Here is a 56871-nt window from a genome sequence, read left to right on the forward strand (position 1 = left end):
TTCGGTCTCAACGCTTGAATGTTCCCACCCGATTGCTTACTTAATAATTGACGGAAAATGGTCGTTGTCCCTGGTTGTAATGTCGCTTTCGCCATCAAGAGCGAGACCGAGTCGTTCGCTAAAATAAAGTCGTCGACACGGACGTGTTTAAATTTCGAGATATTCCGTTCCTCGCACACCTCCACGACCGTGTGCAAATCGACTTTGTAATCGTGTGATAACGCTTCTACCGCTGATGCAATCAATAACGACTTCCCATCAGCGAGTAATGTCTCCGTGATTCGTGCATCCGCAAAAATGGCGATTCGTCGAGCTTTCAAGACGTTTGCCTGCATCAACACCGCTTCATCCGAGGCGTCTCCTGATACGAAATGTACTTGATCGTGCACATACGGCTCCTCAATCAATTGATCGATTAAGACAATCTCCGCTTTCGGTTCATAGTTGAGCACTTCATCGATTGCTTTTTTCGTCTTCGGGGACCATCCGATATATACATAATGTCCTTCTCCACGATACACTAGTCTTCCCTCCCGTTTTAATCGTTGAAACGTCGCTCCGACTTCAACTAGTTTTCCAATCAATGCCCCGATAATCCCAATCCCGAATAGGAACAAGAAAATCCCGAGCCATCGCCCCGCCACGGAAGACGGATAAAAATCTCCATATCCAACGGTCGTCAATGTCGTCATCGTCCACCAGAACGAGTCGAACAATGACCCGAACGTCTCCGGTTCAAATAAATAACCGAGCACAGTCCCGACGACGATGATACCAACCGAGGCCAGAATCACGTTCAAAAATGATAATTTCGCTAATCCTTTCCATACACGAAATAAGATATGCACTGTTTCCCCCTCCTTCTCTCTTATATACTAAACGTATCCAAGAAAAGATTCACGAAACCATTTTGACATTCACCCCGTATAAAAAGAAAAAGGAAGGACTGAATTATGAATTCAATCGTATTAGAGTATCGTCTCTATAAAAATGAATTATCGTTCGAACCACTATACCATTACACGTCTCTCGGATTAGACGAAGTGCTCGCCCGTCGCGAATGTGAGTTTTTCGTCAAAGACGGCATGACATACAAACAACGCTCATCCGCCCTAGAAGGCGATCAATACTTTTTGATTTACGTCGATCGCTACACTGAAGGACCGATGGACAAACAAGAAACGAGCGAGATTAAAGTCGAAATCCGTACACTCGACGACCGCTTTGACAACCCGTTGCTCGAAGCCTATTACGTCGATCGTCACCTCGATGCACTCGCCATGCTCGGGAGTCAATACTTGTACGTCGCCAATAAAGAGTACGAACGCGATTCAGCAGAAACAGATGAAGATCGTGGTGTGTATGTCATATATGTCACACCGACCGGTTATACATTGGAGGAATCAACATGAAGACAAGTAAGAAAATTTTAAGCGGACTTTCTGCTGCGGTATTAACGACCTCTCTCGCCGCATGTGGAGATGATAACTATAACGAAGCCGCGCTCCCGGAAGAGCCGACCGGCTACGAATGTGACGATTGGGACTGGGATGATGTGACAGAATCATATTATTGTGACGACGATCGTTCCCCCTATTACGGGAGTTACTTTTTACTCGGTAGCTTGTTCCGTTCAAAAAGTGCACTGAAAAACTCTTCGACCTATAAATCATATAAATCAAATGGTGGTGCGACCGGCGCCGTGTCGAACGGCTCAAATTCAGGATCGTCAAAATCTGGACTCGGGAGCGGCTCTAAAGGTGGATTCGGCGGATGACGCGTGACGAACTTTACAGTCAAATCCCTTATTTTTGGCCCGATTTAAACGATGAAGAATATGCCCTATACGACTGTTTCGAAATGACCGCCTCGCAGGTAGAGTCCGTCCGGGAGGCGACCGGGGCGGTTGATTCGATTTTTCGGAAGACGAATCAACTGTTGCGCTCGCTACCTGACGAGACGCTCCGACTGCTCGGTTACCCCGAGGCGAGTCTGCCTTTTTTACGGGAGAAGGCGATTTCCCAGGAAACGATCATCGGCCGTTACGACTGGATCATGAAGGACGGCCAACTCAAATTGATGGAGTTCAACTCAGATACACCGACGTTCATTAAAGAACTGTTTGACGTGAACGGCGTGGTCGCTTCCGAATTCGATCTCCTCGATCCGAACAAGGAAGCCACCGCTCAGTTAAAAACCGAGTTGCGGAAGGCCATCGTTGCCGCATGGAAACGACTCGGACGAGAAGGCACACCAAAAATCGTCTTCACGGCTCATGATGACAACATCGAAGACAAATGGACGGCTCGCTTCCTGCAAGAAACGCTCGATTTACCGTCTGAATTTGTGTCACTTCATGCTTTGCTCGTCGACGAAAACGGTATCTATACACCATCGGGTGAACGAATCGATATCTTGTACCGTCAAACATATCCGATTGAACATCTCGTAGACGATCAAGCACCGGACGGAGACTTGATTGGCATTCGGTTGCTCGAACTCAATCAACAAAAACACGTATCGCTTCTCAATCCGCTCTCAGCTTTCCTCATGCAATCGAAAGGCGTACAGGCCCTGATTTGGGAGTTATATGAGACCGAGACACTGTTCGATGAAGCTGAGCGCGACATCATCGACACATATTTTTTACCAACTTACTTAGAAGACGCACCGTTTCTCGGCGAATCGAACTACGTCAAAAAACCGGCATTCGGACGTGAAGGGGACTCCGTCATCTTGTACACGAAAGAAGGCAAACCGTTTCACCGAGAATTACTACAAACGTATGCGGAAGAGACGGCCGTGTACCAACAGTTCATCGAACTTCCGACTCGGATGACGACGACCGTCAAAGGCCTTGTCGAGACACATTACATGATCGGATGTTTCTGTTTGAACGGATACCCATCCGCACTCGGCGTTCGCGCCGGTAGCATGATCACGAACAATCATTCGTACTACTTAGCCGTTGGCACACCTACACAAAAGGAGACAAACTCATGACATTCATCACACTCGATTCAATTTTAAGCTTCCTCGCCCACCTCGGGACAGGATTCGGTCTCATTCTCGCCGGACTCATCATCTTCGCATTGACGACCAAATATTCGGAACGTAAGTTAATCAAAGAAGGCAACATGGCCGTCGCTTTAAAGCTTTGGGGGAAAGCGCTCGGACTCGCCATCGTCATCTACACGGTTTGGGCGAACAGCGTCAACTTGCTCGATGCGTTCATCTGGGGACTCGTCGGCATCGCTGCCCAAGTATTGGCGTTTTGGACGTTTGAATACGTCCTTACACCAGGCGTGAACTTAGAAAAAGAAGTCGAGAACGGCAACATGGCCATCGGTTTCAGTTTGTTCGCCGCATCACTCGTCGTCGGCATCATCGTCGCCGCGAGCTTGACGTACTAATTCAAACACCCCATGCACGCATTCGCGAGGCATGGGGTGTTTATGTTTATAAAAGACAGGAGGAAAAATCATGTCCAAGGGAATCACCTTACTCACGATTGTCTCCGGTCTCATCGTCGTTACCATCACAGTCGGTGTCGGACTTTACACATACACTAACATTCAGGCCGGCAACTCATACGAAAATGCCGAAAAAGAAATGAATCGTTATATGACGATAAACGACTGGTATAGTTTTGAAGTTCATAACAGAGAACAGTCCATTCTCTCTTTTTACACAAACGAAGATCGCTCCGTCATCGGTCTAGCCGAGATTGATGTCACGACAGGAAACTTAGGGTCTGTCACTAAAGAAATAGAACCGAATCAGTCTTTTGATTTCGTCACCCTTCAAGTTGAAAACAAGGAGTACATCGGTGTCCATCTAAAAGAACGCCCGGAAGATGTCGTCTATTTACGGTTAAACGGTGACGATGTCTCAAAAGATTTTCTCGTCAACGATCCCGAAAACGAAAGCTACACCATGACATATGTCATTGAAACAACAAAACCGTTAGATGGTTCGTGGTCACTTGAAACGTTGGATGACAACAAACAAGTCATACATTTAAGTGAACTCACGGAATAATCCTTCTCGCCATATTATGAATCAAGACGACTTTTCCAGTCGTCTTTTTTAGTTGGTCGCAAGAACTCCAGACGGCCCGAAAAATTCATATCGCGCCTGAGGAATGACACGGACGACCGTCTCCATCATCGCATTCGGCCCACACGTGTAGACATCATGCCCTTCGACATCAAGTGCCTCGAGCTGCGTCGTACTCATACAACCCGATACGTCATCCACATGTGTCATGAGATGAAGCCCTTCTTTCACAAGTTCATCGAGTTCGTCTCCGAGTGGACGAAGGTCCATACTCCGAACTGCGTGCAATAACGTGACAGAACGTCCTTGACGAAGTGCCGTCTTCGCCATATTGAAGAGGGGCGTAATTCCGATACCTCCTGCGATGAGTGTGAGCGGACGGTCTGATGCTTCAAGGATGAATTCTCCTGCCGGTGCGCTCATCGGGACTTCTGTTCCGACCATCTGTTCATGAAGCCAGTTTGAGACGAGTCCCTCCGCTTTCGGCGCAATCCAATATCCGTTTTCTGTCGTGTCGATGACGCTATATTGGCGGTGGTGCAAGATGTCTTCACCAGCGATTCGCGCTTGAACCGAGATGTATTGTCCTGGGATGGCTGTGCCAATAACTCCATCTTTTGCGACGAGACGGAATCGCTTCACTTCCGTTGTGTCTTCTATGATTTCTTCGATGACGAACGGTTTGAATCCGACCCATGGCGCGTCATCATACATCTGTTTCTCAAGTGAGATAAAGACATCGGCAATCACACCATACGCTTTTGCCCATGCATCGATGATATCAGGTGTTGCAGCTTCACCGAGCACGTCTTGAATCGCCGCAAGCAAGTTTTCACCGACGATCGGATAGTGTTCCGGGCGGATGTTCAAACTTTTATGTTTATGAAGTGCTGGTTGGATGGCAGGAAGAATCGCTTCGAGTCGATCGATATGAAGCGCTGCCGCATAGACCGCGTTCGCGAGCGCTTCCGGCTGGCGTCCTCGTTTTTGGTTCGTATGGTTGAAGAAGTGACGCACTTCTGGATTTTGTTCAAACATTCGTTGATAAAAATGCTTCGTAATCGTCACACCATGTTCTTTCAAAACTGGTGCCGTCGCCTTTACAATCTCAATCGTTTGTTGATCTAACATGTGAATTTCCCCCTTTTGTTTCGTACACGTTCATTATGTGAGTCAAGTCACTTTAAAGCAATATATTAAATACTTGTTTAAAGTAGATTTCACGCTTTTGACTTATTTTCGCCATCACCCTTTCACATTTGTCCGAATCGCACTTTTAGGAATTGTCTTGTACAATGAAACGAGAGGTGATGATGGATGAGACTCACGCAAACGTGTGACTACGCACTGCGAACATTGATGTATAGCGCCACATTTTCACATCGACTCGTCACGATTCAAGAAGTGGCGGACCAATATAACATCTCCAAAAACCATGTCATGAAGGTCGTTTACGAGCTCGGCAAGCATGGCTATTTGGAGTCGGTGCGTGGCCGCGGCGGTGGATTCCGTCTCGCTCGCCCGATGGAAGAAATCAACGTGGGCGAGGTGGTTCGGTCGATGGAACCGCTCGAACTCGTGGAGTGCTTCGGGGAGGGCCGATGCGTGATCGCACCGGCCTGTGACTTAAGAAGTGTGTTGAACGAGGCAATGCTGGCGTTCTTTCATGTGCTCGACCGTTACACGATTGCGGATCTCGTCGCTAATCGAACGAACGAACTCGCCCTGCTATTGGGCATACAAAAACCGATGGACTGAAAAAGTCCGTCGGTTTTTTATTTGTCTCTGCTTTCAGGACTCATCGCCACCAAAATTTCATCATTTTTTTCACATATAGTTCTGGGGACGTTTGATGAATGAAATCTTCAAAACATTCATTCAGGTTATTTTCTAACTCTTCATCGAGTTCGTTTCCATCTTCGTCATACAATTCAAAATGTGTATATTTCCAATCGTTATACGCATCAAACAATAAGTCGTGGTAGCATTGCCAATGCTTACCGAAATTTGATGTGAATGTTGGCACCCATCGATTGATATAAATGTTGTGTAGCAACTCTTCGAATTTGGATGAGTACCAATGGTCATTTCCGAGCTTGTTAACTAAGTCTTGAAATGTTTCCAGCGTCATCGGTTCAACCTCACCAGAATAGTCATAACTCACTTTATTGAACTGATAAGGATGCGGAAACGCCTCTTCTGTTTTTGTCCATTGATGAGGAGGATATTGCTCGATAATTTTACCTAGCAATCTGGCAATCACAAGATTGACTGCTTGCGTATCCAATTCATTCACCTCATTACAGTTATGAATTTCCATTCGATTACAACTTCTCTAGTCTCGATTCGATTTCCGCTCGTCTCGACTCTAGAAACGGTGGTAAGGACAGTCGCTCTCCAAGTGCTTCGATTGATTCATCCGTCGCGAATCCGGGTTCATCTGTCGCCAGTTCCACTAAGATTCCACTCGGTTCGCGGAAATAAATCGACTGGAAATAATAGCGGTCAATAAGACCAGAGTGACTGATGCCATGTGCGTCAAGCTTCTCAATCCATTTCGCCATATCGCCTGTTTCTTCCACTCGAATCGCCACGTGATGCACACTCCCCCGCCCTGGTCGTTCCGATGCCAAATCCGGTCGATCGACGAGATGAATCTCTGTCGCCACGCCACCCGCTCCCGTCTCAAAGACGCGCACGTCGTGACCATCCCGATCAAATGTCGTCACGTATCGATAGCCAAGCACTTCTGTCAGCACCCGTGCCGTCTTTTCAATCCGCCGTACCGTCCACTCACTAAATCCGAGACCAAAGATGCCGACATCTGTTGGTACAGGGCCCTTTTCCCAAGGTGTTCCGTTCCCTCCTTCCACAAGACAGAGACGTTGACCCTCATGATCTTCAAACGCGAGCGTCGGTCTCCCTTGAACCGATTCGACGTCCCCGTATGTCACATCGAACGTGTCGAAACGCTCCTGCCAATATGTAAGAGCCCCTTCTGGTACCCGTAGCGCGGTTCGAGAAATACTGTTTGACCCCCGATACGTCTGCCCGAGAAACGGGAGCTCAAAGAACGTCAAATCTGTTCCAGGCGTCCCCGTTTCGTCCGCATAGAATAAGTGATACATCGATGGATCATCCTGGTTAACCGTCTTTTTGACGAGTCGCATCCCTAGTACTTCCGTATAAAATCGTAAGTTCTTTTTGGCATCTCCGGTCATCGCTGACACATGATGTTGTCCACTAATCACCTTCACCCACCATCTCCCCTTTCGACTATATCGCTATTGTAGCACCTCTAAGTAAGTAAAGTCTTCTTTACATTATGTTAAGTTTGTTTTACACTTTTAGTATAAATCAGAAAAGAGGTGGCGCCATGCCATTGGTCAACCGCGTGAAAGAACTGCGTGCCCGGCACCAGTTAACTCAAGGCGATCTTGCTGAAAAGGTCGGCGTGACGAGACAGACGATTATCTCGCTCGAGAAAGGCAGTTACACGCCGTCTCTCATGCTGGCGATGCACATCGCAAGAGTGTTCAAGGAACCGGTCGAATCTATATTCACAATCGAGGAGGAATCACAATGAAACACGTCGTCGTTCAGTCTATTTCAAGCATCATCCTGTATGTCCTGATGGCTTTTCTGTTCAGTTCATTTTTGTCTGATATTTCAACCATCATTGAATCAGATTCATTCATCGTCGAATTCAATCTGCTTCCACTCTTGTTGCTCATTGGCTTTTTTATCGTTTGGACAATCTATTCGTTTAACACACGACCAAACAAACAGCTGAACTTTGCTCAATGGTCTGTCCGCATGACCGAATTCAGTGAAGTCGATGAACGTGAACAAATCATCACTGCGAAAGCGACAAAAGCTGCCTATGTCTCGTTTAGTATTTCGGTCCCCATTCTTATGGGATCGTTCATGTTCTATCCACTATTTGAAGATGCACTCCCTACTTATCCAATCTACGCACTCGCCTCAACGCTCATCATCGCGACATTCGTCTATATGGTGACTTGGATTCGCGCTTATACACGTTAAGGAATTCGATACGAGTTCCTTTTTTTATGTCTATTTTTCATCGAATCCCATCTCCTAATTGCTAATCATTTCACCCTGTGTTTATATATAACTAAATGGTTATATAAATAATTAAAGGAGTCTTGCTTTGTGAAAACCGTCGATTTGACGACCGGAAACGTACAGCGTGTCATCCTCACGCTTGCCCTTCCGCTCGTCGGCAGTTCATTGTTACAGTTTACGTATAGTCTCGTCGATATGTTTTGGGTAGGCGCACTAGGAAGTGATGCCGTCGCAAGTGTCGGTGCGGCCAGTTTTTATATCATGCTCGGACAGGCGATTCAATCGTTGATTGTCGTTGGCGCCGGCATTAAAGTGTCACAAGCTGTCGGGAAACGTGACCTGAAATTCATCCAGCACTATGTTCGGGCCGGAAGGCGACTAAATCTAGCACTCGGTCTCTCGTATGCCACATTACTGATTTTTTTTGGTCATTCGTTGATCGGCTTTTTGAATATGAACGCACCAACCGTCGAGCGTCTCGCGTATGGATATTTGCTCGTCAGTGCGCCGATGCTTATTTTTTCTTTCTTCAACTTGCTGTTCGCCCGTCTATTCAGTGCCTATGGCAATACGACAACAGCGATGCGAATCAATGCGACAGGCGTCATACTCAACATGGTTCTCTCACCGATCTTCATTTATCCACTCCAACTCGGCGTCCTTGGAGCAGCTCTTGCGACACTTGTCGCCAACGTCGTCATGTTCGGGTTCTTCTGGCGTCGCGCCCGTTCATTGTTCAATTGGGATGAAGTCATTCAGCCGACTCGAACCGACTATAAAGAAATCTTTCGTCTCGGATTTCCGATGGCGACCCAACGGATTTTGTTCACCGTCATCAGCATTTTCCTTGCTCGCATGATTGGTTCGTATGGGACTGAAGCGATTGCAGCACAACGGATTGGGCTTCAAATCGAATCGATCGCTTATATGATGATCGGTGGACTGAATGGAGCAATGGCTAGCTATACCGGTCAAAATATCGGGGCTCAAAAAGTGGATCGTGTTTATGAAGGTTACCGCGTGACGACCCGACTCGGGATAATCTATACGGGGCTCATCATGTTGTTATTTATAATCGTCCCGGATTTCCTCATCGGTTTATTCGTCGATGATGTTCGAACCATCGACATTGGGGCGAGCTACTTGCGAATTATCGGTATTTCTCTCGTCTTCTCTTCGATTGAAATGATCGGAAACGGCTACTTCTCAGGACTCGGATTACCGAAAATCCCTGCGACGATCTCGATCATTTTCACAGTGGCCCGTATCCCACTCGCATTGTTACTTGAGCCTTATCTCGGAATCGATGCCATCTGGTGGAGTATTGCCATCTCAAGTATCATCAAAGGGCTTGTCTCCGCCCTCTTTGTCCGACTAACGAAAAAGGAAGTGACTTCACTTGCAGAAGCAGTTTAATCAACTACCCCATCGTCTCATCACGAGCGGAAAGTTTGCCATCGAGCGGGAAATGTTGCGGGTCACGTCAGACGGCACACTCGCTATTACGAAGCACCCAAAGTCACTCGGTCATAAGGCAACGCATCCATATATCACGACCGACTTCTCTGAAAGTCAAATCGAGCTCGTCACCCCGACGTTTCCGACGATTGAGGGGGCACATCACTTTTTAGAAACGCTTTATGATATCACTGCGCTAAACATAGGCGACGAACGCCTTTGGCCACAATCGATGCCATGCGCCTTACCGGAAGGCGGTATGATTCCACTAGCTGACTTTGGTGTGTCCGGACTCGAGGCTAGTCGTTACCGGGAGCATTTGCTCCAAAAATATGGTGCGAAAAAACAACTCATTTCCGGAATTCATTTCAATTTTTCGTTTTCCGATGAGATGTTGTCCACACTATACGAAGGGTCTCCTGAGCAATATCGACACTTTAAAGATCACCTTTACTTGAAGCTGGTTCGCCAATATTTACGGATGCGTTGGCTCATCGTCTATTTGCTCGGCGCTACCCCGGCTGTTCATGCGAGTTATGAAGAACGATGTGTCAGCCAGATGCAAGCGCTCCATGAGGATACCTTTTCAAATAAACAAGCGTTGTCCTATCGGAATAGCGACTGTGGCTATACGAATGTCGAACCACTTTATCCAAACTATGGGACACTCTCAGCATATGCAAATGATGTACGTCGATTCATTGCCAAAGGGGAGATTACACATCCAAACGAACTCTACTCCCCGATTCGATTGAAAACATCGAGAGGTGGCAACGACTTGGACAAGCTCGAGGCGAACGGTATCGACTACATCGAAATTCGCAATATTGATTTGAATCCGTTTGAAAAGACCGGGATCGCTCGTTCAGATTTACGGTTTCTTCATCTATTTTTGCTCTACTTGACATTTACTGAGGAGACAACTTATTTCGATTGGCAGGCTGAAGCGTATAATAACCAACAACGTGTCGCCAAAGAAGGCATGTCTCCCACGAACACATTGACTCGAGATGGTGACGACGTACAACTACACACGTACGCGACAGAGCTTCTCGACGCGATCGATGCGTTCGACACGAAATATGACCTCGGCTTCAAAGATGTCTTCCCCTCTCTACGAGAAAAAATTGATCACGTGGACATGACGTACGCTTCTCGATTGAAGACGATTATGACCGAGACGGGTTATAACGCGTGGTCTCTGGCCCAAGCCGAACACTTTTATGAGGACGCGTATGCAAATCGTTTTCGTGTACATGGTTATTCCGACCTTGAGTTGTCTACTCAAGTATTAATGAAATCTGCCATCAAACGGGGGTATCGTGTCGACGTCATCGATTGGTCCGATCAATTTATCCGCATTCACAACGGCAAATATGAGGAGTACGTCAAACAGGCAACAAAGACATCAAAAGACAATTATGTATCAGTCCTGATGATGGAAAACAAAACGGTAACGAAGTATGTACTCGCTGAACACGGAATTCGTGTCCCTGAAGGTGTAGAACTTCATAACGAATCTGATTTATCGCATGCATGGCACCTCTTTTCACATAAACCAATCGTCTTGAAACCGAAGTCCACGAACTTCGGCGTAGGCATTCATATTTTTAAAGACGGAACGACTTATGAGGAAGCTCTATCTGCATTTCAGTATGCGAGAACATTTGACGATGTCGTTTTACTGGAGACGTTTTTACCTGGAAAAGAATATCGCTTCCTCGTCATCGGAAACGAAGTCGCCGGTATCCTCCATCGCGTCCCGGCAAACGTCACAGGGGACGGCGCCTCTACCATTCGCCAACTCGTTTCTACAAAAAACGAAGACCCCTTACGTGGAAAAGGATATAAGACGCCACTCGAGAAAATTGAAATTGACGATATCGTCATCTCGTTTTTATATGCTCAAGGCAAGACACCGGACAGTATTCCAGCTCTCGGTGAGCGTGTCTTCTTGCGTGAAAACTCTAACATTAGTACAGGTGGCGACAGTGTCGACTATACAGACCAAATTCCTGACGTCTATAAACACATTGCAGTCGATGCCGCTAAGTCGGTCGGCGCTACGATTTGCGGTGTCGATATGATGCTCCCATCTCTTAATGATGAGTACATTGAATACGGCATCATCGAGTTGAATTTTAATCCTGCCATCCATATCCATGCGTTCCCCTATGAGGGAAAAGAACGACCAATTGGCGAGATGTTGCTTGATTTGTTGTTTCAGGATTGAGTACGTTTGTTTTGGAATATATGGATTGGGCATATCCAAATAGGAGCTCCGTGACGAAACTCGCTTCTTTTCCGAACTATTAGATGTATAGCAGATTCACCCTGAGAGGAGAATGAATCATGAGTACGGTTAAATCACATATAGAGGGTACGACACTGATTATGGAACGTCTGTTCAAGGCACCACGACAACTCGTGTTTGAAGCATTCTCGACACCAGCTCATCTAGAGAAATGGTGGGGACCAACCGGATGGGACACGAAAGTATACAGTTTCGACTTCAAACCAGGCGGGATTTGGCATTACTGTATGACATGTGTCGATCAAAATCAAGGTGACTTCTACGGTATGGAGTCCTGGGGGAAATCCACCTTCATCGACATCGACCCCTACTCGCGAATCGTTTATACAAATGCGTTCTCTGATGCGGACGGTCATGTCAATCCAGATTTCCCTGTCACGACCATCACGAATGAATTTCTCGATACACCGGAAGGCACGCTATTCATTAGCCGCTCCGAATTCCCGAATGAAGAGGCTCTCCAACAAGTGGTTGATATGGGGGCCGTCGAAGGGTTCACATCCCAACTCGATCGTCTTGAAGCGATCGTGACACAGTAACGAGCAAGGCACCGACCTCGTAATAGAGACGGTGCCTGTTTTCGTTTAAAATAAAAAGTAGCTCACTACGAGGATCAGTGAAAAGATAAAGACCATCCCAATCGCCAAAGCAATGAGACTCATCTTCGCAGATTTGAATTGTTGTGTGTTAATCGTATGCACTTTTTTCAAATATGAACGGGTACCTACAAGAATCGTGCTGATGCCGAACAAAATGGATAACATCCCGATTGCTGAAATCAATTGATGTTCTGCCCCACTTAAATTCTCGCTTCGATAATAATGAAAGTTCGTCACTAAAAACCCAATCCCGATCACGGTAATCGCAGTACGAATCCATGCCAAAAATGTCCGCTCGTTCGCCAGATGTTGCTGGATATATTGAGAATCTATCGTTTTTTCTACTTCTAACTTCATTCTTTCAATCATCCTTCCATTTCAATCAAATGATTCTTCAAAGCATATTGCACAAGTTCATGACGATGCTTGATTTGCAATTTATTCATGACACGTGCTTTATGATTTTCAACTGTTTTGGGACTAATCCCTAATTTCTCTCCAATCTCATTATGGCTATAGCCGAGAGTCGACAATCGGACGATTTCTAGTTCACGACGCGTCAATAACGGATGATTATTCTTTTGAAAGACAATCTTTTCAATATAATCCTCGTTCAACGAAGTAGCATAATATCGTTTCCCGTCAAATACGTGTTTGATTCCTTCTTCTAGTTGAGAAGGATCACTATTTTTGGACATATAACCAGGGACGCCCAGCTCGAGAGCACGTTTGATGTAAATCTCTTCATCGTGCATCGTCAGTAAGATCACTTTTACGGTGGGCACTTCCTCTGCGAGTGCTTTGACTGTCACAAAACCATCCAATCCATTCGGCATCGTGATATCAAGTAAAATGACATCAGGACGTGTCCGAAGCGCTTCTTGGATAGCTGCTGACCCTTCTGTCGCTTCCCCGACTACCCGAATGCGCTCATTCGTACGAAACATCAGTTTTAACCCACGACGTACAAGTTCATGATCATCGACAATTAATACATTAATCGGTTGCATAATAACCTCGCTCTCTCGGAACCGACACGGAAATTTGGGTCCCTTCCCCTACTGCTGTAACGATTTGAAACAAACCCTCAATCGTTTTCGCTCTCTCTTCCATATGACGTAACCCTAATCCTTTCGAGACGTTCAGCGCATCAAAACCTGCCCCGTCATCCCGGAATAACAATTCAACTCGCCCGTCACGCTCGATTACCTGACAATCCACAATTGTCGGATTTGCGTATTTCATTGTATTTACGAGTGCCTCTTGGACAATCCGATACAAATTAATCTCCACAAGAGAATCGCATCGTGTCGTCAGACGAATGTCTGTATGAAACGCTACGTTTGGGTAACGGGTCGCAAAACTATCAAGCAACACTTGTAATGCGGATTCAAGTCCAAATTGATCAAGCTCAATCGGTCTTAATTGCTTCGAGTAATTTCTTACATGATCCATCAGGAGACTTACTTCAGATAGAACGGACGTCAAATATTCTTTTTTATCCGGGTCTGCGACGTCTGATTGAAGAGCACTCAACGCAAGGGTGATACTAAAGAGCGATTGTCCGACACCGTCATGTAGTTCCTGAGCCAACCGTTCATGTTCTTCCTCTCGTGCATGAATCAATTCCCGAACCATCTTTTCTCTTAAAGCGTGCGCTTCTCGGCGCTTTCGTTCTGTGAAATCTCGTAAAACGAGCAAATAATATGTGGCTCCTGTTTTGGCATCATTTAGAATTCGAGCTGTATTCATCTCAACATCTACTAGTTTTCCGGAGTAAGTCGGCATTTCTGAAGAGAAGTATGGAGAACGTTCATGTTCAATTAAGTAACACCGTTCTTCACCTAAGCTCATTCTCCGTTTCTGACAAAAAGAACAATAAGGAACCGGTTCACCGACTTGCCATCCCGTCAATTGTTCGGCCGATTGATTCATCGATATGATTTTCCTGTCATGATCCATCACAATCACACCGTCTTTGAGTACGTCTAATATTTGATGTTCAAAGTCACGTAGTGTCAACCTCATCCCCTCCGCACTCTTTCAGTTCTTATATCCATAATACCCCTATGGGTAAATAAACCCAAATGATGTACTTCACTTTCCCATGAAAAAAAGACGTGCACCGAGGCACGTCCGATTTCTTTTGAAAACCCTATTCATCACAATCCACTCATATTTAACGCTTGATCGTCCGTTCATTTAAGACATCAACAGTCGCTTGCACATATTTGAGCCCGTGTTGAACAGACGGTTCTTTAATCCATCGCATGAGTGAGAATAGCGTGATGTGGCGGTCATCCTGTTCCACACGACTTTGTACTTCCGCCCACATATCTCGTGTCCATTCAACCTTTTCTTTCGCTGGCACGGCATACCCCTCAATCCGTTGGCCAATCATTTCTTTCGTTTGTTCATCGTGGTATACATCTTGAACAAACGTGAACATGGACTCGAGTTGATTGGTCACCTGTAACAACATCGGTAATTTTTCAATCAGCTCTATAGCCGATTCAAGCGTTTCGATTTGTATGTTGGAATTGTCGATGGCCGCGTCAACTTTTTCTTTCACCGTTTCATCTTTCATTGTCGCCATACCAAAATCAACAGCATCTTCCAAACGACGGAGAGACTGTTCGATTTTAGGTAGACGATCAATGAGTGCAATCAGTGCTTGCTCAACGTCGGGTCTTGTCAGTACTGTTTCAACTGTTTGCTCTTCAAGTGCAGAACGTTCCATCACGATCCCTCCCTTCCTACATCGTCCCTTTCAACATGCCATTCCAGTACATAATCGGTAAAAAGTCTTTTTTCAAAATATACATGCTCCGTCTTTCTTTTGCTTGATTGAACGGCATAGATTCTTGTGGAACTTTATCATAATCAAACTCTGCGAGAATTAATGAACCATAGCCCGTGACAATCGGACAAGAAGAATAACCATCATAAGAAGCAGTCGGTAAATGACCGTACATCACATCCAGTACGTTTCGCACGACGACGGGCGCTTGCTTTCGAATCGCTGCACCTGTCTTCGATGTGGGTAGGTTCGTACAATCACCTAACCCGAACACATTTTTAAATTGTTTATGTTGAAGTGTATGTTTGTCGACATCGACCCAACCACCGGATTCCGCCAATGAACTGTTCCGAATAAACGCCGGAGCTTGCATCGGTGGTGTGACATGAATCATGTCATAACTCATCTCAAACGATTCACCAGAATCTAAGTTTTCAAAAACCGCAATTTTTTCATCTGCTTTTATTTCCGTTAAATTAACCCGGAAATGCGTTTCAATCTGTTTTCGTTCGAGTACTTTCTCCAACGCATCCCGATACTTCGTAACATCGAAAATGGCGGGATTAGCCGAACCGAAGACCACTCGACTCGAATCACGAACTCCCGTCTTCGTTAAATACTCTTCAGCCAGATACATGATTTTTTGAGGGGCGCCCCCACATTTCACTGGAGAAGCCGGGTGCGTGAACAATGCAGTTCCACCTGTGAGCTTTTCGAGGGTATCCCATGTATAATCAACGTGTTCGTATGAGTAGTTACTGCAGACTCCTTTCGACCCAAGCGATTCTTTTAACCCTTTGACGCGCCCCCAGTCAATTTCAATACCTGGTGACACGACAAGAAAATCGTATTGAATCTTTCCGTGACTTGACGTTTCGACTTGATTGTTTTCAGGATCAAATGTCGTCACATGGTCTTGTAACCAGGTCGCCCCATCAGGAATGAGTGAATCCATCGTGCGGGCTGACTCCTCTTTTTTGACAATACCTGCTCCGACGAGTGTCCATAATGGTTGATAATAGTGAGTGGTTGCGGGATCAATCAATAAAACCTCATCTCTTAAATGATGTTTCTCTCGAAGCAATCTGGCCGCGACACTGATTCCCCCAGTTCCTGCTCCTACAATCACAACACGATAATGTGTACGCATCGTATGCCTCTCCTTCCTTCTTGCTATGTTTTCTTTTTTGACAAAACAGTGAACTTCTATACAACTTAAGCATATTTGAAAGCGTATACATTTTATATAGGGGAAGTCCCTCAATTTCCTTATGAATCAACACTTGACGCAACATGACACATAATATCTTCAAACAAAATATCAATATTAAACGTTATCAGGGGTGATGAAAATCACACAGACAGCCATGTCTATAATTGAGGGATTGCCCTCAATTATATCCAACCCTCTTGACCCTAAGATACCCTAGGGGGTATAAATTGATTATGTAATTTAAAGGAGGAGTTTTTTATCATGTCAAAACAAACCTATCACCCATTATATTTTTTATCTGCTCTTGGCAACGGCGGGCTCGCTGTGTCATTTTTTATGTACTTTATGTTCCTCATACCACACCCTGATTCTCCACTACCTCACTTCAATCATTTACGTGAGACGTTTGAGGGCGGAAGAATCCCAGCTATTCTTGTCGTTCTCGTTTCATTGGTCATTATTGGCTTCTCGGCAAATCACTTCCGTCTGCTTGCATGGAATATCCGTTCATTTCGTAAATTCAAGAAAAGCGATCGATATTCCAAAGTGAAAGGAACTCCTGGAGAAGTAGCTGTCATGGCAGAACCACTCACCTATGCGATGAGTGTCAATGTACTGTTTATTCTAGGTGCCTTGTTTGTTCCAGGACTTTGGTCTAATGTTCAATCCTTACTACCATTTGCCCTCATTGCCTTCTTAATCATTGGTGGATATGCATTTACTCGTTATGTTCAGTACATTGCATCGGTTATGGTGAGTGGTCAAGTTGACGTTGAAAATATGAACCAATTCGGACAATTCTTAGGTGCTTTTTCGTTCGTCATGGTCGCAGTGGGATTAGCTAGTCCTGCCGCTATGTCAAAAATCCAATGGGTTTCTGTCAGTGCGACAATCGCCTCTATATTTTTTATGACACTTGTATGGGGGATTATTTTATTTTTCGCCGGAATGAGTCTACGAGCCATCTTCAGTAAAGGCTTTGCAAAAGCGAGCGCACCGACTATTTGGTTACCTATCCCGATTCTCACCCTTACTGGTATTACATTCGTTCGATTGAACTCAATGGTGTCACATCGCTTGCTAGAGACTGAGGTCAATGCAGCCTTTATGCTGATTGTACTCGGGATATTATTTATGGGGAGCACCGCGGTTGGACTAATCGGATATAGTGTATTACGTCGACTTGATTACTTCAGAAATCAGCCAGAGGGCGGAGCAAGTTTTGGTCTCATTTGTCCAGGTGTCGCATATGTGGTACTCGGAATGTTCTTTGTTCATTGGGGACTCGTTCAAAACGGCTTCTTGACTGTACACACGTGGATGCATTATATCGCTTTATCACCTCTTGTGTTCATACAATTTAAAACGATTCAATGGGTCGTGAAGTTGTCTTCTACGCATCTATCATCTGCCGCCGACAAATCCACACTCAAAGTCGCATGACAAGAACGCTGAAGAGAAACATCTCTTCAGCGTTCTTTATATTTATTTAGAGTTGAATTGCCTAAATACATCATCGAGTTGATTAGAGGTTATATGACTGTAGACATCCCCGATGCTGATTTCCGTTGAACAGTATCCATCATTTTCTACGAGATGCCCTGTAATGCCAACCCCGGTTTCTTGTTGGATGCGTGCCATCCGCTCGCCCACTTCCTCTTCATCCCCTTGGAAATGTAAATGGAACATATTCGTGACCGGAATAAGTGGGGTCGTCCAGACACCGTCGAGTTCGTTGAATCGTGCTGCCAATTGTACGGCAGCATCGCGATATCCCTGCATTTTGTCTTTTCGCAACTCATAATAATAATCTGAAGAAAGAATATACGGATACAGGCTGATCAAGTCACCGCCATAGCGACGCTTCCATACTTTCGACGTCTCACAAAACGCCTTCGGTCCAGCAAGGATGGCCCCGGCAATGCCACCAATTCCTTTATAGAACGAGACGTACACACTATCGAAGAGTGCACAAATCTCAGATGCTTCTTTCTCATAATACGGGAGCGATTCGAACAGTCGTGCTCCGTCTAGATGTAGATAAATCCGTTTGTCACGACAATGTTCGCTAATCGCTTCGAGTTCCTCGAACGTCGGCAATTCCCCTCCGATTTCCCGTTGTGGCAGTTCAAGCAACAGACAGGCGATGTCCGGTAACGCTTGAATCTCTTCGAGTGTCATAAGACGGTTTTCGTTTCCAACTAAAATCGGTTCGATATAATGCAACTCTTTCAAGCCGTCCTGCTCATGGATTTCAAGGTGACAGAGCGGATGATATGCGACCTTGTTCTTCCCTGTCTCATCACACCAAATGCGTAACGCAATCTGTTGCGCCATCGTGCCGCTCGGAAAGAATACCGCCGACTCTTTCCCAAGAACTTGTGCCATCTTCTCTTCAAACTGTCGAATCGTTTTGCCCTGTCCATACTGATCACTCGGCTCGTCTTCACGCACCTGTTCAAATGCGCGTTTCAATACCCCGACTTCCCGTTTCCCATGACCGCTCAATTGAACGTTCGTCTGACGATACGTGTCGATCAATCGCTCCATTTGTTCCCCTCCTCAACAAATAAACTCCCTGTCAGTATAACAGGGAGCCAAATACTCAGTCGCGAATCCGGACGATGAGTTTACCGCGCACTTTCCGCGTTTGTAGTTTTTCGAGACCTTCTTTCAATTGGTCGAAAGATAACACTTCTGTGACGAGGTCGTTCAGTTCACCCGCTTCAAGTAAGTGCATCAACTCTTCGGCCATATACGCCAAGTTGCGAATCGCATGTTCGTCCTCGCTCGCATGCGCTGCCCCGAGCGCCACCTCGTGAATCGAAGGGGATAATGTGAACCCTTTCATGTTCGTCATGTCTGGTGGACCGGCGATATAGGCGAGGTGTCCGCTAAACGCGAGACGATCTAAGTCGGCTGTCGCGACGTCACGACCGACCGTGTTTAAAATCAAGTCGACACCACGTCCATCCGTCTCTTCCATGATTCGTGCCGTCACGTCCTCGACGTTGTAATCGATTGCCACATCCGCACCAAGCGACTCTACCCATTCAACGTTCTCGGGAGATGCCGTCGTGAAGACCTTTAGCCCGAGGCGTTTTGCGAGCTGAATGGCAAAGCCACCAACACCACCTGCACCAGCGTGCACGAGAATCGTTTCTTTATTCCGTGTATTCAGCTTCTGCATGACCGCTTCATAAGCCGTCATTCCGGCACACAGAATCGAGGCAGCCGCCTCATCGCTCACACCTTGCGGAACGACCGCACACGCCCGGGCATCGACGACCGTGTACTCGGCGAACCCTCCATATTTTGAAAGATCCGTATGCACGGCTACACGTGAACCCGTAATGATGTTGGCGATACTTGAACCGACCTCGACGACTTCACCGACAAGGTCGACACCGAGAATATGTGGATACGCCCAGTTCGGGTTCCCGTTTGAACCGACTTTGTAGTCGACCGGGTTTAAGGCGACCGCTTCGACACGAATCAACAGTTCCCCTGTTCCTGGTGTCGGTCGGTCGATTTCTCCAATATGCAGATGATCTAAACCGGGTTGGTCGAGTAGCCATGCTTTCATGTTTAGTAAGCTCCTTCCGAATACGTGAGTTCGTATGAGTGTGAATAAATTTCAACGAGGTTGCCGAATGGGTCTTCGCAGTACACCATGCGATACGGTTTCTCGCCTGGATAGTACTCGCGAATCGGCATCCGTTGTTTCCCGCCATGGGCGACAATCTTCTCGACAAGTCCTTCAATGTCAGGGTCTTGTACACAATAGTGGAAAATCCCTGTCTTCCAAAACTCGAAGTTGTCTTCTGGTGTCTCGTTATTCGGGAACTCGAATAACTCGATTCCGATTCCGTCTCCTGTTGACATATGGGCGATGCGGAATTTACCCCAGCCTGGTCCGAAGACGTCAGTACACATCACGCCGATTGGCGAATCATCTTCGACGACGTCTGATGGTGTCATGATGGTATACCATCCCATCACGTCCTCATAAAATTTTACAGCTTCTGTTACGTTCGGTACAGAAAGACCGATGTGTGAAAATGTTCTTGGATACGTCATGTTTCATCTACTCCTTTTTGTTTGCTCAATTTAGCGGATAACGATAAGATACTGTCATTGAAGCAAGAAAAAAAGTACGCACATTGAAGTAACTACCCGAAAGTGAGGTTCTTTGAACATGACCACATCGTTCCCCGTCAACCGCGCACTCGAGATTATCGGCGGCAAATGGCGCCCTCAAGTGTATTGCACGCTTCAAGATGGACCGCTCCGTTTCTCTGATATTCAACGGGCGATTCCGGACGTCAGCCGAAAAGTGTTGACCGACCAATTGCGCGAGCTTGAACAGCTCGGTATGGTTCGTCGTGTCGACTATTCGACGGAGAAGCACCTGCACGTCGAGTATTCATTAACTGAAGACGCCCTCGGCCTGCAACCTGCCATGAATGCCCTTTGTTCATGGGGAGAGTGCCACGACAATCAATAATCCCGAGCCATATGGCCCGGGATTATTTTTATGCGGCGAACAAACTAATTAGATTCCCGTCCGCATCGTACAGAATCGCGTAACGTTGACCCCAGAACGCATCCCATGGAGCTTTGTGTGACGCATAGCCTTGTTCAAGGACTGAGTCATACAAAGCATTCAGTGACTCACGGCTTTCACATAAGAAGGCAAGCTCGATCCGATGCCCGTCTGCCTGTTTCCATTCCCCGTATACCGATTCGGCCACTTCCACCGTATCGAACGCGAGACGCACGCCGCCTTCATCAATCTCCACATGCGCTTCCCCGTTCATCGCTTCTGGAATCTCAAACCCGAGTGCCCGATAAAAATCGAGCGACCGCTTCATATCCGTCACGACGATGCCGACCATGTCCAATTTGACTGCCATCCCATTCCCTCCCCTTATTTTCATGATACGATTTGAGTGTAGCACGTACAATCCAGTCAGAGATGAGGAAATAAAGTGAATCATACATTTCATCCACTCACACAAGAACAAGCCGAATTGATCGCCTTCGAGTGGCGCTATGAAGGCGAATACGCGTTTTACAATATGGACGCCGACGAGGAAGATCTCGCCTCATTTTTAGATGCGAAGGAACGGGGAGACACGACGTTCGCCATCCTTAATGACGATGAACTGATCGGCTTTGTCACGTTGCACTTCGAATCAGTGGAAACTGTCTCCATCGGTCTCGGCATGCGCCCTGATTTGACGGGGAGCGGCAACGGACATCGATTCCTCGCTTCGATTCTAACTTGGATCGAGGCGACATATGGGACTCGTACAGTACGTCTCGCTGTCGCCACGTTCAACAAACGAGCCATCCGTTTATACAGATCACTCGATTTCATCCCAGAAGACACGTTCATGCAGGAGACGAACGGAGGCGTGTATTCCTTTCTCTCGATGAAACGCCTACAAAAATCCCCTCCGAACATCTGAGGTTCGGAGGGGATTTATATACGATCTATCTAAACTCAGTGTTTGACCGCTGTCGGTTTCGATGAGAACCAGCCCCATAACGCAATCCCGACCATGACTGACCAGAAGAAAATCGTCCAAGCTGCCGAGTGGACGAATCCATCCGGGAGCCCCATGAATTCGAATGGTGTCCCGGCAATCAATTCTTTGAAACCTGGATGTTCAAGTACGAGGACCGTCAACTTGACCCCGACCCAACCGACGATGATAAAAGCGGCTGTTTCAAGTGTAGGACGTTGATGAAGCAACTTGACAAAAATCCGAGCCGCGAATCGCATCAAGACGACCCCGATGAGTCCACCCGTCAAGACGACAAAGAACTGACCTGAGTCAATCCCACCGATCTCCCCGAGACCGAGCGGTGGCAAGCTGACCGCGAGCGCAACCGCTGCCAAGATTGAGTCGACCGCAAAGGCGATATCCGCAAACTCAACTTTCGCGACAGTGAGCCAAAACTCTTTCTTCGAAACAGGTCGTTCTGTGACGGCCGTCTCTTCTTTCGCTTCTGCTGCCAAATCTTGCTGTGGCTCCATTTTTCTCGCCTTATACGTCATATACAGATGACGCGCACTCATTCCAATCAAGTAAAGCGCACCGAGCGCTTGAACTTGCCATACGTTAATTAAGAACGAGATTAAGAACAATGCGATAAAGCGGAAGACGAACGCCCCAAGGAGTCCGTAGAACAATGCCTTCTTCTGCTCTGTACGTGGCAAATGCTTGACCATGACAGCCAAGACGAGCGCGTTGTCTGCAGATAACAAGCCTTCTAAACCGACGAGAACGACGACAATCCAGGCATACTGCAGGACTAACTGCCAATCCATAACAACATCTCCTTTTTCCTTTCAATTCCTTCATATTTAATAGTGATCTATTTTTTAAGTTCACAGGACCATTTTATTCCCGTTCACAAAGTAAATCAATCCTCTTTCTTCAATATCTGAAGGTTTTTTTAGGATTGCATATTCAAAACACGTTTTGAGAGCAAAATCATACCCGTTCAGCCATCATTTCGTGATAAAATCCTAACAAGAACGAGTGGTCGCTTGAACCGCTCTAAAAAAGGAGAATCCGATTATGTCTACAAGCCATGTCGCTTTACCTACTAAAGCAGAACGACATAAATTGTTCGGGTCGGTCCCACCGATTAAAGGAACAAAACCGACCGAGAAAGAACAGATGGTCGATTTACAAAATACACCGAAAAACTTCTTATTCGCTCTTGATAGTGTTGGAATTTCAAACGTGAAGCACCCTGTGAACGTCGAGACGTCAGAAGGGGTCCAGTCAACAGTTGCTTCCTTCGAATTGACGACATCGCTCGTTCAAGATCGTAAAGGAATCAACATGTCCCGTTTGACGGAACAGCTCGATGCGTATCATCAACAAGGATGGACGGTATCGAACCGTTCGTTAATCGAGTTTGCACAAGAGCTCGCGGAGCGTATGGAGCAAACGGAAGGACAATTGACAATTCGTTACCCGTGGTTCTTCACGCGTAAAGCACCCGCAACAGGCCTCAGTGGTTTGATGAACGCAGATGTGATGCACCGCGTGACATATAACCTCGAAACGGGCGTCGCAAATGTGACAGTCGGTCTCGTCATCAATGTCACGACGCTTTGCCCATGTTCAAAAGAAATCAGTGAGTACAGCGCCCATAACCAACGTGGGTACATCACGATCGAAGCAGGTCTTGATGAGACGTCGATGGATGGGTTCGACTGGCGTGTGGCACTTCTCGATGCGGCGGAATCGAACGCCTCAGCACCACTCCATCCGGTCCTCAAACGTCCGGATGAAAAACGTGCGACAGAAATCGCATACGAAAACCCACGTTTCGTCGAGGACATGGTCCGCTTGATTGCGGCTGATTTGTACGAGATGAAACAAGTTGTGAACTTCTTCGTCGAATGCCGTAACGAAGAGTCGATTCACCAACACGATGCCATCGCATCGATCACATTTGATAAGCGCCAAGACGCATAAAAAATGCGGAACCTCTGTTAAAGAAGGTTCCGCATTTTTTATAGACTTGTCACGAGTTCAATCGTCAATAGGATGATGATGAGCATCACCCACACTGCCCAGACGAGTCGCCACTTCTCCCAGTCAAATCGCTTCATCACTGCATAGACCGTGAGGTAGAGCGCAATGAGAAGCGGTACGACGACCCAAGGATTCTCTAACATCACGCTTCGATGTCGCCATCCCAAGCGAGCATACCGCCCTCAACGTTTACGACTTTATATCCGTTTGACTCTAAGTGGTCACACGCCGTCACACTGCGGCCGCCAGAGCGACAAATGACGTGGTAGACGTTGTCCTGTGCTAACTTTTCTGTCACTTGCGGGAATTCAGACAATGGGTAGAGCGGTACGTTCGGGATATGCCCTGCGTCATATTCGTCTTGTTCGCGCACATCGATGATATGGAGCGACTCCCCGTTTTCTAGCTTTTCTCGTAATTCAGTTGCATGAATATTTTGCATACGTATTTCCCCTTTCGATATTGGATTCCTCTTTTAGTTTACCTCAGCTACCACTCAAAAAAACATGAAAAAAGCACCCTTCTACCTAGAAGGATGCTTCGGACTTACGCTTCGTTGCGCTCGTCGATTGCTTGTGCTGCTGTGATGAGTGTCAATTTGTAGACATCCTCTTCGTTACAGCCACGTGATAAGTCATTTACTGGTTTATTGAGACCTTGAAGGATTGGACCGATTGCTTCGAATCCACCGAAACGTTGAACCATCTTGTAGCCAATGTTTCCTGCTTCAAGACTTGGGAAGACGAATACGTTCGCTTTACCCGCCACATCAGAACCTGGTGCTTTCTTCGCCGCTACGCTAGGGACGAATGCTGCATCGAATTGAAGTTCTCCATCGATTGGAAGGTTCGGTGATTTTTCTTTCGCAAGGCGTGTCGCTTCCACAACTTTCTCTGTTTCAGGTGACTTCGCAGAACCTTTTGTCGAGAAGCTAAGAAGGGCGACTTGTGGGTCGATCCCGAACGTCTTCGCTGTCGCTGCTGATAAAAATGCATTTTCTGCTAAGTCCGCTGCGTCTGGTGCGATGTTGATCGCACAGTCCGAGAAGACGTATTGCTCGTCGTCACGCACCATGATGAACACACCTGACGTCTTTTTGATGCCTGTTTGCATTTTGATGATTTGAAGTGCCGGACGTACCGTATCAGCCGTCGCGTGCATCGCGCCTGAGACAAGACCTTCTGCTTTTCCTGTATGAACGAGCATCGTTCCGAAGTAGTTCACGTCCGATGTGAGGAGTTCGCGCGCTTGTTCAGCCGTCGCTTTCCCTTTGCGACGCTCGACGAATGATTCGACGAGAACATCGATGTCTTCGTACGTCGCCGGGTCGTATTGTGTTAAACCTGAGATGTCGAAACCATGTTTTGCCGCAACCGCTTCGACGTCTGCTTTCGCACCAACGACGATTGGTTCTACCATACCGTCCGTTTTCAATCGAACCGCAGCTCCAAGAACACGCTCATCGACGCCTTCTGGAAAGACGATCGTGGGACGAACCGGGCTGACTTTTTGCTTCAACGTTTCAAATAATTTCATAACGAATGAACCCCTTTTCTCAATTTACAGCATGACTGCTAATGGTTTTGCCATTGACTTGTGTCTTTACGCGATTTCAATTATACACAGTACCCTTTTCAAAATAAACTATTCTGCCCATTTCGTCATAAATCGCTTAGAATCAATCATTATATGAATAGAACAGTTTCTCCAAAGTGACTGATACAGCCATTTTTGTAGCCGTTTTCATGTTTCTGTCCTCTGTTCTTTACCCGTCATGAATCGTGATAACCCTCACAGTGCCTCAAAGTTGCCAGTCAGTGAAGCGTGTATGGTAAAATAGACGGCGAAGCCAAGTCCCGAAAGGAGATTTTTTATGTCAGAACGTCCAGTACCTACAACAGATACACAACATGCCGCCGCCACATTAGACGGATGGTATTCACTCCATGATTTCCGCAAGATCGATTGGGCTCGTTTGAAGCTCGTCGATGCCGAAAAGCGTCAACACATGATTGACGAGTTCACAACATTCCTCGCTTCTCTCGAAGAAATCGAAGCCAAAGGTGAAGGAAGTCACGCCTTCTACTCGATTCTCGGTCAAAAGGCAGACCTCGTCTTGATGGTGCTTCGCCCGACATTCAACGAACTTGAAGATGTTGAGCGTGCGTTCCGCAAAACAGCATTATACGACTATATGATTCCCTCATATTCATACGTGTCTGTCATCGAGCTCGGTATGTATCGTGGATCTGGAGATGGGGACCCGTACCAAAACCCACACATCCGCTCACGCCTCTATCCGACACTTCCAAAGGCCGCACACATTTGTTTCTACCCGATGAGCAAGGCTCGTCGTGACGGAGACAACTGGTACATGTTATCGATGGATGAACGGAAAGACCTCATGTATCGTCACAGCATGATCGGTCGTAGCTATGCCGGTAAGATTCAGCAATTCATCGGTGGGTCAACAGGATTCGATGCATGGGAATGGGGCGTCACGCTCTTCGCTGAAGATTCACTTCAATTTAAGAAAATCGTCTACGAGATGCGCTTTGATGAAGTGAGTGCGAAATACGGTGAGTTCGGTGACTTCTACGTCGGGAACATCTTACCGAAAGAAAATTTGAGAACATTCTTTAGCGTATAAAAGGTTTACGTGTATAACACCTCGGGAATTAAAGATGATGTAAGCAAGTCATCCTAATCAACGAGGTGAACAACGATGCGCGTGTTCAAAGAAACCGATCGAGACACTGCGGAACGTTTAGATTCGTTCATCGAACGAATGGCACCGACAGCAGAATTAGTCCAACATCGATTTGAAGAGCAACTCAAACATACACAGCAAAAGGGTCAGGCGAGCGCCTGACCCTTATTTTGTCGTGGTGACGTGAAGTGCGTCGCCTAAGAAAGTAGCCAATTCAAGCATGCCGTAGCGCCCTGCTTTCGCTTCGGCTTCGGAATTATAGTTCGTATTCGTATTGACGTCGTAGGCGTAGACGTTGCCGTCTTCATCTCGGATGATTTCGATCCCGGCGATGTCAATCGCATTCACTTTAAGGAACTGCTCAAGTTGCGGAATGATCGGGTCATCGAATCCTTCGACGATTTCGAACTTCGCCGGCGGCGTCTCCCCGACCGGACAGAACTGGTCTTCAATCGAGCAAGCGTCTGCCGGGCAGAGCTCGAAGCCTTCCGACGTATCGACACGGACCGCATATAGGAACTTCCCGCCGATGAATTCACAGCGGGTAATATACGGTTCTGGTGCTTCGATATACTGTTGAATGAGCGTGATGCCGTCAACCGAGTCCTCGAACGAGGGACCATATACATATTCTTTGAGTCCTTCGATCGTATGGAACAATTGGACCCCAAGTCCTTTCCCGGCACGATTATGTTTCGTGATGAACGGTGTCATGCCCAGCTTCTCAGCCGCCTCGATGATTTGCTTCTTACCAACTGCCGCAATCGTCTTCGGTACACGGATTCCTTCGCGTCGAAGCGCCGTATATTGATTGACCTTGCTCACTTCAAGACGGATGGCACGTGTGCCGTTGAACACGGTCCGGTCGTTCGCCTCTAACCAAGCGAGGACGCCTTCCGTCAATTCAGGGGCGTACCGATGCCCACGTGTGTGCGAAGAGGCGCTCATACGATTATAAAAGACACCTTCCGGGGGCGTTGCTTCGAGATCAATCGTCCCTTGGTCCAAGTGCCATAGTTCATAAGGTAACTGTAGTTCTTCTAAGCGGTGAACCAGGTGATTCGTCCATTCTTCGTTCTCATGAATGACGTGAATTTTAGACATCATCATCCCTCCTTATATGATGTGTTTACTTTACCACATTCATAACCGACAATTCCAATGTGCATGGTTTGTCTAATCGTCAATTCTGAAATATCAGACGATTTCATGGTACAATGAACTTAATAGTATTGTTTTTTGAAAGGATGTGTTGTGTTTGCCCGTACCTGTTATAAGTACTGATGTACTCATTCTACTTTTCGGTCTACTCCTTGTAGCCGGTGTCATGGCGACGCGAATCTCGACTCGATTCGGCTTACCGGCCTTGATCTTGTTTATGGGGATCGGCATGATCATGGGAAGTGACATTACCGGTCTCATCTTCTTCGATGATTCAAATTTGGCACAGTTAATCGGAGTCGCCGCATTAATTGTCATTTTGTTTGAAGGGGGTCTCCAGACGAAATGGACGTCGATGCGGAACGTTCTCGTTCCAGCCGCCTCACTTGCCACGTTTGGTGTCTTGATTACGACGACTGTCGTCGCCGTGGCCGTTCGTTTCGTATTTGGTTTCGATTGGATTGAATCTTTCCTATTCGGCGCGATTATTGGTTCGACCGATGCAGCGGCCGTCTTCGCCGCATTCAAAGGAAAGAATATCTCACCGAAAGTCGGTGCGACACTCGAAGCCGAGTCCGGCACGAACGACCCGATGGCGATGTTTTTAACGATTCTCGCCCTCGACTTTATGTTGAAGCCCGAGACGACCATATGGGATGGCATTTGGATGTTCGTCCTTCAAATCGTTGTCGGAGCATTCATCGGCTTTTTACTCGGACAATTGTCTCGTCTCATGTTGAATCATTTGAAACTAGAATCGAGCGGACTACATGCAGTTCTGATGATTTCGATGGCATTCCTCACATACGGTGTCACGGCTTACTTGTTGGGGAGCGGACTACTCGCGGTCTATATCGCTGCGATGATTGTTGGCAACGCGGATACGGCGCACGAAGTGACCATCGTCCAGTTCTCAGAGGCACTCGCATGGATCATGCAGATCATCATGTTCGTCATCCTCGGATTGCTCGTCTTCCCCCGTCAACTCATCGAGCCCGACTTAATTTGGAAAGGTATACTTATTTCCTTTGTCCTTATGTTCGTTGCTCGCCCCATCGCCGTTTATTTATCGACACTCGGGATGGCGTTCACAAAAAAAGAGAAGTTCTTCATTTCTTGGGCCGGTCTAAAAGGAGCCGTACCAATCGTGCTCGCAACTTTCCCGTTAATCGCAGGAATTGATGACAGTCAACTTCTATTCAATGCCGTCTTCTTCGTTGTCGTGACCAGTGCCTTGATTCAAGGAACGACGTTGACTCCACTTGCCGAGAAGTTAGGGCTACTCGGTCCGGATAAAATCCGTTCCCCCTATACAATCGCCCTCGTTTCCAGCAAACAGTCCCAACATAAACTCGTTCCTTATGTAGTCACGGAGAGCTCCTCGATGATCGGCAAGACGCTAGCGGACATCACGCTCCCGCCGAACACCGTCGTAAACGCCATCGTCCGAAACGAATATTTGATTCCGCCGAACGGACAGACAGCTATCGAAGAAGGCGATCTCTTATACGTTCTCGCCTCGATGTACCGTCATGACCAACTCGACCAAAAGTTTGGGGAAGACGGTCTCGATCGAGTGGAATTATGAGTAAACGAATAACCGGTGCTTCATGCGAAGCGCCGGTTTTCTTATGCGTGTATTTGTTTTGCCGAACGAATCAACGTCTCGACGTCGCCTGTTCTCCCTTCATGAAGTGCCTCGACGATAAAGCTTCCGACGACGACACCGTCACATGCATTCCCAAGCGTCTGCACTTGTTCCGGACGATGTACCCCGAATCCTGCTAAGACGGGAACACGTGACTGCTCTGTCAATCGAGTCAAATGGGTGAGTAGTTCATCCGGGAACACATCAGTCTTCCCTGTTGTGCCTTTGAGTGTGACCGCATAGACGAATCCTTCAGCCTTCTCTAAGATGGATGCCGTCCGTGCCTCGCTGCTCGTCAACGTAACGAGTGGGATGACTGCGACTTCCTGGCGATCGACGTTCGAAAACAATTGAAGACTTTCTTCAAATGGAAGGTCTGGAATGATGACTCCGCTCACCCCACACTCATTCGCCCGGTCAAAGAACGGTTGGACCCCGAACCGAAACACCGGGTTCAAGTATGTCATCAAGACAATCGGCACAGTAAATCGATCATTTCCTTCTATTAAATGGTTCAACACCATTTCAAGCGTCACACCCGCTTCAAGAGCGCGCATTCCTGCCGCCTCAATGATCGGTCCATCGGCCACCGGATCAGAGAATGGAATTCCGAGTTCGATCGCCGTCGCACCCATTCGTTCTAGTTCAACAATGGTCGGGATGAGTCGTTCTATCCCTCCGTCACCAGCCATAATATAAGGAACGAATGCCGCCCCTTCTCGCTCTCGAATCGCTGTCTCTAGTTTCATCGTGTTGCCACCTTCTCTCGGATTGTGTGGACGTCTTTGTCTCCGCGTCCAGATAAACAAATCACCAGTGTATCGTCTTCTCCCATCGTCTTCGCGAGCGTTTCTGCGTAAGCGAGAGCATGCGAAGACTCTAAGGCAGGTATGATTCCTTCTTGTCGACTGAGTGCGAGACATGCATCAAGTGCCTCATCGTCCGTGACGGCTGCGTAACGGACCCGTTCAATATCTTTCAAGAAGCTGTGCTCTGGTCCTACCCCTGGATAATCGAGTCCGGCTGAGATGGAATGTGCCTCCTCGATTTGACCCGCTGCGTCTTGCAACACATACATGAGTGACCCATGCAATACACCGACTTCTCCTTTTGTGAGTGTCGCCGCGTGTTTGTCCGTATCGATGCCGCTCCCTGCCGCCTCGACACCGTAGAGTGCGACCGACTCATCATTCAAAAACGGATAGAACATGCCCATCGCATTGCTCCCTCCACCGACACAGGCGACGACGGCATCTGGTAGCCGTCCCGTCTGTTCGAGGATTTGACGGCGTGTCTCTGTCCCAATCACGCTTTGAAAATCACGAACCATCTGCGGGAACGGATGCGGGCCGAGAACGGAACCCATCACATAGTGCGTATCGTCTACGTGTTTGACCCAGTAACGAAGCGCTTCATTGACAGCATCTTTTAACGTGCGACTTCCAGATTTGACGGGAACGACCTTCGCTCCGAGCAATTCCATCCGAAACACGTTCAACGCTTGGCGCTCGACGTCGACCTCCCCCATAAAGATGGTACATTCCAGGTCGAGTAATGCACATACCGTCGCGGTCGCGACACCGTGCTGACCGGCCCCCGTCTCGGCGACGACTTTTTGTTTCCCCATCCGTTTCGCAAGGAGCGCTTGCCCAACCGTGTTGTTGATTTTATGGGCACCGGTATGGTTCAGATCCTCTCGTTTCAAATAGACGTTCGTTCCAAGACGACGACTTAGATTCGACGCATAATAGAGTGGCGTCTCACGTCCTACGTATTCACGTAATAAGGAAGAGAAGCGTTCTTGAAACTCAGGGTCTTGCTTCGCCTCTTCGTAAGCGGCCTCCAATTCTTCGACCGCCTGCATGAGTGTTTCCGGAATGTACTTTCCACCGTATTGTCCAAACTTTCCGTTCACTGGTTGTGCATACATCATAGTTCCTCCTTGGCGCGTTGAATGAACGCACGAATTTTTTTGATATCTTTTACACCGTCCGTCTCGACACCGCTCGAGATATCGACGCCGTCTGGTTGGATCGTTTGAATCGCTTGTCTCACATTGTCAGGAGATAGGCCGCCTGCTAGCCAAAATGGATGTTTCGGCCGGTCGATCGCGCCCCAGTCTAATACCTGTCCACTGCCCGGGGTCGGATGATCTATCAATCGCACATCCGCCGCCTCCTCGGTCGATGCATCGATAATTGGTAATCCGAAAGTGCGGAGTTGTTCCATTGACTGCGTCCGATGGTGAATTTGTAAATCCGTCAGTCCCACGTCCATCGCTTGCTCGATGTCTTCCATTGAAGGATTTAAAAACACACCAACGATTCGAACCGATTCGGGAATATAAGCTGCTAGCTCCTTCGCTCTGCTCACGTCGATTTGGCGGGAACTCGGTGCGAATACGAACCCGATGGCATCTGCTCCCGCTTCGACCGCCGCCTGGACCGCTTCCTCTGTCTTTAATCCACAGATTTTAACGAACATGTTTTCAACTCCTCGAGTAGCCGGGTCGGGTCTTCTTCACGCATGAGTGCTTCTCCGACGAGGATGGCACTTGCGCCGGCTTCTTTCAGACGCGCTGCCGCTTCGACGGTGCTGACCCCGCTCTCACTGACGAATGTGACGTCGGGATAGCGATTCATCAAGTCGATTGATGTCTCAAGAGCGACCTCGAACGTTTTTAAGTCTCTGTTATTGATGCCGATCAACACGTCATCGAGCTCGAGTGCGATGTGTAACTCCGCTTCGTCATGTACTTCAACCAATACGTCGAGACCGATGGAGCGAGCGTATCGCGTCAGTTCATGGAGACGTGTCGGATGTAGGGCCGCCACGATAAGAAGTGCAACACTCGCCCCGTAATGCTTCGCATAGTCGAGTTGCCGTTCATCGATGATAAAGTCCTTACAGAGCACCGGGATGGTGACAACATCGGCGACTTGTCGCAAATCGTCAAACGAACCGTTGAAATACGTCGTGTCCGTCAATACCGAAATCATCGTCGCACCGGCTTGTTCATATTGGCGGGCCCGTTCGGCGACATCGACCGTCTCCCGAATCATTCCTTTCGAAGGAGACGACCGTTTGATTTCAGAAATGATATGGAATCCCTCCTTCGTCACATTCAAAAGAGTAATCGGCTCTGTCACGTTGACATCAATCGGCTGCATGCCACTCACTTCTTCAATTTTCGTTCCGATGATTTTCGTTAAATAGCTCATGCCTCTACCTCCGTACGTTGTAAGTGTTGTAATACGCGTAACGCGTGCCCTTCATCGATACTGCGTTTCGCTTCTTTCACACCTTCTCGAAGCGTTGCGGTCGTGCCGTACGTGCAAAGGGCAAGTGCCGCATTCAATAAGACGACGTCTCGCGCCGGTCCTGACTTTCCGTTCAACACAGCGAGCAGCGTCGCGGCGTTCTCTTCCGGTGTGCCTCCGCGTAATGCTTCGAGCGGTGCCCGCATCAAGCCGACATCTCGTGGGTCGACCGCGTAACGCGCTGTCTGTTCCCCATCAAAGAAATACACGTCGTTCACACCGGCGAGACTCGCTTCATCGAGTCCGCCCGCACCGTGGACGACCATGCCGCGCTCCACGCCGAGATGTCGCATCGCGGTCGCCATCTTCTCCAGTAGTGATGGATGGTAGACACCGACAAGTTGTCGCTTCGGACGAAGTGGATTCGTCAACGGCCCGATTTGGTTGAAGATGGTCGCAGTTGCGAGGCGTTTACGGACCGGCATGACATGTTTCATAATCGGATGGACATGCTGGGCGAATAGGAAACTGAGATTCGTCCGTTCCAAGTCTTCATGTACTTCCGCCGCCGTTTTCACAATCGGAACGTTCAATGCCTCGAGGACGTCCGCACTTCCCGACCGGCTCGACACACTTCGGTTGCCATGTTTCGCGACTGGTACTCCAAGGCCGGCCAAGACGAACGCAACGGTCGAGCTGATATTGAACGTATGCGCCCCGTCGCCGCCGGTGCCACAAACATCAAGAACGGATAAATCGCTTTGGGGGAACTGAGCTGCTTCTCGAATGTATGCCGCGAGTCCCGCCATCTCTTCAGCTGTTTCCCCGCGTTCTTTCATCGCCAGTAGCACTCGTTCGATTTGCGCTTCATCCGCTTGGAACATTTCACTTGCTGCCACTTTCATATCTGCTGTTGATAACGAGTTTGTCTCCAATTGTTGAATCATCTTCTCTTCCCCCTCTAAAAATGTGTATAAAAAAACTCCATACGACAATCGTCGTATGGAGGACGGTTCTAGACCGCGGTGCCACCTCTCGTTGATTCCAAAGAATCCACTCTCCGATGCAATCACATCGTATCCTGATAACGGGGGAAGCCGTCACGACCTACTTTCTTCAGCCGTGCTCTCATGAGCCCATTCACGCGGACGCCTCGGTCAGGATCTCACCATCCCTGACTCTCTGGACGAAACGTCTTCTCGCGCTACTCTTCTCAATCCTCGATTTGTGTTATTGAAACGAAAAAGGGGTTACCCGTCTCCTCATAGCCTACGCTACAAGAAGGACGAGTAACCCCGTGGTGCCACCTTCGTTGGTTCCGAAAAAACCCACTTCACGGACAATCATCCGCTTCCCCGTGATAACGGTGGGTAACCCGCTAAAGCCTACTCAAAGTTCGGTTTAGAGCTCAGAAGTCCATTCGCGACGTCCTATATACTGATTCGCACCAACCATCAGCTCTCTGTCATACAGGATTCGTCGTTACTTCTCTTCGTCGACGCCTTTATTCGTTTCAGTTAAGTTAACTCGTACTATACAGGGCAGATGTTTCCGTGTCAAATAAAAAAAATTATAAAACTTCGCCTCTATATGTGCACCCCGAAAACAAGGAACCTTCACCGGTTTTTCGAATTGACATTGTTTTTTTCTGTCTGCTATAGTCGTCCACAACAACATTTCACTCAGCTAAAGGAGAATCGATTTTGGAAACAAACAAACTAAAACGCGAGCTGTCCACCCGGCAACTTACGATGATTTCCCTCGGGAGCGCCATCGGAACCGGGCTCTTCCTCGGAAGCGGGCTTGCGATTCAAACAGCTGGCCCGAGCGTACTCGTCAGCTATGCCATCGGGGCGTTCATCGTCCTCTTACTGATGGGTGCACTCGCCGAAATGACGGTCGCCCATCCAACATCCGGATCATTCGGAACAATTGCCGAGCGCTATGTTCATCCACTCGCAGGCTTTCTCGTCCGTTACTCTTACTGGGTCGCAAATGTATTAGCTGTAGGGGTTGAGGTCAGTGCGATCGCCATCTATATGCGCTATTGGTTCCCTGATGTGAACGGGTTCGTCTGGGTCGCCCTCTTCGGTGGACTACTCATTTACGTCAATGCCCGTCACGTTCACACGTTCGGGACGACTGAATACTGGTTATCCTTCATCAAAGTAACTGCCATTATCCTATTCATCGTCCTCGGTGCCGCTACATTGTTCGGCGAACCAGGATCACCGATTGAATCGATCACGACAGGAAACGAAGGATTCTTCGCTTTCGGATTTTACGGAATGTGGGTGACGATTTTCATCTCCCTCTTCAGCTTCCTCGGAACCGAACTCGTCGCCGTCACAGCAGGAGAAGCGAAAGACCCGGACCAGGCCGTACCACGCGCTTTACGTGCTACCGTGTTCCGTCTGACGTTCTTCTATGTCATCACGCTCGCCATCATGCTTATGCTCATCCCATGGCAGCAAGCGGGGATTGACCAAAGCCCGTTCGTGCTCGTCATGGAACAGTTCGACGTCCCGTTCGCGGCCGGCATCCTTAACTTTGTGATTTTGATTGCTGCTTTGTCAGCGATGAACGCGCAACTCTATGCATCGACACGCATGATGTACTCGCTCGCCGAAGCCGGTGATGCACCGAAAGCGTTCAAAAAAATCAGCAAAAACGGCATCCCGATGTTCGCCCTACTTGTTTCAACGGGCGGAATCGTTTTGGCCGCTTTATTACAAGTGTTTATGGAATCGTCATATCCGTTCTTAATGGGCATCTCGATGTTCGGCGCCATTTTCACATGGTTCATGGTCTTCGTCTCTCATTTGTTCTTCCGTAAGAAATGGACGGGACGAAAGCTCCCTGTCCGCATGATTGGTTATCCATTCCTTCCAATCCTCGGAGCCATCTTACTCCTCAGCCTCATGATCACGACATGGTTCACTGACTTCAATATTTTGTTGAAGTTCGGCATTCCATGGTTGATTGGGTTGACGGTTATCTATTACGTGCGTGAACAAATGCGTAAAAAACAAAATCGTCCAAGCGACATCGAGCAAGCCAACTAACGAGCATCCCTTCGCAAATAGCGAAGGGGTGTTTTTGTACGCACAAAAGCCCCTTTCGCAATCGAAAGGAGCTTTTTGTATAGGGCATCAGAAAAACTGACGCGGATTGACCGTGCTACCTGCGCTCGTTGCCGAGTATGAGTAGCCGCCTTTATGAATCTCAAAGTGCAAGTGCGGACCTGACGAGTTCCCTGTGTTTCCAAGCGTTCCGATGTTTGATCCTTGTGTCACACGCTGTCCTGAGCTGACAGATACCGAGTTCATGTGCGCATACACTGTCGTCCAAACTTGACCGTTGATGACGTGTGCAATCATGACGTGGTTCCCGTATGCGCCACCCCAACCTGCACGAATGACCGTACCTGTTGCCGATGCACGGATTGGTGTCCCTGTAGGACCTGCAATATCTAAACCGTTATGGAACGTGTAGCCATACGCACCGCTCGCTGGACCCCATCCTTGTGAGTAGCGTCCTGAAGCCGGTTGAATGAACATCGAGCTAGATGGAGCTGGTGTCGACGTCGTCGGTGCAGGTTTTGGAGTTGGTTTCGGTGCTGGAGCCGGTTTCGGTGCCGGCGTTGGTGCTGGAGCCGGTTTCGGCGCCGGTGCAGGTTTTGATGCCGATGTCGACGAAGTCGTATTGTTTGAAGACGACGAAGACGGGGTATTCGATTTATTGTCCTGCTTTTGTTGTGCAGCTTGTTGACGTGCCGCTTCTGCTTCTCGTTCTGCCTCTGCCTTACGAGCTGCCTCAGCTTGACGTGCAGCTTCTGCTTGGCGTGCTTCTTCTGCTTTACGTGCCGCCTCTTGACGAGCTGCTTCTTCCGCGCGACGACGAGCTTCCTCTTCTTCACGACGTTGTGCCTCGATTTCAGCAGCAATCGCCTGTTCTTGTGCCACTAACGTCGCTTCAATCTCTTGAAGGTCGAAGATTTGCGATTCGAACTTGATGTTTTTCTCTTCAAGTTCTTTAATACGTTTTTCACGTTGTTTCATTTTCTTCTCAAGTTCAGCTTGGCGAACCTCAAGTGCTTTTTGTTGTTCTAGAAGTGAAGCACGTTCTGCTTTCAAGTCAGCTTGTGCTTTTTTCAACGACCGTTGTGTCGCTTCATAGTCATCGAACAACTCTTGGTCACTACGTTGAATCGTTCCTGCCGTAATCATACGTGTGACGAGGTCAGAGAAGTTTTTCGAACCGAAGATGAACTCAGCCCAATTGATTGAACCGCCACCGTTCTTTTGCATCGTGGCCATACGTTCTTTCATCATTTCTTCTTGCGCCTTCATTTTTTCTTGATAGTCTTTAATGTCGGCTTCAAGATCCTCGATTTTCATCTCGGTACGTTTGATTTCTTGGCGCTTCATCGCAACATCATTGATGATGTCCTGCAATTGCGCGTCCATTTTATTGACTTCTGTCTGTACTTTTGAAATCTCTTCTTTGTTCACTTCAATCTTTGAAGACGTTTCCGACTGATTTTCCTTTACGCTATCGCGCTTTTCTTGCACTTTTTGTTGTTGTTCTTGCTTTTCTTTAATCGAGGTCGATGCATCCGCGACTGTATGTGTGCTAATCAGCATCACACCAAGCGTTAGCGTCGAGACTGTGCGTTTCCAGTTCATGAATGGGGTACATCCTTTCTTAAATGACAAATCTGGGTACCAGTTAAACTACATATTTTTAAGCCGTTTCATTATGTAACAAAAACGATCAATCAGTTGAGTTTCAACACGACTAATTATATCTAACTGCTAGATATTTTCCTGTTAAAGTTATATTTCAATTTTATTACGCAAGAACAAAAGCGCCGGTAACGAATATATGCAACTTATTATTTATCAATATCTTTTTTATTCGTCCAGTTTGACATCTTTCTGTAATGTTTTATGTAAATAGAAAATGGTTTCCCCTATTTTCAAATAATAATTAAACTGATAATGCATAGGTTTTCCAATTGATGGGATGACCCTTCAAAAAAATCCATGCGTTTGCTTCATGAAAACATGAGCAAAGACATGGATTTTGAATACATATGTTACTTTTAAAGCTTCATCGCACCAATGATGACAAAAATCCAGGCTGCAATGAATAGGACTCCGCCAATCGGTGTCACGGCTCCTAGTTTCGTGATGCCAGTCAGTGCCATGACATATAAGCTTCCGGAGAAAAAGACAATCCCTGCAAACATGAGCCAGCCGGCAATGTTAAACTGGCTGATACTTACGCGCATGAGTAGTGCCGCAATCCCAATGATGCCGAGCGCATGAACCATGTGGTAGAGCACGCCCGTCTGCCAGTTCGCCAACATATTCGGCGCCAATCTCTCTTTGAGCGCATGGGCACCGAACGCGCCGAGCGCCACACCGAGTGCCATCAATCCGGCACCGATCATTAACAACATCTTCATTTTTATTCCCCCTTATCTAACTTTTCGTGCTGGTAAATTCCACTTCCGATAGTAGGATATCACTCGAAGTGTTGCTACGACAATTAAAAGCGTATAGACGACAAGACCACCTTCAAGTTTAAAGTAATACGTAATGACCGCAATGAGAATTGCCCAAATCGCGTACACTTCAGACTGTAAAACGAGCGGCTTACGCCCGGCCAGTAAATCGCGGACGACTCCACCCCCAACCCCAGTGAGGACAGCCGCCGCAATCGCAGCGGAGAGAGGTAAATCGAGTTTGATTGCGACTTGTGCTCCCTGAAAGGCGAATGCGACGAGACCGATGGCATCGACAATGACGCCCCAGCGCTCCCAATGTGGCAAGACGACACTCGGTAGCAGGAAGATGAGGAGCGCAACAAGAAAACATAAAATAAATAAATCATTCTGTTGCCAAATCAAACTGACGGGGTTTCCTAATAGGACGTTTCGAATCGCACCGCCTCCAAAGGCCGTGATGAAAGCGAGCAGCCACACCCCGAAAATATCGTATTTTTCATCCATCGCAATGATGGCTCCGCTCGCCGCGAACGCAATCGTTCCGACGACGTTGAGCAATTCCCACTCCATGAACATCCCTTGCCCTTTCTTCAACGCATTGTATGGTAAAGTATAGTTACAAAAAAATCAGGTCAGTCGAGCGACTGTCGTAAAGGATGTCGGTATTAATATGAAACGTATCGCTTTGTTCCGCATATGGATTATCGTCACCATGTTCGCCCGATTCATCATTCGCTTATACGCTTTTTCACGTAAACAACAACAAGGTGTAGCCACGACAGAAGAATACGAAGCACTCATGCTCAAGCTTGCTCGCGAGTATAAACGCAACGCCCTGCGGCTCGAGGGCTTGTTAATCAAGCTCGGACAATTCTTATCCATTCGGGCAGACTTGTTGCCACCAGCCGTTTTAAACGAGCTGTCTGAGCTCGTCGATCGGGTCCCGACATCCGGTTGGGACAAGTCACGCGCGATTTTAGAGGCAGAGTGGGGCGTCCCTTATACTCAAGTCGTCAAAGACGTCGGAATCGACGCCGTCGCCTCGGCTTCTATCGGAGAAGTATACGGTGCCACCCTACTTGAAAACGGTAAACGGGTCGCCATCAAAATCCAACGTCCGAATATCGAAAAAATCATCCGTACCGACTTCCGTGCTATGCGGATTGTCACGTCGATGTTGAAGCGGACATCCCTCGCAAAATCGACCGACTTAGATAGCTTATATCGCCAAATGATTTTTGTCATCGGGGATGAACTAAATTTTCAAACCGAATTAAAAAACGCCTTATATTTCAAAGCCAAATACGCAGATAATTCGGATGTATATATCCCCGATTATCACGAGCATCTCTGTACGAATCGTGTCTTGACGATGGATTGGGTCGATGCAAGACGCATCACCGATCTCGCCTTCTTAAAAGAGAACGAGATTGATCGCTCCGCCCTAGCCGAACGACTGTTCACGCTCGCGGCCGAACAATTGTTGTTCGGTGGACAGTTCCATGCCGACCCCCACCCCGGAAATGTCCAAATTCGGGCAGACGGGACAATCATCCTGCTCGACTTCGGTATGGTCGGACAGACGACAGCGCAAGACATGGCGACGATTCGAAACATCTTACAGGCGTTCATCTCCCTCGACTATGACAGCATCGTCGATGGGTTAGAAGATTTACGTTTTCTCTTGCCTACGGCGAACAAACAAAACATTCGCCAAGCGCTAGAGAAAGCCGTCACCTTTTACTTAGAGACCGATATCGACACCGTTGATACAAGGTTGATCGAGAAAGTGATACAAGACATTCAACTGCTCGTCAAAAACGAACCGATTCAACTCCCGGCAGAATTCGCCTTCTTCGGCCGAGCCGCCTCGACCTTACTTGGTATTCTGCAAATCTTAGATCCGAAAATCGACCTGTTCACACTCGGTAAACCGATTGTCATCGAATGGCTCGAGGAAGACGGGACGACGCTACAAAATCGTTATGTGAAGACCGGGATCAACTATGCGAAGAAATTGTTGAACGTTCCCCCGCTTCTCGACAACTACTTAAAAGAACCAACGCGAAAACGCCTGTCGGAGCAAGCGATGTTCCAACGAAACTTGGAATCAAAAGAACTCTTGCACCGCCAGACGTTCAATGCCATCGTTATGTTACTCGGTTTATTAGTCGGACTGCTGGGCTATATCCGACCAGATGAGTGGCTGTTTTGGTCAGGTGGCGTCGTCTCTGTTTTGGCTTATTTCAATTGGAGGCGCCTCGGACGAAAGGTTCGTCACGTGGCACGTCAAGATTTTCGTGTATAAGCGAACCGTCACTTTTAGAAGTGGCGGTTTTTTGTTGAATCCACTGCGCGATATAAGAACCGACGTCACGCATCATACGAGGCGTCGTCCAGCCCATCGTCGACACTTGAATGACGTTCGCCCGTTTTAAGTAGTCACTCTCATATTGTACGAGGTAGCCCTGATACGACAGTTGTCGTCCGAGCTCCATCGAGGACTGACCACACGGAACCGGAATCGTGATGATACCAGATGATTGGGCGGGACTCACCTCGATACATAGGCCGTTCTCGTGGAGCGAGTTGATCAGAGCCACCATCTTCTCTTCATGCGATGCGACCTCTTCGTCCGTCAGTTCGTCTAACGAGACCGCCATCGCCGCAAGAAGTGGCTCTGATTGTGTGAAGGCAATCGGTTTGTAGAGTGACAAGTCCAGGTAGCGTGGTACATCTCGTAGCGCTTCCGCTCGCTCTTTCATCGCAACGAATGCGAGACCAGGGGCGTTCCGTAACGCCTTTCCTGAGGAGAAGGTCACGTAGTCCGCAAAGGAATAGTCATAATCGAATGTCCCAACCGTACTGATCGCATCGATGGCGATGACACCGTTCCACGAATGAAGCGGTCCCAAGTCAATTAGAATTCCTAGGGATGTCTCACAATGAACGGTCCACACCCAGTCCGGAGCAATTCGATCAAGTTGAGAAACATCCCACTTTCCATCTTGGTCCACTCGAATGACATCAAACGAGCGGTCTACACGCCGGGCATGCTCGATCAGTCGTTCTCCAAATTCGCCAGCGTTTAAAATCACGCCGTGTCCTTCCAAACGAGGCGCGACCGCATCATTTGCGACCGTCCCACTTCCGAGAAGTGTATAGATGTTAGGAAGTTTGACTCGTTCCGACAGTTTTTGTTGCACCGCTTCAAGTAGTCGTCCTGTCTCTTTCGAACGATGCGGGCGTGGTTGCTTCGAGAGTCGTGCTCTCACACGTTCTGAACATTCGACGGGACCCGCGAGCAAACTTTTCGGTCGAAGCGTCGTCGCTGATTTGGATTCGTAAAAAGCATCCCTCGTTAACATCATCGGGACATATCTCGCTTCTTCTGAACCAATCGGATCAGCAAACGGCACAAACCCGAATCGATGATAGAGCAATTGTTCACGTGTCGTACCACTGATGACGATGCCATCGATGTGGCGCTCCGTTGCATCTTCGATGACCGCTCGCATCAGACCTGCGAACGTGCGATTGCGACGATAAGGTTTGGTCACAGCGAGGAGGCGAATCTCGAGCCACTCCCCTTCAGGAATACTCACTCCTTTTTGTTCCAATGAAAATGGCCGCTTCCCTCTTAATGCACACATGGCCACGACTTCCCCGTTCATTTCCCCAATCCAATATGTATTTTCTTCGTGAAATCGGTCGATGAGTCGCCGCTCTGAGTTCGGTGGATGTTGCGGAATCTCTTCAACGAACGTTTCGTAATTCAACCGGTGAATGGCGTCAAAATCGGATATTACAGCTTTTCGGTAAACAATCATGGTTTCCCCTCCTTCACATGATGATAGATAATCACAGCTGCGATGAACACTGCCCATATGACGTCTCCAACACTTCCAAGCGCAGCGAGTGGAAGTAAGACGAGCATCACCAGTCCCGTCTCACGGGAATTACCTGTTCCTTTAATCAACAACAACAGAAAAAGGAGCCCCCCAATAAACCACCACGGGTCATACGCCCATATGATTCCAGAAAAAACGGCATATCCCTTCCCGCCCGCACGGATTCGCCAAAACGGATAAATATGACCGAGCGTGAGCGCGAACGCCGTCTGCCAAAAATACGGTCCGCTCACCTGTAAGACAAGAATCGTCTTGAGCACGTCGAATCCATACACGATGAGAAACGCCTTCACCCCTCCGATGCGATGCGCGTTGCGTGCACCGGTATTTTTCGAACCGGATGTTGCTAAATCATGTCCACTTAATAACCCATATAGCCTGCCTCCGAGCAGACTTCCCACTAGATAGCCGACAATGATAATCCACATAATATCCCCTCATTTTTTTGGAAGTTTGTGTGCGTTTCAGAAAAACGGGTATCCTCTAATTAACTGTGCACTTTTTGGAAAGGGGAAATCAAGATGCGAGAAGAGAAAAACTACATTAACGGGGAATGGACTGAAACCGATCAAACAATCGAAGTACGCAATCCGGCCACGGGAAATGTCATGGCCGTCGTGACGAAAAGCGATACAAAAGAAGCGACACAAGCCGTCGACGCGGCGCACGAGTCACTCAAGGAATGGCAACAAAAGACCGCAGAAGAACGAGGCGAATTACTTAATGAGTGGCATCGTTTAATTGCAGAACATACGGAAGAGCTTGCCCGAATAATGGTCGAGGAACAAGGGAAACCGCTCAAAGAAGCAATTGGTGAAATTAACTACGCGAACGGATTCATCGACTGGTACGCAGCGGAAGGTCGCCGTGTGTATGGTGAGACGATTCCTGCCTCATCGAACAAGAAGCGCATCTTTGCCATCAAGCAACCGGTCGGGGTCATCGCAGCAATCACCCCTTGGAACTTCCCGGCTGCCATGATCACACGAAAAGTTGCCCCGGCACTCGCTGCAGGCTGCACGGTCGTTATAAAACCTGCATCAGCGACTCCACTGACTGCCATTGAACTCGTGAAATTAGCCGAGAAAGCAGGATTCCCAAAAGGGGTCATCAACTTGGTGACAGGACAAGCTTCCGACCTCGTCAAAGCATGGCAACAAGATAAACGAGTCCGAAAATTGACATTCACAGGCTCAACAGAGGTCGGAAAAATGCTTATGCGTGATGCGGCGGACACGATGAAAAAAATTTCACTCGAGCTAGGTGGGCACGCCCCGCTCATCGTCACAGCCAAGGCAGACTTAGATAAAGCCGTCCCGCAGGCAGTCGCGACCAAGTTCCGCAACGGCGGACAGACATGCGTCTGTGCCAACCGAATTTATGTCGAACGCGCTGTCGTCGATGATTTCTCGGAGCGTTTCATCAAAGAGGTCGAAGCTTTAAAAGTTGGGAATGGGTTAGAGGAAGGTGTCGATATCGGACCACTCATCGATGACGATGCCCTTAGTAAGGTCGAAAAACATATCGAAGACGCCCAGATTCGTGGTGGTGAAGTATACGGCGGCGAAGTGTTAGACGGTTTATTCATTCGTCCTGCGGTCATCCGCTATGCGAATGAAGACATGCTCTGCATGAATGAGGAAACGTTCGGTCCGGTCGCGCCGATTGCCACATTCGATTCCCTCGATGAAGTCATCAATCGGGCGAACAATACTCCGTTCGGGTTAGCTGCCTATCTCTTCACGCAAGACATCAATGAAGCGGTCTATTTAGCGGAATCGTTAGAGTACGGAATCGTCGGTGTGAATGACGGGCTCCCGTCAACACCTCAAGCGCCGTTCGGTGGATGGAAAGAGAGTGGACTCGGACGAGAAGGTGGCCATCACGGCATCGAGGAGTTTTTAGAAGTGAAATATATCTCACTCGGATTGTGAATCCAGGTATTCAAAAAGGCTTGTCGGCACGCGCGACAAGCCTTTTATTATCGATTGATCCATTCGACTAAATCGTTCGGCGACTTGATTACGTGATCCGCAAGCGCCCACTCTTCTTCATTGCCGAACCCGAATCCTGTTAAGACGACCGGGAAGTCGTGGGCGCGGGCCGCCTCTACATCTGACTTACGATCCCCGACCATGATATAGTCTCCCTCACCGTGACGGACACGGTGTGCTGTCAGAATATCTGCCTTTTTTTCGCCGCCGACAGACTCCAAGCATTCAGGTGCCGTCATATATGGACGAATCTGTTGCGTATCTAATATCAGGTTCATGTAATGAACGCCGCAGTTACTCGCTGTCGTCAGCGTGTGGCCTTGCTCGTGAAGCGTCTCCAACATGTTACGAATTCCGTCAAATAAAACATTTTGTCCTTCTATTGCCTTCTCCAACGTCGTGTGACGCAACCTGCGAATGAGGTGAATCTCTTCAAGTGTCGCTTCAGGGATGACATGTTCCCAAAACGCGTTGCCTGCCAACCCATATCCAGAGCGGACGGCCTCTTCACTCGGTTTTGGAAGGTGCGGAAGTTCCTCGAGCGCCTCATGAATCGCCTGTGTCATCGGTTCGGTTGTATCTACTAACGTGCCATCAATATCAAATAAAATAACTGCCATTGGATGTTCCCCTCTCTTTCACTCTCTTCCTACCGTAGCAGAATCCCCGAAAATGCAAAAGTGAAAACGTGGTGACAAAAAAGCGACTGAACGAATCTGTTCAGTCGCTTCAATCATCCTCGCCAAAAGTTCATTCCGCCTTTTACCGAATAGACGTCCGTGTATCCGGCACTCTTGAGCATCGCTGCGGCACGTTGGCTTCGCATCCCACTCTGACAGATGACGTAAACAGGACGTTCTTTTTCTTTCGGATATTTCGATTGCGCATTCCCGAATCCTGAAAGGGGGACATTTTTCGCTTGCTTGATGTGTCCGCCACGATATTCATGCGGTTCACGCACATCTAACAATTGAAGGTTTCGCTCTTCCGCGATTCTTCGCTTCAAGTCGTCTGTCGAAACCGTTTTGACGTTGTTACGACGACTCCACCAGAAATACACGAGTCCAATGACGACCGCTACAAAAAGAAAATCCAACATATTTACGCCTCCATTTAATTTCAATTCTTATACTCATTATACCCCCTAAGGTATTTAAGTCAATGAATGTGAATCAAGAAAAAACCACACGTAGGCTACGTGTGGTTCAAAAATCGAGCAATGAATCCGATTTGGGTTGCTCGTCTTCCTCCATCGGAATCCCAAGGAAAGCCGCCATCTGTCGATCGAGTGGTGGTTTCGTCTCATTCGCCGGTATCGTCGATTGTGTCGTGTCGACACTCTTCACACCTGACGTCTCTGCTAGAAGCAGTTCACAAAAGCCCATCAGCTTTGCTAAGTGACGCTTCTGTACTTCACCTGTTGACGATTCAACCTGTACCATCACCTGACGCATCTGGGCAATGACTTGTTGTTCTGTAATCATAGTCCGTACACATCCTTTACGCTACCATTTTGCAGGATTTCACCATCGATTCGCAAGTATTCTTAACGATTCCTTGTCTCAACCCATTTTAAAAAGGCGTCATAGTCAAAACGAACTTGATTCGCATAAAAGTTAGCCCATCTCGACAATTGGCGGATAAATAAAGATGGAGAATCACCAATCGCCGCGGTGATCCGTTCACTCGCCGTATAATCTAATACGTTTGAGGTCGCATCGGCCCGTGCATGAATTTTCGCAGTGATTTGGGCTTGTACTTTTAACGTTTCAATGAGTGACGTTTCGTCTTTCATATGCTTCGCCTTTACTTTTCGTTTGTATGGCGAACGTTGCCTTACATAATATTCTTTTCCATCAATCGTTAAATACCCAAGATATGGGTCACGACTGTGAACCATTGCCCGCTGCGCGGCAACGACACGCGCCCCTTCGTGCGACAATCCGTTCTCAAATAGCGGGTGCGTCGGCAGAAAGAGAGATGGGACGGCGGACTGCGCCTGTTTCATCTCTAAAATGACATCCTCATCGTGCTCCTTGTCCGCTCCTTCAATCAAAATATAGTAACGCTCTAGACCGATGGAAGCTGTACCGCTTTGTAGCTTGATGGCGATGTCTTTGATTTCATAATGATCAGCGTGATGACGATGTTCATCTGACAAAGAAGATAAATAATCTCCCCATCCGGCCACAATTCTCTCTCGCACGTCCGATGAAAGTGGAATCAAATCCTCACTCGTAGAAAAGTAACGTTCTTCGTCCCGTACTTCCGTCCGTTCGGACATAAAATCATCTTTCTTTTTCTCCGCTTTTTTGATTACTTTTTTGACGGCTTTACACGTATTCTCTTTCGTAAACTGAATGTGTTCACTTTGACCTTTCGCATGTTTTTCAATCGCTCCCGCATATGACTCGGCAAACGCTCGAATTGCCGCTTGACTATCAAATCCGGATTCAGCCGCAAATAAATCGACAGAAACCGCCATCCGCAACAAATCAAACAGATAGGAACCGATGTACGCCTCGTCAAAGTCGTTTACGTCATAAATGATTGTACCGGCACCGTCTTCAAATACACCGAAATTCTCAAAGTGTAAGTCTCCTTGAATAAACGTTGGGTAATCAGGGCCGGTATCAAATGCGATCGGAACTTTTGCAAAGTCGTAATAGAACAAGTGGGAGCTCCCTCGAAAAAACGAAAACGGGCTCGAACTCATCTTGTCATACTTTTCTTGTCTCGCCGTTTCAGATAGATGCCGAATCGACTGGTCATAAAAATCAAGGACGGTTCCGATCGTCTCGCTTCGAATTTGTTGTTTGACGGCTGTGAACATACGACTCTCCCCTTCACTTGTTGAATAAGTGTTTATATTCCCCGTACCCAGCTTCTTCAAGCTCTTCTACAGGAATGAATCGGAGAGCGGCCGAGTTGATGCAATACCGTAAACCGCCAAGTTCTTTCGGTCCGTCATCAAAGACGTGACCGAGGTGACTATCACCTTGTTTTGAACGGACTTCTGTCCGTACCATGTGGTGCGTCGTGTCCATGTTCAAGTCGACTCGTTTCTCTTCGATCGGACGTGAGAAGCTCGGCCATCCACAGTTTGACTGGAACTTATCGTGAGATGTGAACAGTGGTGTCCCATCAACGATGTCTACGTACAATCCTTCACGCTCTTCGTCCCAGTATTCGTTTTTAAACGGCGGCTCTGTTCCGTTTTCTTGTGTGACTTTATATTGCATCGGTGTCAAGCGTTCACGGAGTGTCTGCTGAAGTTTCCGATCGCTCCAAGCTTCTTTGATGAATTTCGCACGCCCCGAACCGACACGATACATCTCGTAGCGGAACGGATTCTTTTTATAATAATCTTGATGATAGTCTTCCGCTTCCCAGAACGTTTTCGCCGGACGGATGTCGACTTCGATCGGACGATCAAATCGTCCCGAGTCTTCCACTTCTTGCTTCGAGCGCACAGCTGCGTCTTGTTGTTCCTCTGAATGATAGAAGATTGCCGGACGGTACGATTCGCCGCGATCATTGAATTGTCCCCCACCATCTGTTGGGTCGATTTGACGCCAATAGATGCGAAGCAACTCCTCGTAAGAGATGATTTCGGGGTCGAACGTAATCTCAATCGCCTCTAAGTGTCCTGTTGTTTCCGAACAGACCTGTTGATACGTCGGATTATCCACATGTCCACCCGTATATCCCGAGATGACACGTTCGACTCCCTCATATTTATGAAACGGTTTGACCATACACCAGAAACAGCCTCCCGCAAATGTAGCTATTGCCATGATAAATCCCTCCTTACTTTGTAGTGTACCCAAAAACGTCGCTAGACAACAAAAAACGAGAACCACAAAATGTGTTCTCGTTTCAGTCTTCTTCGACCTGATTCACATGACGCATCACTAAAAATAAAATGACTCCTACAATCGCAGCCCCTAAAAGCGTCAACACAATATTATCTCTGGCCGATAAAGTATAAAAGATCGCTAATCCAATCAAAATGAGCGCAATCGGAATAAACGCTCGTTTAAAATGATCCCAGTAACGCACGGACAGTCCTCCTTTTCTCTTATCATACCAAACTTTCGATTTTCGATAACGAAAGTTCTAAAAGATGAGGAATATCTCTTCGTATGAACAAGGAGTTTAGTGATATTTTCTTGAATAACCCTGAAGAGACTGACTTTTTAGTCCGTATATTATTCTTATCTATTTCCAATAGGATACTATATACTATAACTAAATATTTCCATGCAGCATAAGGGGGAGCTTCGATGCTCACAATTATTAATGCGTTCTTCATCAACCTGTGTATCTTGTTTACGCTCTTCACAATTTCCTTTTTGCCGTTTCGCAATCGGCCTCGCTTAACACCACAATCTCCTTTGAAGGGGAGAGTCTTACTCGGGGTGCAAACTGGACTGATCGCTTTACTCCTATTAGGTAATGCGTTACCACTCGAAGGTGTGCTCATTGATTTACGCGCTATTCCAATCATGCTCGGTGTACTATTTGGCGGTTGGGTAAGCGGTGCTGTCGCTGGCATTATTTTATTAACAGGTCGGTTTTTTATCGTTTTATTGACAGACGGTTCCATGTTCGGGCTTTATCTCGCCGTTGCGACAATGGTACTTCTCGTCGCATCTACCAGTATTCTTAGAAAGCGGATGGATAATACGCGTCCGACACTACTTATTTTTATAACAATCAGCATCGCTATCTTTGGGTCGGCAATTTACGCTGCGTTGCCACTTAATTTATTCTATCCTGTTTTGATTGTATATACACTAATGTCTTATGGCGGAGCTTGTGTCGCCTATCGACTGCTGCTCGAATTGCGTCGGCATTTCGAGAACGTTCAGCATCAACAACAACTAGCACGCACGGACGCACTCACCGGAATTGCCAACCGCAGGCTCTTGAACGAAGCCATGGCCAACTTGACCGTCGAGGCAGAAGAGTATGCGTTAATCTTGGTTGATATTGATCACTTCAAACGCGTGAATGATACGTACGGTCACGACGTCGGCGATGATGTCTTGCGCGAACTCGGCATGCTCCTCGTCAACGAAAGCAATGAGCGGCATTTAGTCGGTCGCTTCGGCGGCGAAGAATTTTTAATCGTCATGCCTCACGCCAATCGAGAAGAAGTGTCACGGCTTGCTGAATCTATTCGGGAAAAGGTTTCAACGTTCCCGTTCGAGACGAGCGCTGGTACGCTACACATTACCGTTTCGCTCGGCGCCTGCCATTCAAATGATATTGAAATCGATAGCGTGTTGAAACATGCGGATGAAGCATTATATCACGCAAAAGAGTCTGGTCGAAATCGTTTCATCCTTGCTTCTTAATGTGTCGAACGCTTCACACATGAACATATTTTCTCGCTTTACTTTCTCGAAATGAATCGTTACACTAGGCTAGACTTTGGTTCAGATTGGTACATCATGATTTATTCAGAAAAGGGGAAACATCGTTCATGTCAATTTTGTTATCTTTGTTTGGAATTATGTTTATCGGCTCGTTCGCGATTGACTATAAACGTGGCAAGACACTTCAACAATCAACGCTCGGGGGATTTCGTTCGATTCAACAAAACCTATGGATTTTCTTCCGTACGTCGCTTTCGATGATGATCGTCATAGGTCCACTCTTATTGATTTCAGGATTTGTGTTCTCCGAGTTAGTGGCATTCAACACTATTTCGTCTTTCATCATCGCTGTGCTCAGTATCGGCTTTGCTGAACGAATCGTCGGGATGACAGTGGCACCACTCATTCGTACATTTTGGCATCAGCGTGGTCGTCTCATGCCACTCTATCTAGATGCCTCTCTCTACGTGTTCTTATTATCCATTCTCGTATTAGAGTTTTTAATGAACATTCCCGGGATTGATCTTCAATCACCGTTCATCGCGCTATTCTATGCGTTCGCGCTCTTCTACACGAGATACTTGTTCAGTCTAATTCGGTTCACGGTTCAAAAAGGCGTCGCCTCGAACTGAACAGATGATTGATTTCCCATACATGTTTCCATGTGTGGGATTTTTTTCTGTATTTCTTATTGACAATGAGAATCGTTATCAACTATACTCTAGTTGTAGCTTCCCACAAGCTTGACGTGCACGTTCCCCAAACACATCACGTCACGTGGATTCCCCTCCACGACACTCTTTTTGAAAGCATTGCGACAACCCCCATTTGTTGCACCCATATTTGCCAAAAACAAGACGAGCAGCCCATCGACGGGGCTGCTCGTCTTTTCATTATGCGAACACTTCTTGCTCGATTTGTTTCAATTCATAGAACATGCCACGTTTCGTCATCAGCTCCTCGTATGAACCGACCTCGACAATCCGTCCAGCTTCCATGACGATGATTTGATCAAACGTCTCTAGACCCGTCAAACGGTGACTGACGAGGATGAGTGTGCCTGCTCCCGCTTGCTGTAACAGTTCAGAAAAGACATGGGCCTCCGTTCCTGCATCGAGTGCCGATGTCGGTTCATCGAGCAACCAGAGTAGCCCGTTTTTGAGAAGTGCCCGTGCGATGGCTAGACGTTGGCGTTCTCCACCTGACAAGTTTGCCCCTTTTTCAAGGACCGGTTCGTCTAGCAAGAATGCCAAACGGACGCGCTCAAGCGCTACGTTCATCTCTTCATCTGTGAAGTCACCGGCTAACGCCAGGTTTTCTCGTACGGTGCCGTAAAAGAAATGATTGTCTTGCAAGACGACGCTCGCATGACGCCAAATGGCTGTCTGTTTGACGTCGTTCAGGTTTTTGTCATCCAATCTTATCGCACCTTTTTCCGTTCGAACGAATGCTAACAATAGTTGAAGCAACGTTGATTTCCCGGATCCACTCGGTCCGACGATGACCGTCTTCGAACCGCTCGGGATGTGTAACGTCACCTCATCAATCACATCTCGAGACGTATCTGGATAACGATAGCGAACCTCTTCGAAGGAAATCGACGGGGAAGCAGCGAAAGTCACGTCCTGTCGTTTCGCTTCAAACGCCTCAATCGCTTCACTCGGTTCTGTCACTTCAAACAAACGATCGGCTGCTTGCTTACTGTCTGCAAAGTGTCCTGGGAACACAGCCATCGGTGTCGTATTCTCAAACGCAGTGAGCGACATCATGATGAGCATTGCCAAGAATAAACCGTTCAAGTCTCCGTTTACCACCTGATACGCACCAATTGCCAATACACCCCATGAGACGAGTAACGAGGCTGCGACGACGAGCGACGAATTAAAAAATTGATTCGTCGCGTCTTTCCGCTCCGCCTCCATGTAACGTTCACTACGCGTGTAGACAGCTTGTTTCGTGCGATCGAGTTGGTGATGAAGTTTCAAATCCCGGTGCCCGTACAGCATCTCTGTCAATTGAATCGACACATCCCCACGTAACGAACGAATCGTCTCATCATGACGAGCGCGAATCCGAGCAAATCCGAGCGGAATCAAGAAGCCGGTGACGAGTACACCGAGTAAAATCCATAGACTGACCGCAAATGAGAAGAAAGTGATAAAGAAGATTGTACTTAAGAAGACGAGCACGAGTATGATTGGCGGATAAAATACACGGAGAAAGTAGTTTTGAAGACTCTCAACATCTCCGACGACGCGCGAAAGTAAATCCCCGCTCCGATATTTTGCGAAAATAGACGGAACGAGTGGTTCAAGTTGTCGATAAAACCGAACGCGTAGCTCACTCAAAATCGTAAATGTCGCTCGGTGTGAAGCAAGGCGCTCTCGGTAACGACTTCCTGCTCGAATGACCCCGAACAGTTTAATCAAGACGACGGGTACCATGAGCGCATATAGGGGCGGGACGAGTCCTGCCCGCGAGACGAGGTATCCACTTGCCGCAAACAAGGCGACCGCCGCTAATCCGGCTGCGTATCCAAAGAAGATAGAGAGAAGAATATCTTTTTTCTCGCGCATCATCCATTTTGTGATTGTCCAAAGCGAGTTCATCGACTCACCCCTTTCTGAAGCGCAAATAGTTCCGCATACTCTGGGACAGCGAGCAATGTTTCATGAGTCCCTTCTGCGATTCGCTTCCCGTCATCCATAAACCAAATCGTATCCGCCTCTTTGATTGTATGCAGGCGATGTGCCACCGTGATCAACGTTGCATCTTTGGAAAGCTCATCGATGGAACGTCTGACGATTCGCTCTGTTTTCAAATCGAGACCGGTCGTCGGTTCATCAAACAGTAAGATCCCTGGTCGTTTAAAGAAGGCTCGAGCGAGTGCCAGACGTTGTCTTTCACCGCCGGATAACCCAAATCCACCTTCCCCAAGCTCCGTCCAGATCCCGTTCGGCAAGTGTGCAATCACCTCAGATAATCCAGCTGCCTCGACTGCTTCTTGTAATTCCCGCTCATCGGCCGCCTCACCTAAAGAAATATTGTCGGCGAGTGTCCCCGCAAATAGATACGGATTTTGAGAGATATACGCAATGTTTCCATACCAGGCAGACTCGCCAAACGTGTGAAGTGGTTCACCGTCCACGAGGACGCGTCCCGACTTCACTTGCAGGAGTCCGGAGATGACGTTGAGCACCGTCGTCTTCCCAGATCCGCTCGCACCGACTAAAGCGAGGTGGGTACCGGATGAAATGCGACCACTCAACGGCTGAAGCGCAAAGCGCCCGCCTGCATATTCGAACGATATGTCCTCGAGTTCAAGGTCTGGTGTCCGTGAATCAAGAGACTTCGTTCCCCATTGAGTACGATCATCCGGGGCGTCTAGCACCTCAAAGATTCGATCCGCCGCGCCCATACTGCCTCGACCCGTATGGAAGGCGCTGCCTAAATCTTTAATGGCCAAGTAATACTCCGGTGCCAACACCAAGATTAAAAAGCCTGAGAAGAACGTGAGATTCTCCCAAACAACCATCTGTAATGCGACTTCTAATGCCACAACCCCGGTGCTGAGCATCGAGATAAATTCGAGCATGAGGCCGGATAAGAATGCCGTCTTCAACACAATCATTGTCGCATCCCGAAAATCGAGGCTGCTCTTCTCGATTGCAATTGCTTCCTGTTCGGTACGGTTATAAAGTTTCAGCGTCGTCAATCCTTGCAGAACATCCAAGAACTTTCCGGAAAATTGATTCATTTTCTCCATCTGTTCTTCGGATTTTTTCTGTGTCGCGATCCCGATGATGATGAAAAACAGCGGGATGAACGGTGCCGTCACCATCATGATGACACCCGAAATCCAGTGTTGGCTAAAAACGACGACCAAAATGAGGAGCGGGATGATCGATGTCTGGATGACTTGTGGCCAGTATTGACTGAAGTAAGCGTCCACCTCGTCAACGGCATCCATGAACACACTGACCTTCTTACCAGACTGACCGGTCAAGGACGATTCGACCGGACTCGTGGCATAGCGATCCAACAATTGAAGACGTAACGTCTGTTTCGCCTTCTCGGATAGGCTCGCACCGATTCGGCCAGATACATAACCGAAAAGCGCCCGTACTAACAGTGCAACAACGAGCCAAAGCAATGCCGGGATGACAGCTTCGAATGATTCATCTTTTAAGAAGATTCGGTCGACAATGTCGACGATTAAATACGCTTGTGCCAAAATGGAGAGTCCAATCATGACCGAAGATAATACGAGTCCGCTGATATGGCTTCTTTCGGCGAACGCAAGGGCTTGCAGTCGTTTCACCGCATTCATCCTTTCTCTATTTACAGTTCAATTCTTTGTGAGATTCATCACTAATTATACAATATGCCACGGTTTGAAGCGAATGCTCCGCTCGTTTGAGTATGTAAAAGACGCCCTCATCTGAGTGGCGTCAATCGATATCTTGCTCAAAATATTCAGGATGCCCGATGACGAGTTGGTGGGCATCGATACGAAGCACATCTTCTTTACGAAGTTTGGCTAAAATCGTTGAGACCGTCTCGCGGGACGTGCCGGACAAACGAGAAAGTTCAACCGCGGTGAAGGGACATCGGACACGCACGCCCTGTTCGTCGGGCTCCCCCAAATCTTCAATCAAAAAATGGAGCGTATTCAAGACGCGCTCTTTTGCACTCGGTGTGATAATCTCTTGGACACGCCGCTCATGTAAATCAAGAATACGGTTCATCTGCCCAATGATATAAAGCAACATACTCGACTGTGTGGACACGAACTGCTCGAAACGGTCCGTCGGAATATAGATGACTTCAATATCCGTCATTGCCTCGGCAGTATGGCGATAGTCTTCCCCCGTGAACAAACCGTTGTAAGGAAAGAACTGTTTCGGTTTTACATAGTCGGCGTAATGATGTGTCGCATTCTCATTCATTCGTTCGAGCCTAATGTAACCACTCATCAAAAAATACACACGCTCCCGTGGGTCACCTTCCATGAATAACAGTTGCCCTTTCCGATAAGTCCTACAATAGACGTGCGGGATGAGCTGTTCAAGCGTCCGACTTGAACATGTCGCAAAAAGCGTTAACTGTCGTAAATCATCGATAGTCCATCTATGTCGCATGTGTATCTCCTCATTTCCAATCAGATCTCTTGCTTTCATTATAGATGATATACAATTGAAAACGCTTTCAAAATCCAACATTTTTCTGACATGACAAAAAGGGGTTGCCCCCCTTTTAGTCCAACATAAGTTCAAGTAGCGCGTCCTGCAAATCTCGATCGAGTTCTAACGCATGAAGATCAAACAACCATGCTTCGAGACGGGTCTTCGTTGTGGCCATCTGATACAGGCGATCTTTCAAGTCGTAGGCAATTTCCGCGCGGTCTAAAAACCGATAGAGACGGTCGAGTCGATGTGCGTTCTGCGTCACATCGACCGGAAGTGTCACGGTCTGTTCTTTCTTTAATTCACCGAATGGAATGTGTAACGTCTGTGTCTCTGCATCATAATCACCATCACCGACAACACCGCGGACAAGAATCGTCAACGTCCGTTTCGGCGGAACGAGAGTCAGGTCGCCCGACATCTCGATGTGTAGCGTACGTGCTTCCCAATCGAGCGTGAACGTCGTTTCGAGCGACGCCCCTGTTTCATAATCCCTACTTTCTCCGTCGTCCTCATACATCGTAAATGTATTTGAAGCACCTGGGAAGACGAGCACCTCTAATGCGCTCGGATTCCCCGTATCGTTTCCGTGCGGCTCGTGTGGCATCAATGGAACGATAGCACCCGCTTTGGCGAAGACCGGTTGTTGATTGAGTCCACGGAACACACGAATCGTTTTATCTCCTTCATAGCGGTGTCCTGTGAAGAAATCGAACCACTCTCCCTTAGGTAACCACACATTCGCCGCGGCGACGTGGAGTTTTCGGTCCATCGGCGTGACGATCGGGGAGACGACGAGTTCACTTCCAAAATAAAATTGGTTCGCCACCTGATAAGCCGCTTCGTCGTCAGGATGCTCGATATACATCGGTAACACGAGCGGTAAGGCATCCGCATGATTACGATAGTTCATCGTATACAAATACGGGATGAGTTGGTGGCGTAGTCGTAAGAATCGCTTCATCGACTGTTCGGCTTCTATACCGAAACGCCAAGGTTCTTTGCCGTTAAACGTGCTGAACGTTGAGTGTAGACGCATGATTGGACTGAACACCCCATACGCGACCCATCGTGCGGCGAGCTCATCATCTTTTTTACCACGATGATGCCCACCAATGTCATGACTCCACCAACCGTATCCAATGTTCGTCGCCGTTGCGGTAAAATACGGCTGGAAGGCGAGCGAGGCCCACGAGATGATTGTGTCTCCCGAGAATCCGACCGGATAACGGTGACTTCCCGGGCCTGAATAACGAGAGAAAATGAGCGGCCGCTTGCCGTCACGGGCAATATCGACCGCATGGTAATGATTTAGCATCCATAAAGGATCTAGCCCTTCCATCTTCGACGTCGAACCCTGCTGCCAGTCAATCCACCAAAAGTCAACGCCGTCCGCTTCATGCGGATGATGCATCTGTTCGAAGTACGCTTGAATGAATCGCTTGTCTGAAAAATCAAACGGGATTCGGTCTTCCGATGCCGGATCGATCCCCATCGCTTCAGCCATCGCCGCGTAGTTGTCTTCAAACGCACGTACCCCGTCCGCGGGATGCAGATTCAGCGTCACCATCATCCCTTCGTCTTTTAACCATTTGAGGAAACGCTTCGGTTCAGGGAAGAGGTTTTTATTCCAGGAATACCCCGTCCAACCACTCCCGTACTCTTCAGGAATGTCTGTCACATGCCAGTCCATGTCGATAACACTGACTGAAAACGGTATGTCTTCTGATTTAAAGCGACGCATCAGCGCCTTATACTCTTGTTCGTCATACCGCCAGTAGCGACTCCACCAGTTCCCGAGAGCTTTACGAGGAAGCATCGGCGTCGGACCCGTCAACGTGTAAAAGTCTTGAAGTGCTTGTTTATAATTATGTCCGTATCCAAAGTAATAGATGTCATGAATTCCTTTTCGTCTCGGTTCGACGAATCGATCTTCCGTCATCAAAAAAGAGGATGAATCGTCAATGATCGCATACCCTTGTTTCGAAAGAATCCCTTCCTCTAA

At 47.8% G+C, this 56871-nt stretch carries 61 protein-coding genes and 2 other annotated features (2 of these 63 running past the window's edge); of the genes, 23 read left to right on the plus strand and 38 right to left on the minus strand.

Annotated features, from left to right (window positions below):
• Positions 1–848: the 5' portion of an ion channel gene (locus KNO95_RS09015; RefSeq protein ID WP_214878778.1), read on the minus strand. 172 nt of this gene lie to the left of the window's left edge; 848 of the gene's 1020 nt are visible here — the first part of the coding sequence; it begins with the start codon at positions 846–848; its stop codon lies beyond the left edge, outside the window.
• Positions 849–953: 105 nt separating this feature from the next.
• On the opposite strand from KNO95_RS09015, the gene KNO95_RS09020 reads away from it, so the two are divergent.
• The 5 genes from KNO95_RS09020 (at position 954) to KNO95_RS09040 (ending at position 4041) form a co-directional block, all read left to right on the plus strand.
• On the plus strand, positions 954–1412 hold the full coding sequence (locus KNO95_RS09020) for a hypothetical protein (RefSeq protein WP_026825010.1): 459 nt from the start codon (positions 954–956) through the stop codon (positions 1410–1412).
• Positions 1409–1777, plus strand: coding sequence for a hypothetical protein (locus KNO95_RS09025; RefSeq protein ID WP_214878780.1), 369 nt, complete (start codon positions 1409–1411; stop codon positions 1775–1777). Before KNO95_RS09020 ends, KNO95_RS09025 begins: the two co-directional genes overlap by 4 nt.
• Entirely contained in the window at positions 1774–3003 is a 1230-nt protein-coding gene (locus KNO95_RS09030) for a glutathionylspermidine synthase family protein (protein ID WP_214878782.1), read from the plus strand. Before KNO95_RS09025 ends, KNO95_RS09030 begins: the two co-directional genes overlap by 4 nt.
• A complete protein-coding gene (locus tag KNO95_RS09035) occupies positions 3000–3413 on the plus strand; it encodes a DUF350 domain-containing protein (RefSeq protein ID WP_034770831.1) in 414 nt (137 codons plus the stop codon). Before KNO95_RS09030 ends, KNO95_RS09035 begins: the two co-directional genes overlap by 4 nt.
• Before the next feature lie 70 nt (positions 3414–3483).
• On the plus strand, positions 3484–4041 hold the full coding sequence (locus KNO95_RS09040; protein ID WP_214878784.1) for a hypothetical protein: 558 nt from the start codon (positions 3484–3486) through the stop codon (positions 4039–4041).
• A 48-nt stretch (positions 4042–4089) separates the two neighbouring features.
• Here the strand turns inward: KNO95_RS09040 and KNO95_RS09045 are convergent, their stop codons facing one another.
• Complete coding sequence (locus tag KNO95_RS09045) at positions 4090–5190, minus strand: globin domain-containing protein (protein WP_214700284.1); 1101 nt, start codon at positions 5188–5190, stop codon at positions 4090–4092.
• Positions 5191–5376: 186 nt separating this feature from the next.
• Between KNO95_RS09045 and KNO95_RS09050 the strand changes: the two genes are divergently transcribed.
• Positions 5377–5817: an RrF2 family transcriptional regulator gene (locus KNO95_RS09050; RefSeq protein WP_214703119.1), complete on the plus strand. Its 441-nt coding sequence runs from the start codon at positions 5377–5379 to the stop codon at positions 5815–5817.
• A 40-nt stretch (positions 5818–5857) separates the two neighbouring features.
• Here the strand turns inward: KNO95_RS09050 and KNO95_RS09055 are convergent, their stop codons facing one another.
• Both KNO95_RS09055 and KNO95_RS09060 read right to left on the minus strand, forming a co-directional pair.
• Positions 5858–6346, minus strand: a complete 489-nt coding sequence (locus KNO95_RS09055) for a hypothetical protein (protein ID WP_214700288.1) — start codon at positions 6344–6346, stop codon at positions 5858–5860.
• A gap of 37 nt (positions 6347–6383) precedes the next feature.
• Complete coding sequence (locus KNO95_RS09060) at positions 6384–7316, minus strand: ring-cleaving dioxygenase (protein ID WP_214878787.1); 933 nt, start codon at positions 7314–7316, stop codon at positions 6384–6386.
• Between the two features lie 119 nt (positions 7317–7435).
• On the opposite strand from KNO95_RS09060, the gene KNO95_RS09065 reads away from it, so the two are divergent.
• The 5 genes from KNO95_RS09065 (at position 7436) to KNO95_RS09085 (ending at position 12459) form a co-directional block, all read left to right on the plus strand.
• Complete coding sequence (locus KNO95_RS09065; RefSeq protein WP_214878789.1) at positions 7436–7645, plus strand: helix-turn-helix transcriptional regulator; 210 nt, start codon at positions 7436–7438, stop codon at positions 7643–7645.
• The gene (locus tag KNO95_RS09070; RefSeq protein ID WP_026825001.1) at positions 7642–8106 is read left to right on the plus strand and encodes a hypothetical protein; all 465 of its coding nucleotides are present in this window, start codon (positions 7642–7644) and stop codon (positions 8104–8106) included. Before KNO95_RS09065 ends, KNO95_RS09070 begins: the two co-directional genes overlap by 4 nt.
• Positions 8107–8235: 129 nt before the next feature.
• On the plus strand, positions 8236–9564 hold the full coding sequence (locus KNO95_RS09075; RefSeq protein WP_214878791.1) for an MATE family efflux transporter: 1329 nt from the start codon (positions 8236–8238) through the stop codon (positions 9562–9564).
• Complete coding sequence (gshAB, locus tag KNO95_RS09080; RefSeq protein WP_214878792.1) at positions 9548–11839, plus strand: bifunctional glutamate--cysteine ligase GshA/glutathione synthetase GshB; 2292 nt, start codon at positions 9548–9550, stop codon at positions 11837–11839. Before KNO95_RS09075 ends, gshAB begins: the two co-directional genes overlap by 17 nt.
• Positions 11840–11958: 119 nt before the next feature.
• Positions 11959–12459, plus strand: coding sequence for an SRPBCC family protein (locus KNO95_RS09085; RefSeq protein WP_214878794.1), 501 nt, complete (start codon positions 11959–11961; stop codon positions 12457–12459).
• A 45-nt stretch (positions 12460–12504) separates the two neighbouring features.
• On the opposite strand, the gene KNO95_RS09090 is transcribed toward KNO95_RS09085, so the two are convergent.
• From KNO95_RS09090 to KNO95_RS09110, 5 genes are all read right to left on the minus strand, one after another.
• Positions 12505–12876: a YidH family protein gene (locus tag KNO95_RS09090; protein WP_034770829.1), complete on the minus strand. Its 372-nt coding sequence runs from the start codon at positions 12874–12876 to the stop codon at positions 12505–12507.
• 8 nt (positions 12877–12884) lie between these two features.
• Complete coding sequence (locus KNO95_RS09095) at positions 12885–13529, minus strand: response regulator (RefSeq protein ID WP_034770826.1); 645 nt, start codon at positions 13527–13529, stop codon at positions 12885–12887.
• A complete protein-coding gene (locus KNO95_RS09100; protein ID WP_026824995.1) occupies positions 13516–14547 on the minus strand; it encodes a sensor histidine kinase in 1032 nt (343 codons plus the stop codon). Before KNO95_RS09100 ends, KNO95_RS09095 begins: the two co-directional genes overlap by 14 nt.
• 151 nt (positions 14548–14698) lie before the next feature.
• Positions 14699–15259: a hypothetical protein gene (locus KNO95_RS09105; RefSeq protein ID WP_026824994.1), complete on the minus strand. Its 561-nt coding sequence runs from the start codon at positions 15257–15259 to the stop codon at positions 14699–14701.
• Positions 15260–15275: 16 nt separating this feature from the next.
• Entirely contained in the window at positions 15276–16469 is a 1194-nt protein-coding gene (locus KNO95_RS09110; RefSeq protein WP_026824993.1) for an FAD/NAD(P)-binding oxidoreductase, read from the minus strand.
• Positions 16470–16793: 324 nt separating this feature from the next.
• Between KNO95_RS09110 and KNO95_RS09115 the strand changes: the two genes are divergently transcribed.
• Positions 16794–17975: a TsoY family (seleno)protein gene (locus KNO95_RS09115; RefSeq protein WP_214878796.1), complete on the plus strand. Its 1182-nt coding sequence runs from the start codon at positions 16794–16796 to the stop codon at positions 17973–17975.
• Between the two features lie 42 nt (positions 17976–18017).
• On the opposite strand, the gene KNO95_RS09120 is transcribed toward KNO95_RS09115, so the two are convergent.
• Genes KNO95_RS09120 through KNO95_RS09130 form a run of 3 tightly spaced genes read right to left on the minus strand, consistent with a single transcriptional unit; the run spans position 18018 to position 20612 of the window.
• Positions 18018–19082, minus strand: a complete 1065-nt coding sequence (locus tag KNO95_RS09120) for a threonine aldolase family protein (RefSeq protein WP_214878797.1) — start codon at positions 19080–19082, stop codon at positions 18018–18020.
• Positions 19083–19137: 55 nt separating this feature from the next.
• Positions 19138–20118, minus strand: a complete 981-nt coding sequence (locus KNO95_RS09125) for a zinc-binding dehydrogenase (RefSeq protein WP_214878798.1) — start codon at positions 20116–20118, stop codon at positions 19138–19140.
• Between the two features lie 2 nt (positions 20119–20120).
• Positions 20121–20612, minus strand: coding sequence for a lactoylglutathione lyase family protein (locus KNO95_RS09130; RefSeq protein WP_214786108.1), 492 nt, complete (start codon positions 20610–20612; stop codon positions 20121–20123).
• A gap of 118 nt (positions 20613–20730) precedes the next feature.
• Here KNO95_RS09130 and KNO95_RS09135 point away from each other — a divergent pair, with 118 nt between their 5' ends.
• Entirely contained in the window at positions 20731–21039 is a 309-nt protein-coding gene (locus KNO95_RS09135; RefSeq protein WP_026824988.1) for a winged helix-turn-helix transcriptional regulator, read from the plus strand.
• A gap of 28 nt (positions 21040–21067) precedes the next feature.
• On the opposite strand, the gene KNO95_RS09140 is transcribed toward KNO95_RS09135, so the two are convergent.
• Entirely contained in the window at positions 21068–21448 is a 381-nt protein-coding gene (locus tag KNO95_RS09140) for a VOC family protein (RefSeq protein ID WP_026824987.1), read from the minus strand.
• 75 nt (positions 21449–21523) lie between these two features.
• On the opposite strand from KNO95_RS09140, the gene KNO95_RS09145 reads away from it, so the two are divergent.
• Positions 21524–22006 (plus strand): GNAT family N-acetyltransferase, encoded by a 483-nt coding sequence (locus KNO95_RS09145; protein ID WP_214878799.1) that lies wholly within the window; start codon positions 21524–21526, stop codon positions 22004–22006.
• Positions 22007–22041: 35 nt separating this feature from the next.
• On the opposite strand, the gene KNO95_RS09150 is transcribed toward KNO95_RS09145, so the two are convergent.
• Entirely contained in the window at positions 22042–22872 is an 831-nt protein-coding gene (locus KNO95_RS09150) for a TerC family protein (RefSeq protein ID WP_026824985.1), read from the minus strand.
• Positions 22873–23125: 253 nt separating this feature from the next.
• Between KNO95_RS09150 and folE2 the strand changes: the two genes are divergently transcribed.
• Complete coding sequence (folE2, locus tag KNO95_RS09155) at positions 23126–24037, plus strand: GTP cyclohydrolase FolE2 (protein ID WP_214878800.1); 912 nt, start codon at positions 23126–23128, stop codon at positions 24035–24037.
• Between the two features lie 38 nt (positions 24038–24075).
• On the opposite strand, the gene KNO95_RS09160 is transcribed toward folE2, so the two are convergent.
• The 3 genes from KNO95_RS09160 to pta all read right to left on the minus strand — a co-directional run bounded on the left by KNO95_RS09160 (position 24076) and on the right by pta (position 25633).
• The gene (locus tag KNO95_RS09160; RefSeq protein WP_214878913.1) at positions 24076–24264 is read right to left on the minus strand and encodes a hypothetical protein; all 189 of its coding nucleotides are present in this window, start codon (positions 24262–24264) and stop codon (positions 24076–24078) included.
• A complete protein-coding gene (locus KNO95_RS09165) occupies positions 24240–24539 on the minus strand; it encodes a rhodanese-like domain-containing protein (protein WP_026824982.1) in 300 nt (99 codons plus the stop codon). The genes KNO95_RS09160 and KNO95_RS09165 overlap by 25 nt, the downstream gene beginning before the upstream one ends.
• Before the next feature lie 104 nt (positions 24540–24643).
• Positions 24644–25633, minus strand: a complete 990-nt coding sequence (gene pta, locus KNO95_RS09170) for a phosphate acetyltransferase (RefSeq protein WP_026824981.1) — start codon at positions 25631–25633, stop codon at positions 24644–24646.
• A 337-nt stretch (positions 25634–25970) separates the two neighbouring features.
• Here pta and hemQ point away from each other — a divergent pair, with 337 nt between their 5' ends.
• A complete protein-coding gene (gene hemQ, locus KNO95_RS09175; protein WP_214878801.1) occupies positions 25971–26747 on the plus strand; it encodes a hydrogen peroxide-dependent heme synthase in 777 nt (258 codons plus the stop codon).
• Positions 26748–26822: 75 nt separating this feature from the next.
• Positions 26823–26969, plus strand: a complete 147-nt coding sequence (locus KNO95_RS09180; RefSeq protein ID WP_012727492.1) for a hypothetical protein — start codon at positions 26823–26825, stop codon at positions 26967–26969.
• 3 nt (positions 26970–26972) lie between these two features.
• On the opposite strand, the gene KNO95_RS09185 is transcribed toward KNO95_RS09180, so the two are convergent.
• On the minus strand, positions 26973–27911 hold the full coding sequence (locus tag KNO95_RS09185) for an ATP-grasp domain-containing protein (protein WP_214878802.1): 939 nt from the start codon (positions 27909–27911) through the stop codon (positions 26973–26975).
• Between the two features lie 154 nt (positions 27912–28065).
• Between KNO95_RS09185 and KNO95_RS09190 the strand changes: the two genes are divergently transcribed.
• On the plus strand, positions 28066–29556 hold the full coding sequence (locus tag KNO95_RS09190; RefSeq protein ID WP_026824978.1) for a potassium/proton antiporter: 1491 nt from the start codon (positions 28066–28068) through the stop codon (positions 29554–29556).
• Positions 29557–29597: 41 nt separating this feature from the next.
• Here the strand turns inward: KNO95_RS09190 and trpA are convergent, their stop codons facing one another.
• Genes trpA through trpD form a run of 5 tightly spaced genes read right to left on the minus strand, consistent with a single transcriptional unit; the run spans position 29598 to position 33823 of the window.
• Positions 29598–30365 carry a tryptophan synthase subunit alpha gene (gene trpA / locus KNO95_RS09195; protein ID WP_214878804.1) on the minus strand — a complete coding sequence of 256 codons (768 nt, stop codon included), beginning with the start codon at positions 30363–30365 and terminating at the stop codon, positions 29598–29600.
• Positions 30362–31549, minus strand: a complete 1188-nt coding sequence (gene trpB, locus KNO95_RS09200) for a tryptophan synthase subunit beta (RefSeq protein WP_026824976.1) — start codon at positions 31547–31549, stop codon at positions 30362–30364. The genes trpA and trpB overlap by 4 nt, the downstream gene beginning before the upstream one ends.
• On the minus strand, positions 31546–32100 hold the full coding sequence (locus KNO95_RS09205) for a phosphoribosylanthranilate isomerase (RefSeq protein WP_214700326.1): 555 nt from the start codon (positions 32098–32100) through the stop codon (positions 31546–31548). Before KNO95_RS09205 ends, trpB begins: the two co-directional genes overlap by 4 nt.
• Positions 32076–32837, minus strand: a complete 762-nt coding sequence (gene trpC, locus KNO95_RS09210; protein WP_214878806.1) for an indole-3-glycerol phosphate synthase TrpC — start codon at positions 32835–32837, stop codon at positions 32076–32078. Before trpC ends, KNO95_RS09205 begins: the two co-directional genes overlap by 25 nt.
• Positions 32834–33823 (minus strand): anthranilate phosphoribosyltransferase, encoded by a 990-nt coding sequence (gene trpD, locus KNO95_RS09215; protein ID WP_214878808.1) that lies wholly within the window; start codon positions 33821–33823, stop codon positions 32834–32836. The genes trpC and trpD overlap by 4 nt, the downstream gene beginning before the upstream one ends.
• A 55-nt stretch (positions 33824–33878) precedes the next feature.
• Positions 33879–34106 (minus strand) — a binding site (T-box leader).
• A gap of 48 nt (positions 34107–34154) precedes the next feature.
• Positions 34155–34384: a binding site (T-box leader), on the minus strand.
• 243 nt (positions 34385–34627) lie between these two features.
• Between trpD and KNO95_RS09220 the strand changes: the two genes are divergently transcribed.
• The gene (locus KNO95_RS09220; RefSeq protein ID WP_251129389.1) at positions 34628–35941 is read left to right on the plus strand and encodes an amino acid permease; all 1314 of its coding nucleotides are present in this window, start codon (positions 34628–34630) and stop codon (positions 35939–35941) included.
• Positions 35942–36028: 87 nt separating this feature from the next.
• On the opposite strand, the gene KNO95_RS09225 is transcribed toward KNO95_RS09220, so the two are convergent.
• The 3 genes from KNO95_RS09225 to KNO95_RS09235 form a co-directional block, all read right to left on the minus strand.
• Positions 36029–37564: a murein hydrolase activator EnvC family protein gene (locus KNO95_RS09225; RefSeq protein ID WP_214878812.1), complete on the minus strand. Its 1536-nt coding sequence runs from the start codon at positions 37562–37564 to the stop codon at positions 36029–36031.
• Positions 37565–37983: 419 nt separating this feature from the next.
• The gene (locus KNO95_RS09230) at positions 37984–38349 is read right to left on the minus strand and encodes a DUF423 domain-containing protein (RefSeq protein ID WP_026824970.1); all 366 of its coding nucleotides are present in this window, start codon (positions 38347–38349) and stop codon (positions 37984–37986) included.
• A 12-nt stretch (positions 38350–38361) separates the two neighbouring features.
• Complete coding sequence (locus KNO95_RS09235; RefSeq protein WP_034770820.1) at positions 38362–38967, minus strand: trimeric intracellular cation channel family protein; 606 nt, start codon at positions 38965–38967, stop codon at positions 38362–38364.
• Between the two features lie 94 nt (positions 38968–39061).
• Between KNO95_RS09235 and KNO95_RS09240 the strand changes: the two genes are divergently transcribed.
• Positions 39062–40699, plus strand: coding sequence for an ABC1 kinase family protein (locus tag KNO95_RS09240; RefSeq protein ID WP_214878814.1), 1638 nt, complete (start codon positions 39062–39064; stop codon positions 40697–40699).
• Here KNO95_RS09240 and KNO95_RS09245 read toward each other — a convergent pair.
• A complete protein-coding gene (locus tag KNO95_RS09245) occupies positions 40638–42221 on the minus strand; it encodes a GNAT family N-acetyltransferase (RefSeq protein ID WP_214878816.1) in 1584 nt (527 codons plus the stop codon). The two genes, KNO95_RS09240 and KNO95_RS09245, sit on opposite strands and share 62 nt — an antisense overlap.
• Positions 42218–42730: a glycerol-3-phosphate acyltransferase gene (locus KNO95_RS09250; protein ID WP_214878818.1), complete on the minus strand. Its 513-nt coding sequence runs from the start codon at positions 42728–42730 to the stop codon at positions 42218–42220. Before KNO95_RS09250 ends, KNO95_RS09245 begins: the two co-directional genes overlap by 4 nt.
• Positions 42731–42823: 93 nt before the next feature.
• Here KNO95_RS09250 and KNO95_RS09255 point away from each other — a divergent pair, with 93 nt between their 5' ends.
• Positions 42824–44236, plus strand: a complete 1413-nt coding sequence (locus KNO95_RS09255) for an NAD-dependent succinate-semialdehyde dehydrogenase (RefSeq protein ID WP_214703094.1) — start codon at positions 42824–42826, stop codon at positions 44234–44236.
• Positions 44237–44283: 47 nt separating this feature from the next.
• Here KNO95_RS09255 and KNO95_RS09260 read toward each other — a convergent pair whose 3' ends face one another.
• From KNO95_RS09260 to KNO95_RS09285, 6 genes are all read right to left on the minus strand, one after another.
• Entirely contained in the window at positions 44284–44916 is a 633-nt protein-coding gene (locus KNO95_RS09260) for an HAD family hydrolase (RefSeq protein WP_214703093.1), read from the minus strand.
• A 113-nt stretch (positions 44917–45029) separates the two neighbouring features.
• On the minus strand, positions 45030–45395 hold the full coding sequence (locus tag KNO95_RS09265; RefSeq protein WP_034770819.1) for a rhodanese-like domain-containing protein: 366 nt from the start codon (positions 45393–45395) through the stop codon (positions 45030–45032).
• A gap of 106 nt (positions 45396–45501) precedes the next feature.
• A complete protein-coding gene (locus KNO95_RS09270; protein ID WP_026824962.1) occupies positions 45502–45780 on the minus strand; it encodes a DUF5327 family protein in 279 nt (92 codons plus the stop codon).
• Between the two features lie 62 nt (positions 45781–45842).
• Positions 45843–47129, minus strand: coding sequence for a DUF2252 domain-containing protein (locus KNO95_RS09275; protein ID WP_214878820.1), 1287 nt, complete (start codon positions 47127–47129; stop codon positions 45843–45845).
• Between the two features lie 13 nt (positions 47130–47142).
• Entirely contained in the window at positions 47143–48093 is a 951-nt protein-coding gene (gene msrA, locus KNO95_RS09280; protein ID WP_214703092.1) for a peptide-methionine (S)-S-oxide reductase MsrA, read from the minus strand.
• Between the two features lie 82 nt (positions 48094–48175).
• Positions 48176–48358, minus strand: a complete 183-nt coding sequence (locus tag KNO95_RS09285) for a hypothetical protein (protein ID WP_026824959.1) — start codon at positions 48356–48358, stop codon at positions 48176–48178.
• A 224-nt stretch (positions 48359–48582) separates the two neighbouring features.
• Between KNO95_RS09285 and KNO95_RS09290 the strand changes: the two genes are divergently transcribed.
• Both KNO95_RS09290 and KNO95_RS09295 read left to right on the plus strand, forming a co-directional pair.
• Complete coding sequence (locus KNO95_RS09290) at positions 48583–49659, plus strand: diguanylate cyclase (protein WP_214703091.1); 1077 nt, start codon at positions 48583–48585, stop codon at positions 49657–49659.
• A gap of 128 nt (positions 49660–49787) precedes the next feature.
• Complete coding sequence (locus KNO95_RS09295; RefSeq protein ID WP_214878822.1) at positions 49788–50312, plus strand: hypothetical protein; 525 nt, start codon at positions 49788–49790, stop codon at positions 50310–50312.
• Between the two features lie 261 nt (positions 50313–50573).
• Here KNO95_RS09295 and cydC read toward each other — a convergent pair whose 3' ends face one another.
• The 4 genes from cydC to KNO95_RS09315 all read right to left on the minus strand — a co-directional run.
• Positions 50574–52289 (minus strand): thiol reductant ABC exporter subunit CydC, encoded by a 1716-nt coding sequence (cydC, locus tag KNO95_RS09300; RefSeq protein ID WP_214878824.1) that lies wholly within the window; start codon positions 52287–52289, stop codon positions 50574–50576.
• Entirely contained in the window at positions 52286–54010 is a 1725-nt protein-coding gene (gene cydD / locus KNO95_RS09305) for a thiol reductant ABC exporter subunit CydD (protein WP_214878826.1), read from the minus strand. The genes cydC and cydD overlap by 4 nt, the downstream gene beginning before the upstream one ends.
• A 121-nt stretch (positions 54011–54131) precedes the next feature.
• Positions 54132–54821 carry a Crp/Fnr family transcriptional regulator gene (locus tag KNO95_RS09310; protein WP_214878827.1) on the minus strand — a complete coding sequence of 230 codons (690 nt, stop codon included), beginning with the start codon at positions 54819–54821 and terminating at the stop codon, positions 54132–54134.
• A 115-nt stretch (positions 54822–54936) separates the two neighbouring features.
• Positions 54937–56871, minus strand: partial view of a glycoside hydrolase family 31 protein gene (locus tag KNO95_RS09315; protein ID WP_214703087.1) — the 3' portion only. It continues 408 nt past the right edge of the window; 1935 of the gene's 2343 nt are visible here — the last part of the coding sequence; its start codon lies off the right edge, out of view — the gene reads right to left on this strand; it ends in the stop codon at positions 54937–54939.

The sequence above is a fragment of the Exiguobacterium sp. ERU653 genome (assembly GCF_018617775.1).
Lineage (GTDB): Bacteria > Bacillota > Bacilli > Exiguobacteriales > Exiguobacteriaceae > Exiguobacterium > Exiguobacterium marinum.

Excerpts from the sequence above, each read along its gene's own strand:
- KNO95_RS09020 (WP_026825010.1), top strand. The coding sequence starts at position 954 with ATGAATTCAATCGTATTAGAGTATCGTCTCTATAAAAATGAATTATCG.
- KNO95_RS09025 (WP_214878780.1), top strand. The coding sequence starts at position 1,409 with ATGAAGACAAGTAAGAAAATTTTAAGCGGACTTTCTGCTGCGGTATTA.
- KNO95_RS09030 (WP_214878782.1), top strand. The coding sequence starts at position 1,774 with ATGACGCGTGACGAACTTTACAGTCAAATCCCTTATTTTTGGCCCGAT.
- KNO95_RS09035 (WP_034770831.1), top strand. The coding sequence starts at position 3,000 with ATGACATTCATCACACTCGATTCAATTTTAAGCTTCCTCGCCCACCTC.
- KNO95_RS09040 (WP_214878784.1), top strand. The coding sequence starts at position 3,484 with ATGTCCAAGGGAATCACCTTACTCACGATTGTCTCCGGTCTCATCGTC.
- KNO95_RS09045 (WP_214700284.1), bottom strand. The coding sequence starts at position 5,190 with ATGTTAGATCAACAAACGATTGAGATTGTAAAGGCGACGGCACCAGTT.
- KNO95_RS09050 (WP_214703119.1), top strand. The coding sequence starts at position 5,377 with ATGAGACTCACGCAAACGTGTGACTACGCACTGCGAACATTGATGTAT.
- KNO95_RS09065 (WP_214878789.1), top strand. The coding sequence starts at position 7,436 with ATGCCATTGGTCAACCGCGTGAAAGAACTGCGTGCCCGGCACCAGTTA.
- KNO95_RS09070 (WP_026825001.1), top strand. The coding sequence starts at position 7,642 with ATGAAACACGTCGTCGTTCAGTCTATTTCAAGCATCATCCTGTATGTC.
- KNO95_RS09085 (WP_214878794.1), top strand. The coding sequence starts at position 11,959 with ATGAGTACGGTTAAATCACATATAGAGGGTACGACACTGATTATGGAA.
- KNO95_RS09090 (WP_034770829.1), bottom strand. The coding sequence starts at position 12,876 with ATGAAGTTAGAAGTAGAAAAAACGATAGATTCTCAATATATCCAGCAA.
- KNO95_RS09095 (WP_034770826.1), bottom strand. The coding sequence starts at position 13,529 with ATGCAACCGATTAATGTATTAATTGTCGATGATCATGAACTTGTACGT.
- KNO95_RS09100 (WP_026824995.1), bottom strand. The coding sequence starts at position 14,547 with ATGAGGTTGACACTACGTGACTTTGAACATCAAATATTAGACGTACTC.
- KNO95_RS09105 (WP_026824994.1), bottom strand. The coding sequence starts at position 15,259 with ATGGAACGTTCTGCACTTGAAGAGCAAACAGTTGAAACAGTACTGACA.
- KNO95_RS09110 (WP_026824993.1), bottom strand. The coding sequence starts at position 16,469 with ATGCGTACACATTATCGTGTTGTGATTGTAGGAGCAGGAACTGGGGGA.
- KNO95_RS09115 (WP_214878796.1), top strand. The coding sequence starts at position 16,794 with ATGTCAAAACAAACCTATCACCCATTATATTTTTTATCTGCTCTTGGC.
- KNO95_RS09120 (WP_214878797.1), bottom strand. The coding sequence starts at position 19,082 with ATGGAGCGATTGATCGACACGTATCGTCAGACGAACGTTCAATTGAGC.
- KNO95_RS09125 (WP_214878798.1), bottom strand. The coding sequence starts at position 20,118 with ATGAAAGCATGGCTACTCGACCAACCCGGTTTAGATCATCTGCATATT.
- KNO95_RS09130 (WP_214786108.1), bottom strand. The coding sequence starts at position 20,612 with ATGACGTATCCAAGAACATTTTCACACATCGGTCTTTCTGTACCGAAC.
- KNO95_RS09135 (WP_026824988.1), top strand. The coding sequence starts at position 20,731 with ATGACCACATCGTTCCCCGTCAACCGCGCACTCGAGATTATCGGCGGC.
- KNO95_RS09140 (WP_026824987.1), bottom strand. The coding sequence starts at position 21,448 with ATGGCAGTCAAATTGGACATGGTCGGCATCGTCGTGACGGATATGAAG.
- KNO95_RS09150 (WP_026824985.1), bottom strand. The coding sequence starts at position 22,872 with ATGGATTGGCAGTTAGTCCTGCAGTATGCCTGGATTGTCGTCGTTCTC.
- folE2 (WP_214878800.1), top strand. The coding sequence starts at position 23,126 with ATGTCTACAAGCCATGTCGCTTTACCTACTAAAGCAGAACGACATAAA.
- KNO95_RS09165 (WP_026824982.1), bottom strand. The coding sequence starts at position 24,539 with ATGCAAAATATTCATGCAACTGAATTACGAGAAAAGCTAGAAAACGGG.
- pta (WP_026824981.1), bottom strand. The coding sequence starts at position 25,633 with ATGAAATTATTTGAAACGTTGAAGCAAAAAGTCAGCCCGGTTCGTCCC.
- hemQ (WP_214878801.1), top strand. The coding sequence starts at position 25,971 with ATGTCAGAACGTCCAGTACCTACAACAGATACACAACATGCCGCCGCC.
- KNO95_RS09180 (WP_012727492.1), top strand. The coding sequence starts at position 26,823 with ATGCGCGTGTTCAAAGAAACCGATCGAGACACTGCGGAACGTTTAGAT.
- KNO95_RS09185 (WP_214878802.1), bottom strand. The coding sequence starts at position 27,911 with ATGTCTAAAATTCACGTCATTCATGAGAACGAAGAATGGACGAATCAC.
- trpA (WP_214878804.1), bottom strand. The coding sequence starts at position 30,365 with ATGAAACTAGAGACAGCGATTCGAGAGCGAGAAGGGGCGGCATTCGTT.
- trpB (WP_026824976.1), bottom strand. The coding sequence starts at position 31,549 with ATGATGTATGCACAACCAGTGAACGGAAAGTTTGGACAATACGGTGGA.
- KNO95_RS09205 (WP_214700326.1), bottom strand. The coding sequence starts at position 32,100 with ATGTTCGTTAAAATCTGTGGATTAAAGACAGAGGAAGCGGTCCAGGCG.
- trpC (WP_214878806.1), bottom strand. The coding sequence starts at position 32,837 with ATGAGCTATTTAACGAAAATCATCGGAACGAAAATTGAAGAAGTGAGT.
- trpD (WP_214878808.1), bottom strand. The coding sequence starts at position 33,823 with ATGATTCAACAATTGGAGACAAACTCGTTATCAACAGCAGATATGAAA.
- KNO95_RS09220 (WP_251129389.1), top strand. The coding sequence starts at position 34,628 with ATGATTTCCCTCGGGAGCGCCATCGGAACCGGGCTCTTCCTCGGAAGC.
- KNO95_RS09225 (WP_214878812.1), bottom strand. The coding sequence starts at position 37,564 with ATGAACTGGAAACGCACAGTCTCGACGCTAACGCTTGGTGTGATGCTG.
- KNO95_RS09230 (WP_026824970.1), bottom strand. The coding sequence starts at position 38,349 with ATGAAGATGTTGTTAATGATCGGTGCCGGATTGATGGCACTCGGTGTG.
- KNO95_RS09235 (WP_034770820.1), bottom strand. The coding sequence starts at position 38,967 with ATGTTCATGGAGTGGGAATTGCTCAACGTCGTCGGAACGATTGCGTTC.
- KNO95_RS09240 (WP_214878814.1), top strand. The coding sequence starts at position 39,062 with ATGAAACGTATCGCTTTGTTCCGCATATGGATTATCGTCACCATGTTC.
- KNO95_RS09245 (WP_214878816.1), bottom strand. The coding sequence starts at position 42,221 with ATGATTGTTTACCGAAAAGCTGTAATATCCGATTTTGACGCCATTCAC.
- KNO95_RS09250 (WP_214878818.1), bottom strand. The coding sequence starts at position 42,730 with ATGTGGATTATCATTGTCGGCTATCTAGTGGGAAGTCTGCTCGGAGGC.
- KNO95_RS09255 (WP_214703094.1), top strand. The coding sequence starts at position 42,824 with ATGCGAGAAGAGAAAAACTACATTAACGGGGAATGGACTGAAACCGAT.
- KNO95_RS09260 (WP_214703093.1), bottom strand. The coding sequence starts at position 44,916 with ATGGCAGTTATTTTATTTGATATTGATGGCACGTTAGTAGATACAACC.
- KNO95_RS09265 (WP_034770819.1), bottom strand. The coding sequence starts at position 45,395 with ATGTTGGATTTTCTTTTTGTAGCGGTCGTCATTGGACTCGTGTATTTC.
- KNO95_RS09270 (WP_026824962.1), bottom strand. The coding sequence starts at position 45,780 with ATGATTACAGAACAACAAGTCATTGCCCAGATGCGTCAGGTGATGGTA.
- KNO95_RS09275 (WP_214878820.1), bottom strand. The coding sequence starts at position 47,129 with ATGTTCACAGCCGTCAAACAACAAATTCGAAGCGAGACGATCGGAACC.
- msrA (WP_214703092.1), bottom strand. The coding sequence starts at position 48,093 with ATGGCAATAGCTACATTTGCGGGAGGCTGTTTCTGGTGTATGGTCAAA.
- KNO95_RS09290 (WP_214703091.1), top strand. The coding sequence starts at position 48,583 with ATGCTCACAATTATTAATGCGTTCTTCATCAACCTGTGTATCTTGTTT.
- KNO95_RS09295 (WP_214878822.1), top strand. The coding sequence starts at position 49,788 with ATGTCAATTTTGTTATCTTTGTTTGGAATTATGTTTATCGGCTCGTTC.
- cydC (WP_214878824.1), bottom strand. The coding sequence starts at position 52,289 with ATGAACTCGCTTTGGACAATCACAAAATGGATGATGCGCGAGAAAAAA.
- cydD (WP_214878826.1), bottom strand. The coding sequence starts at position 54,010 with ATGAATGCGGTGAAACGACTGCAAGCCCTTGCGTTCGCCGAAAGAAGC.
- KNO95_RS09310 (WP_214878827.1), bottom strand. The coding sequence starts at position 54,821 with ATGCGACATAGATGGACTATCGATGATTTACGACAGTTAACGCTTTTT.